The following is a 57,199-nucleotide window of genomic DNA, read 5'->3' as shown; positions in this document are numbered from 1 at the left end:
GTGCATTACCGTCTGAATTTCTAAGCGGCTTTCTCGCAATACCGGAACCGGGCCTCGCGCCCGGTTTTTTATGCTCGCCGCACGTTCACGGCCAGTTGGCTGACGTGCTGTCAGCGGTAGATGCTGGAAATGCCGCGACGCTCTTCCAGGCACTCGGGGGCGCCCAGTTCGAATTCGCGGCAGATCAATGGGCGCACCTCGTAGATGGTGCAGCGCATGGTGTCGCGATCCAGGGCCGCGCACCAGCCGTCATCCAGACGGCGCATCACCTCGCCGCCCCAGTCATCGTTGTCGATGAAACGCTCCGGCACGCCGGTATCGGTGATCAGCATGACTTCCAGCTGACAGCAGCAGGCCGCGCAGGTGCTGCAGCTGACCTCGGTGCTTTCGGGAATCTGCGTGTGGGGGATGTAGTGGTTGGCGCTCATCGGCGTAGTTTACGCCAGGTGCCGTCGCAAGGCGTGGGTTCAAGCCGAGTGGTTGTTCGCTGCATGCAGTCGGGCGAAGCCATGCAGCACCGGCAGCATGGCCGCCCACATCAGTGCCAGCAGAATCAGGGTGGCAGCGCTGCCATAAGGGAAGTTCACGCCATCGAGGCTGGCTGCCGCGTAATAGTGCAGCGGCGCGAGGCAGGCGCCCAGCAGGCTGGCGCGCCACCAGGGGCGAGCGGTCCAGGCCAGGCAATGGCACAGGGTGCTGCCGAGCAGCAGCCAGGTCAGGGCCAGCCAGAGGGGAATCAACTGGCGCGGTTCGCCGAAGTCGAACAGGCCGAACTGCAGCAGAAAGCTGTCCACCGCACTGCCGAACAGGAACACGCTCACCAGCAGCTTGCCTTCGCGTTGCCAGCTGCCGATATGCAGCAGGTGCACCAGCATGATCACTGCCACCAACCACAACCAGAGGCCGCCGCCAGCTATGCAGGCGAACCAGCCGATGGCGAAGAGCAGCGCGTTGAGCAGGTTTCTGGGCACCGAGAATTTCCGATAGTCGCGATAAATCAGCCGCTGATGGCAGCGACGGCTGTGCAAGAACGGCGATGGTGCCTTCGTGGCGGGCTGCGCTGCAACCGCCCCGGTGGTTTCATTACGTGTCGCGGTCCTTGCGGGCCAGCCATTTGCCGAGTGCCAGTTGCAACCGGGCGGGCAGCCGGCCGAGCAGGCCCAGTGCAGCGATGAACGGGCCGGGGAAGGCGATTTCCAACGGGCGAGCGTCGAGTCTGTCGGCGATGTGATTGGCGGCTTTGCCCACGGACCAGCGCATGGGCATGGGAAAATCGTTGTTCTCGGTCAGCGGCGTATCGACGAAGCCGGGGCTGACCACGGTGACGGCGATGCCTTCCTGGGCGAGGTCCACGCGCAGGGACTCGAGCAGATAACGCAACGCCGCCTTGGATGCACCGAAGGCACCGGCGCCAGGCAGCGGCACGTAGGTGACCGCGCTGGCCACGCCGACCAGGTGCGCCGACTCGGCCTGGCGCAGCAACGGTAGTGCCGCGACGATGCAGTGGCTGGCCGAGAACAGGTTGGTGCGCATTACCCGCTCCACCGTGTCTGCTTCGAAGTTGCTGGCATCGATGTACTCGCAGGTGCCGGCGTTGAGAATCGCGCAGTCCAGTGCGCCCCACTGTTCGGTGAGGTGGGCGGCAATGGCGTTGACCTCGGCGGTTTCATTGAGGTCGCCGGGCAACACCAGTACCTGGTCAGGAAAGCGTGCCGCCAGGGCCCGCAGCGGTTCTTCACGGCGTGCACTCAGGGCCAGGCGATGACCATCACGCAGCAAGCGTTCTGCCAGGGCATGACCGATGCCACTGCTGGCACCGGTGAGCCAGATCCGTTTGCTGAAGGCGCTCATGCGAGCTCGCTGGCCGAGGGCAGGTTCTTGAACGCGTCCAGAGCGCGCTGGCGACTGGCGCGCAGGTCGACGATGGGCAACGGGTAGTCCGGGCCGCTGCCGAACAGGCCTTTCTGCCCCTTGCTACCGGCGTGCGGGTCGTGAATCGCCTTGTCGCTGAGTTTGGCCAGTTCCGGCAGCCAATGGCGGATGAAACGGCCATCCGGGTCGAAACGCTGGGACTGGCTCACCGGATTGAAGATGCGGAAGTAGGGCACCGAGTCGGTGCCGGTCGAGGCACTCCACTGCCAGCCGCCGTTGTTGGCGGCGAGGTCGCCGTCGATCAGGTGGCGCATGAAGAAGCGTTCGCCCTCGCGCCAGTCGATCAGCAGGTTCTTGGTCAGGAACATCGCCACCACCATACGCAGGCGGTTGTGCATCCAGCCGGTTTCCAGCAACTGGCGGATCGCCGCGTCGATGATCGGGATGCCGGTGCGGCCTTCCTGCCAGGCCTGCAGATCCTTGCCGGCGTCACGCCAGGGCAGGGCTTCGGTCTCCGGGCGGAAGGCACGGTGCATGGAGACCCGTGGGTAGCCGACCAGAATGTGGTGGTAGAACTCCCGCCAGATCAGCTCGTTGACCCAGGTGACGGCACCCTGATTGCCGCTTTCGAACTCGCCCTGGTTGTTGTTCAACGCCGTGTGCAGGCACTGACGCGGCGAGACCACGCCCGCCGCCAGGTAGGCGGACAGTTGGCTGGTACCGGGGCGCGCGGGAAAGTCGCGGTTGTCGTGATAGTCCTCGATCCATTCATCGGCGAAGCGCTGCAGGCGTTCACGAGCGACCTGCTCGCCGGCCGGCCAGGTATCGCGCAGCGCCTGGCTTGGCGTTTCGAAGCCGGCAACGCTGTCCGGCACCTGGTCGGCGTCGATGTTCAGCTTCGTCTGGGCTTTCGGCAATGCCACCAGGGGCGGCAGCGCACTGTGCAGGCGCTGGTAACAGACGCCACGGAACTGGCTGTAGACCTTGAAGTAGGTGCCCGTGCGAGTCAGTACGCTGCCGGGCTTGAACAGCAGGCGGTCGAGGTGGCTGTGGAAGTGGACGCCCAGCTCATCCAGCGCGGCGGCGACATCCCGGTCACGGCGGGCCTCGTTGACGCCGTATTCCTCGTTGGCGTGCACGGCTGAGGCTTCCAGTTCCTGCGCCAGTTTACCGAGTGCCTCTGGCGCGGCGCTCCATCGATCCGCCTCGCGAATCAGCAGCGGCACGTTGAGGCGCTGCAGTTCCAACCTCAGTTCGGCCAGGTTGCGCAGCCAGAAATCCACCTTGCTCGGTGCATCGTCGTGCTGGCGCCACTGAGCCGGGCTGAGCAGGAACACCGCGACCGTAGGCCCAGCCTGCATGGCTGCGGCCAGCGCGCTGTTGTCGGTGACGCGCAGGTCGGTTCGAAACCACATCAGTTGCAACATGAGTCGTCCTATTCGAGCAGATGGCGATCGGCGAGCGTCTGCAGCGCTGCCAGCGGATCGGCCATGAAGGTAATGTCTGCGCCCGATGGCGCACTGGCGATCAGTCGCTCACCACGCGCCGGGTCTTGCACCCCGATCAGCAGGCAGGGAATGCCGTGGTCGCCGAGCCAGTGATGCAGTGATGACTCGGCGTCGGGGTTGGCGTCCGCCTCGCAGAACAGCAGCAGGGCGCGGGGTTGCAGGCGGGCGATGGCCAAGGGCAGCTCGCTGGGCGGAATCGGCCCGTCGAAGGCGTCGACCGGGCAGCCGGCGGTGCCGATCAGCCAGGCGCACAGCCACAGCTGCGGCGACATCGGCACCTGGCAGAGATTGATCAGCAGCAGCGGCTTGCCACTGTGCTGACGGTTGTCGTGGTAGACCCGTGCGCCGAGCTTGCTGCGCAACCAGCTGTGCAGGAACAGCCGTTCGGTCTTCGCGCCGGGGCGCTGCGGCCAGCGTTCTTCGAGGGTTATCAGCAGCGGCAGGAGCAGGTGCTGGCAGAGAATCTGTGGCGGATAGAGCGACAGTTCGGCGTTGAAGCGTTCGTCCAGCTGACGCTCGTCGAGCAGGTGGATGGCGTGGCACAGCTGTTCACGTTTTTCCTGCCATTGCGACGCCTGGTCGGCGGGCAGCGGCTGATCCGCTCGCAACAGGCCCTTGACCTGGCCGACCGATACGCCGCGATTGAGCCAGCCGAGTACGGCCCGGATGGTCTGCACCTGCTCCGGGGAGTACAGGCGGTGACCCTTGGCGGTGCGGTGCGGGACGATCAACCCGTAACGGCGCTCCCAGGCGCGCAGGGTGACCGGATTCACGCCGGTCAGGCTGGCGACGTCGCGGATCGGCAGGTAGCCGTCGGCGATGGCGTCGCGATACGTCTCGGCACCTGGCTCGGCAGAGGTCTGCTGGTTCATAGGGCGTTCCGCAGGCTGAGGTTTTCCGGGTGCGGCTGCAGGTACACCTGCTGGGCGATGTAGCTGTCGGGGTGTTGCCGGAAGTGGTGCTTGAGCAGTGTCAGCGGTACCACCAGCGGCACGATGCCCTGCCGGTACTGACCGATCAGCTGCTGCATTTCCTGTTTTTCTCCGGCGCTCAGGGAGCCCTTCAGGTAGCCGCTCAGGTGTTGCAGCACGTTGGCGTGCGTACCGCGTGTCGCGCAGCGTTTCAGTGCGATCATCAGCTCGCCGATGTAGTGCTCGGCCAGGCTGGGCAGATCCTGCCCGGACAGGTCGCCGAGCAGGCGGCCGAGGCGTTTGTAGCGCAGTGGATCGGTGGCCATCAGCAGGTACTTGTGGCGGGCATGGAACTCGATCAGCTTGCCGCGGCTCAGGCCGGACTGGCAAAGCGCCTGCCACTGCGCGTAGGTGAATACCCGGGTCAGGAAGTTCTCGCGCAGCACCGGGTCGTTGAGCCGGCCATCTTCCTCGATGGGCAGGTTCGGGTGGCGCTCGCACAGCACGGCGGTGTACAGGCCACGACCTTTCGGCTCGCTGGGGTGACCGTTGTCCTGATACACCTTGACCCGCTCCAGGCCACAGGACGGCGACTGCTGCATGACGATGTAGCCGCAGATCGGCGGCAGCTCGGCGGCCACCTGCTCGCCATAGGCGGTCAGCGCCTCGGTGTGATCCTTGTCGGGGTGCACGGTGCCCACGGCGCGGGGTGATGCCGGGTCGCCGACCAGGCGGATCGGCTCGCGCGGCGTACCCAGGCCGATGGCGACTTCGGGGCAGAAGGGGACGAACTCGAAATAGTCGCGCAACCGATCCAGGCACAGCCTGGAGGCCTTGTGGCCGCCGTTGTAGCGTACTTCGGCACCGAGCAGGCAGGCACTGACGCCAAGCTTGGGTTTTTCGCGGTGGAGCGGGCTGACGGGCATGGCGCACCTTCGAGAATGTGCTTGTACAAGGATTTATTTTTGTACAAGTTTCATTTCATCTTAAGCGCGATCTTGTACAAGTCAAATGCTGTGTACAGCCTCAACCCGATACAGGACCAACGGGCGGCGTTTCAACGCCAGCCCATCTTCCAGTTGTCGGCATCCTGAAGAACGCGCCAGTCGATGCGCTGGGCACGCTTGCTGAGCACGGCCTGCAGCTCGACTTCCAGCACCGTGCCTTCTTCGTCGCAGAACAGTTCGGTGACCAGAAAGTGCTTTTCGCGGTTCTGTGGCGTGGCTGCCGTCCACTTGGACAGCAGCAGCTTGCGCGGGGTGAGGCGATGCCTGGCGGTGTTCATTGATTGTGCGCGATCAGTTTGCGGGCCACTTCCTGGCCGCTGAGCCAGGCGCCTTCGACCCGGCCGGACAGGCACCAGTCGCCGCAGGCGTAGAGGCCCAGATCGGCATCGGCCAGGGCACCCAGTTGATGGGCCGCCGCCGGCCGGGCGTACAGCCAGCGATGGGCCAGGCTGAACACCGGGGCCGGTACGGCGCAGCCGATCATTTCCGCGAAGGCGCCATGCAGGCGCTCGATCACCTGCTCCTTGGACAGATCCAGATGTTGGCGGCTCCAACTGCTGCTGGCGTGCAGCACCCAGGTGTCCAGGGTGGTATCGCGGCCCGGTTTGCTGCGATTGCGTGCCGTCCAGTCGAGTACCTCATCCTGCACGAAGCAGCCTTCCAGAGGCGTCTTCAGCGGTTCTTCGAAGGCCAGCGCCACCGCCCAGGTCGGCTCCATGCTGACTCCCGCCACCGTTCCGGCGAGCTTGGGTGCGGCTGCCAACAGGGCACTGGCCTGGGGCGCCGGGGTGGCGATGACGACGTGGCTGAACGGCCCGTGGCTTTCGCCATCCGCATCGAGCAGATGCCAATGTTGTTCGCCGCGAAACACCTCGGTGATGCGGCAGGAGAACTTCACCGGCAGGGCGCCGAGCATGGCGCGGGTGATGGCGCTCATGCGCGGTTTGCCGACCCAGCGTATCTGCTCGTCTGCCGACGGGCTGAGCGAACCGTTGGCGTACTGGTAGAGGCTGGGAGTCCATTCCTCGACCCAGCCGCGGGCCTGCCACTGCTGAACGGCAGCGGCGAAGCGACGGTCTCGGGCGGTGAAGTACTGAGCGCCCAGGTCCAGGGCGCCAGCGTCGCTGCGCTTGCTGGCCATGCGGCCGCCGCTGCCGCGACTCTTGTCGAACAATTGCACCGGGTATCCGGCGGCATGCAGGGCCTCTGCCGCGGACAGGCCGGCGATGCCAGTACCTATGATGGCGATGGGGGCTGTGCTGGTCATGTCTACCTCACGTGCTGTCGGGCTGTCGCAACTGCATGTCGACAGGCCGCTGGGCCCCAAGGCTACGCCTTGGACATGGCTCATACAATGTACAATTGATGTATAAGCTTATGTCCGGTCGGCCAGTATCCGCAGCCAGGGCATCTATTCTTCAGAATAGGCGCGGGCGGCAATAGTTTCCCCGTTTCTGTCGACGGTCTGTTCCGAGGTGCGATTCGCCCTCTGTCAGCAGCGTCGAATTCCGGAGCACAAACAGTGAGGAATCTGCCATGCATATCCTGATCACCGGCGGTACTGGTCTGATCGGCCGCGCGCTTTGTCACCAGTGGATCGAACAGGGGCATCGACTGACCGTGTGGAGTCGTCGCCCGGAGCAGGTGGCCATGCTCTGCGGTACTCGCGTACGGGGTGTCGGACGGCTCGAGGATATTGGCGACGAGCCACTGGATGCCGTGGTCAATCTGGCTGGCGCGCCGATCGCCGACCGCCCGTGGAGCAAGGCACGCAAGCAACTGCTGTGGGAAAGCCGCATTCAACTGACCGAGCGCCTGCTGGCCTGGCTGCAGAGCCGTGAGCAGAAACCGGCCGTGCTGTTGTCCGGCTCGGCTGTTGGCTGGTATGGCGACAGTGGCGAGCACATCGTCGACGAGCAGTCGCCGTCGGGCGCCGATTTCGCCGCGCAGCTGTGCGTGGCCTGGGAAGACACCGCGCAGCAGGCCGAGGCCATGGGCATTCGCGTGATCCTGCTGCGCACCGGCCTGGTGCTGGCGAAGCAGGGTGGCATTCTCAAGCGCATGGTCACGCCATTTCGCTTCGGGCTGGGCGGCCGTATCGGCGGTGGCCGCCAATGGATGCCGTGGATTCATATCGCCGACCAAATCGCCCTGATTGATTTTCTCTTGCAGCAGGAGCAGGCGCGCGGTCCCTATAATGCCTGCTCGCCGCACCCGGTACGCAACGGCGAATTCGCCAGCGAGCTCGGCCATGCCGTGCACCGGCACGCCATCGTGCCGCTACCGGCCTTTGCGCTGCGCGCCGGCCTGGGTGAGATGTCGCTGCTTCTGCTGGGTGGCCAGCACGCCCTGCCGGTCAGGGCGCAGGAGGCCGGCTTCGAATTTCGTTTCACTCATCTGGACGTGGCTCTGGTGGATTTGCTGAGCCTTCATTAACAGGATGACATTGCATGACCGATCACGCCTTACTACTGGTCAACCTCGGCTCACCGGCCTCAACCGACGTCGCGGATGTCAGGAGTTATCTCAACCAGTTCCTGATGGACCCTTATGTGGTCGATCTGCCGTGGCCGCTGCGGCGGTTGCTGGTGTCGCTGATTCTGATCCGCCGCCCGGCGCAGTCGGCCCATGCCTACGCATCGATCTGGTGGCCGGATGGTTCGCCGCTGATCGTGCTCAGCAAGCGTCTGCAGGAGGCGATGAAAAGCCAGTGGACCCATGGGCCGGTCGAGCTGGCCATGCGCTATGGCGAGCCCTCGCTGGAAACCGTGCTGACCCGCCTTGCCAGCCAGGGCATCGAGCAGGTCACCCTGGCGCCGCTGTATCCGCAGTTCGCCGACAGCACCACCACGACCGTGATCGAAGAGGCCAAGCGCGTGGTGCGCGAGCGTAAGTTGCCGATCCGTTTCGCCATCCTGCAGCCATTCTTCGACGATCCCGACTACCTCGACGCCCTGGCCGAGAGTGCCCGGCCTTATCTGCAGAAGGATTTCGATCACCTGCTGTTGAGCTTCCACGGCTTGCCGGAACGTCACATCCGCAAGCTGGTGAAGCACATCGACCCGAAGCACGACCTGCGTCGGCCTGACAGCGTGGGGGTCAGCGACGAGGTGCTGGCGCGCTGTTACCGCAGCCAGTGCCAGCGCACCGCCGAGGCGTTCGCTGCGCGCATGGGGTTACGGCCCGAGCAGTGGTCGGTGTCGTTCCAGTCGCGGCTCGGCAAGGACAAGTGGATCGAGCCCTACACCGAAGCGCGCCTCGACGAGCTGGCCGCTCAAGGCGTCAAGAAGCTGCTGGTGATGTGCCCGGCCTTCGTTGCCGACTGCATCGAGACCCTGGAGGAGATTGGTGATCGCGGCCGCGAGCAGTTCGTGGAAGCGGGGGGCGAGAGCCTGGAGCTGGTGCCTTGCCTGAACGACCACCCGGACTGGGCGGCGGCACTCAAGCGGCTTTGCGAGCGAGCCCCGCAAAGCATGGTGTAAGGCCACGCGCCCGGCTGCTGGAGCCGGGCGCGATGGTGCTCAGCGCTTAGATATCTGGCGCGTCGTCCGCGCTCTTCTTCTTCCAGCCATCGTTGCCCGGCAGGATCAGATTCAGGGCGATGGCGACGATGGCGCACAGGGCGATGCCCTTCAGGCCGAAGTCGTCCGGGCCGTCACCGGTGCCGATCAGCACGCCACCGATACCGAACACCAGAGTCACCGAGACGATCACCAGGTTGCGCGCCTCGCTGAGGTCGACGCTATGGCGGATCAGGGTGTTCATGCCTACCGCGGCGATGGAGCCGAACAGCAGGCAGAGGATGCCGCCCATCACCGGTACCGGAATGCTCTGCAGGATGGCGCCGAACTTGCCGATGAAGGCCAGGGTGATGGCGAAGATCGCCGCCCAGGTCATGATCTTCGGGTTGTAGGCCTTGGTCAGCATCACCGCGCCGGTGACTTCCGCGTAGGTGGTATTGGGCGGGCCGCCGAACAGACCGGCTGCCGACGTGGCCAGGCCGTCACCGAACAGAGTGCGGTGCAGGCCCGGCTTCTTCAGGTAGTTCTTGCCGGTGACGCTGCCCACCGCGATCACGCCGCCGATGTGCTCGATGGCCGGAGCCAGGGCCACCGGTACGATGAACAGAATCGCCTGCCAGTTGAAGGCCGGTGCGGTGAAGGCCGGCACCGCCAGCCAGGGCGCGTCGGCAACATGGCTGAGGTCGAGGGCGCCGAAGTAGATCGACAGGGCGAAGCCCACCAGAATGCCGGAGATGATCGGCACCAGACGGAAGATGCCGCGCCCGAAGACGGCGACGATCAGGGTGGTCAGCAGGGTCGGCATGGAAATCCACATCGCCGTGCTGTAGGGCAGCAGTACGCTGCCGTCACCGGCTTTGCCCATCGCCATGTTGGCGGCGATCGGTGCCATGGCCAGGCCGATGGAAATGATCACCGGGCCGATCACCACCGGTGGCAGCAGGCGGTCGATGAAACCGGTGCCCTTGATCTTCACGGCCAGGCCGAGAAAGGTGTAGACGAAGCCGGCCGCGACCACGCCGCCCATGGTTTCCGCCAGGCCGAACTGGCCCTTGGCGAGAATGATCGGGGTGATGAACGCAAAGCTCGACGCCAGGAACACCGGTACCTGACGGCCCGTGACGATCTGGAACAGCAGGGTGCCCAGGCCCGCGGTGAACAGTGCCACGTTGGGATCGAGGCCGGTGATCAGCGGCATCAGCACCAGGGCGCCGAAAGCCACGAAGAGCATCTGCGCACCGGACAGCACCTGACGCCACAACGGATCGTTGAATTCGTCGCGCATCGATCAGGCGTCCTTCTGCTTGGTGCCGAAGATCTTGTCGCCGGCATCACCCAGCCCGGGGATGATGTAGCCATGTTCGTTGAGACGCTGGTCGATGGAGGCGGTGTAGATCTTCACGTCCGGGTGGGCTTCGTTGACCGCCTTGATGCCCTCGGGCGCAGCGACCAGCACCATGGCGCGGATTTCCTTGCAGCCGGCCTTCTTCAGCAGGTCGATGGTGGCGACCATCGAGGCGCCGGTGGCCAGCATCGGATCGATGATCATCGCCAGACGCTCGTTGATTTCCGGTACCAGCTTCTCCAGGTAGGTGTGCGCCTGCAGGGTTTCCTCGTTGCGCGCCACGCCGACGGCGCTGACCTTGGCACCCGGAATCAGGCTGAGCACGCCGTCGAGCATGCCGATACCGGCACGCAGGATCGGCACCACGGTGATCTTCTTGCCGGAGATCTTCTCGACCTGCACGGGGCCTGCCCAGCCCGCGATCTCGTAGTTTTCCAGCGGCAGATCCTTGGTCGCCTCGTAAGTGAGCAGGGCACCCACTTCCTGGGCCAGTTCGCGGAAATTCTTGGTACTGATATCCGCGCGGCGCATGAGGCCGATCTTGTGGCGAATCAGCGGATGGCGGATCTCGAGGACTGGCATTGCGGGGTCTCCGGCAAAAATGGGCAAAAAACACGCTAGATTAAAGCATTGCACTGCGCTGTGGGCGCTGCGGATGTGGAACTTTTTACAATCGGCGAACAAGGGCCCTGCCACTGGTCGAGCGTATCCGTGGATGCTTGCGCCTCACCCGGCGGATGGGTAACGTTGCCGCCTTTTTTCTGACCCGGTGATCAGCTCTTGCGCCGGAGCCATCCATAACCGTGCGGATCGATGCCCGCAGAGCCAGGGTTCTGCCCACCATCGCCGCCAACGAGGACATGACATGCCCGCCGATCTCGCTCACATCCGCCAGGTAATGGCCGAAGCCGACTGCCTGTACAGCGAAGCCGAGGTGGAAGCCGCCATCGCCCGTGTCGCCGTGGCCATCAACGCCGAGCTGGCCGACCGCAACCCGGTGGTGTTCTGCGTGATGAATGGCGGGCTGATCTTCTCCGGCAAGCTGCTGACCAAGCTCGACTTCCCTCTGGAGGCGTCCTACCTGCACGCCAGCCGCTACCGCAACCAGACCAGTGGCGGCGAGCTGTTCTGGAAGGCCAAGCCGGAAGTCTCGTTCATCGACCGCGATGTGCTGATCATCGACGACATCCTCGACGAAGGGCACACCCTGGGCGCGATCATCGACTTCTGCCATCACGCGGGCGCTGCCAACGTGCACACCGCCGTGTTGATCGACAAGGATCACGACCGCAAGGCGCGCCCCGATCTCAAAGCAGACTACGTGGGCCTGCCGTGCGTCGACCGCTATATCTTCGGTTACGGCATGGACTACAAGGGCTATTGGCGCAATGCGCCGGGGATCTATGCGGTGAAGGGTCTCTAAACAGGCTGTGTGAAAACTACTGCGCTCGGTCACACGGCCTGTAAGCCCCCGCTTATTCGCTGGCGCCTGATCGCCAGCTCTCGCAGATCGCCCGGGCGCGAGGCAGATCCCGGGCATAGCTCAGGCGGCCGTGGGCATTCTGCAGGCCGGCACGGCGCAGCTTCAGGCGCAGCGACGGCGAGGCACCGCTGACGATCAGGGAGATGCCGTGCTTGCGGTACTCCAGCACGATGCTGTGCAGTGCCGCGAGGGCGGTCATGTCGAGCATCGGCACGCCGCTGACGTCGAGAATCACCACCCGGATATGCGCATCGAGGCGGCGCAGGGCGCCCAGCGTGCGCTCCGCTGCGCCGAAGAACAGCGGGCCGCGAATGGCCAGGGCCTGTACATGCTCCGGCAGGTCACTCAGGGCCTGATGGCTGTGCCGTGGCAGGCTGCGCGTGTCGGTCAGTTCGCTCATGCGCTTGATGAACAGCCCGGCGGCCAGCAACAGGCCGACGCCGACCGCCAGCACCATGTCGAACAGCACCGTGAGCAGCAGGCAGGTCAGCAGCACCAGCACGTCGCTGCGTGGCGCGATGCGCAGGGTATGAGCCACATGATGGGCCTCGCTCATGTTCCAGGCCACCATCAGCAGCAGGGCGGCCAGCGCGGCCATCGGCAGGTAGCTGAACAGGGGAGCGAGAAACAGGATCGCCGCCAATACCACGGCCGCGTGAATGATGGCTGCCAGGGGCGAGCGGGCACCGGCTCTCACGTTGGCGGCGCTGCGGGCGATGGCCGCGGTTGCGGTGATACCGCCGAACAGTGGCGCGACCAGGTTGCCGATGCCCTGGCCGAGCAATTCGGCATTGGGGTCGTGCTTGCTGCCGGTCATGCCATCGGCGACCACGGCGCAGAGCAGCGATTCGATGGCTCCGAGCATGGCGATGGCGAACGCAGGGGCCAGCAACTGGCGGATCAGCTCGAAGGACAGAACCAGAGGCTGACCATCGGCGCCAGGCAGATGCCAGGGCCAGGCGAAGGTTGGCAGAAAGGGTGGAATGCCGGGGTAGCTGACGCCGTCGACGACGTAGCTGAAGCGTTCGCCCAGAGTCGCCACCGGCAGACTGCCTCGCTCCAGCAGCATGCCCAGCAGCGCACCGACCGTCAGTGCCACCAGATGCCCGGGGATGCGCGGCACCAGCCGTGGCCACAACAGCAACACGCCCAGGCAGGCCAACGCCACCAGACTGTCGCCCAGGTGGATGCCGGGCAGGGCCTGGAACAGCAGCTGCAATTGCTCCACGTAGTGGCTCGGCTGTCTGCTCAGTTGCAGGCCGAGCAAGTCCTTGATCTGCAGCGTGGCGATGACGATGCCGATACCGGCGGTGAAGCCGAGGGTGACCGGATAGGGCACGAACTCGATCAGGCGGCCGGCCTTGAGCAAGCCCAGGGCGATCAGGATCAGCCCGGCCAGCATGGTGCACAGCAGCAGGCCGCCGATTCCGAACTGCCCGGTGATCGGCAGCAGAATCACCACGAAGGCTGCGGTGGGGCCGGAAATGTTGAAACGCGAACCACCACAAAGGGCGATCAGCGGCGCTGCCACCAGCACGGTGTAGAGGCCATGTTGCGGTGCCACGCCGACGGCGATCGCCAGGGCCATGGCCAGCGGGATGGCGATGATGCCCACCGTGAGGCCGGCGCTCAGATCGCCACGCAGGCTGGCCCAAGAGTAACCGCGCAGGCTCTGGCGACAAGCGGCGAACAGGGTGGGCATCGTGGCACTTCCTGGCAACGGGTGATGGTTCAGCGCAAGCCGCCGGGCCTTGGCGCGGTCGTGCTGATCGGTCAGTGGAACCTGATCATGCGCCAGTATAGGAGCGGGCGGGAGGAGTGGTTGTTGACTTAGGTCGCGTACCGCTCGCGTCAGGCGGGTGCTAGGGGCTGTGACCGATCCGCACGACCGCCCTACGGGATGGACCGCCTGCGTTGAGCGTGTGCGGCGCCGGGGTTACACTGCCCGCCCCGTGTGGTCTGGTTTGCTGGAGTGAGCGATGCGTAAAGACAAGAAGCAGGTGATTGGCGACGAAGTGAGCGACGAGCAGATCAAGCTGTTTCTCGCCGTGGAACCGGCTGATGCCACGCCGCCCTCGCTGCACAAGCTGGTCAAGGCCTACCGTGGCCTGCGTGACCACGATTTCGAGCGTTTCGTGGGGTTCTTCGTCGAAGCCGGCTACGACCTTGATGCCAAGGATGCCGACGGTAACGACTTCGTCGCCCTGATCAGGGATCAGCGTCAGTCCGAACCTTACATCCAGGCGATCGAAGCCGCGCGCGGCTGATCGCTGGCGGGTGACGGTGTCCTGCCGCCACCCGTTCCGATCGACTGGCGGCTAATCGCCGCGTTTGCTGTCGATCCTGTTCAGACGGTTGCCCTCGAAACGCAGAAAGTAGTTCATGCCGTTGCGCGGGCCGTAATTCCATTCCTCTATCTGCACTTCATGGGTGAAGCCGTAGCTGTCGGTCTGGTCCTTGTAGCCGATGAACGCGCGGTTGTTCGGTTCGCCGCATTTGGACTGGACTTCGGCGGTACTGTCGCCGGTGCTCGCCAGCGCGTTACCGCAGCGCCAGGTCGCCGCGTTGGCGGTGCCGGCCAGAAGCATCAGCAGGGTGCAGGAGATCAGTGTCTTCATAGTCGTCATTGCTGGCGTTTGCGCTCGATGCGCGTCAGCCGGTTGCCCTCGAAAGTCAGGATGGTGAACATGCCGTTGCTGGGCTCGTAGGCCCATTCCTCGATATTCGTTTCGCGCCTGTCGTAGCCGCCCAGGGTGTAGCCGACAGGGTCGCGGAACGCCGGCTCGCCGCATTTCTGCATCACCTCGAAGGTGCGATCGCCGAGGTTCACCAGCTTGCTGCCGCAGCGCAGGGTGTCGGCCTGGCTCAGCAATGGGGCGGCGCAAAGCGCCAGCATCAGACCCAGTCGTTTCATGTCGTCACTCGCTGCCCAGGTGTAAGGGGGTGGCCACACGGCCGTCGTTCGCAGCCTCGCCGAAGCTGACGTCGAGCAGGTAGACGCGCTCGGCCGCCAGCTTGCCGCTATCGACCAGATAGGCCTTGATCGCCGCAGCGCGATCTTGAGCCAACTGGCGCAGCAGGCCACGGCTGTCGCTCCAGGATTCGAGCACGGCATCACGCAGGCGCACCGTGCGCTCGTCACTGTCGAGCTCGGCCCACTCGGCAGGCGGCTGCTGTTTCAGGCGTGCGCGGTAGATGCCTTCCAGCAGCGGAGCCTTCTCGTCCTCGGGCACGACCAGCAGGTCGGCGCTGGCCGGCACCTGATCGCCACGGCGCTGCATGATGCGATACAGATAGTCCTGATATTCGCGCTCCAGGCGTTGGGCGGCCATCAGCGGGCCGTCGCTGCTCTGTGCGCTGGCGCCTTCGATCTCCAGGCGCAGGGTCGGGCGTTCCTGCAGGGCGGTGGCGAGCACGTCGAGAGACGTCTTCGCCTGGCCGTCCAGCTCGTCGCTGCCGGCAGCGAAGACCACCGTGCTCAGGTCCATCTCGGCGCCACCGCTGACCAGCCCGCCGATGAACTTGAAGGGCGCCTGGGCGGTACGCAGCACCAGATTGCGCAGGGTCTGCCAGACGATCGGCATGACGCTGAACTGCGGGTTGTTGAGATCACCCTGCAGTGGCAATTCGATGGAAATCCGCCCCTGGGTGTCCTTGAGCAGGGCCACCGCCAGGCGGATCGGCAGGTCCACGGCGTCCGGGCTGTCGACCTTTTCGCCCAGCTGCAATTGTTCGACCAGCACCTTGTTCTCGGCATTCAGCTTGCCGTCATTGATGCGGTAGTGCAGGTCCAGATTCAGGCGGCCCTTGCGGATGCGGTAGCCCGCGAACTTGCCGGAGTAGGGCGTCAGGGTGGTCAGTTCGACCTGCTTGAACTGGGTGGCGATATCCAGGCTCTGCATCGGGTCGAAAGGCGTCAGGCTGCCTTTGATGCTGACGGGGGCGTAGCGGTCGACCTTGCCGCTGATATCCACGGGCGCCGGTTTGCTGCTGGTGCTGTCGAGGGTGCCGATGCGGCCATTGAGCTGCTGCACGGCGGTGGCGAAATTGGGCCTGAGGCTGAAGTCGGCGAAGTTGGCCGAGCCGTCCTTCAGGCTGACCTCGCCGATACGGATCGCCATCGGCTTCTCGGCGGCGGCCGAGGACTGCGCCTGGGCGGCATTGCCGGCAGGTTGCTTGATGATCAGGTCATTGACGTTGGTGGTCAGGTCTTCGTTGATGATGAAGCGTGCATAGGGCTGCTCCAGATCGACCCGTGCGATGTCCAGGCGCTCGCCATGGCGATAGTCGACGCCGCCCAGGTCCAGTTGCTTCCAGCGCAGCAGGTCGCGGCCCTTGAGGGTGTCGAGGGTGTGCAACTGGGTGATCTGGGCGGTGCCCTGAACACGCAGAGCCAGAGGTTCGGTTGCCGTGAGCTCGACGCCAAGATCGCTGCTCAGCAGGCCGCTGCGCAGTTCCAGGTGCACGAAGGGGCTGATGTAGGCCTGTGCCACACGCAGGTCGATATTGCGGGTGGCGACCTTCAGATTGGCGGTGGTCGGGCTCAGTTGCACCTGGCCCTCGGCCTGCAGCTTGCCCTGTTTGCCGACCCCGGTATCGAGCTTGAGCGCGAAGGGCGAGGTGCCGAGGCTGTCGAAGTTCTGCATGTCCAGATCGAGCGGGCCCAGCTCCACGGCGACTGCTTCGTTCGGCACGCGGTCGACGAGGTGGGCGTGGTAGTCGCGCAGTTGCACGTCCTTGACCTGCACCTGCCAGGGTTTGGCGGGCTGCTTGGCGGCTGGCTGTGCCTCGTCACCAGCAGTGGCAGTGGCTTCTGGCTTCGGTGCATCTGCCACAGGCGCCGGCGTGGCGGCTTGCTGCGGTTTGCCGGCCAGGAGTTTCTGCCAGTCGAGTTCGCCATCGGCCTCGCGGGCCGCCCAGGCTTCCAGTTTCTGCCCGCGTACCTTGCCGATCACCACCTGCTGCTTGGCCAGGTCCAGAGAGGTTTCGCTGACTTCGAGGGAGTCCAGTTTCACCAGCGGCTTGCCGTCCGGCGCCTGCATGGCGAATGGCGCCACCTTGATGCGGGCGTCGCTGAGCAGCAGCTCGGTGCCGTCACGCAGGTTCAACCGGTAGTCGGTGGACAGGCTCACGACGCCTTTCTCCAGTACCAGCGGAACGGCGTCACGCACGTAGGGCCAGAACGCCTTCATCGGCTCGTCGGTGATCTTCAGGGTACCGCTGGAGCTGATCGGGCTCAGGCTCAGCTCGCCGCTCCAGTCGATACGGCCGCCAGCCGGGCCGGTGGCCACCAGGGTCATCTCGGCGTTGTCATCGGGCAGGGTGCTGAGGTTGCGCAGCTCGAGATTGAGGTCATCGTAATGGATGTCGATCGGCTCCTGCGGGCGCAGGTCCTGGAAGTGCAGATTGCCGCCCAGCAGTTCGATGCGGTCGATGCGCAGGGGAAACGGCTCGCTGGCTTCTTCCGGCTGTTTCTCGCTGGCCGGCAGTTTGAACAGTTGCGCCAGGTTGAGGGTGCCGTCCTTGTCGAAACGCACTTCGGTGTGAGGCTTGACCAGCTTGACGTCGGCCAGGTGCAGGGCGCCGCTCCACAGACTGTCCAGCTGCAGGTTCACGGCCAGGTGCTCGAAAGCGACCTGTTCCTTGCCGGGCGCCCCCAGGTGCAGCCCCCAGAGGTCCAGCTCAAGGGTAAAGGGATTGAGCTGTAGCCGATCGAGCCGTGCGGGCTCGGTCGCATACTGTTCCAGCTGCTGATTGGCGATGCGCAGGGCAATGCCGGGCAGGATGAGGAAACCGATCAGGCTGTACAGGCCAATGGCAATCAGCAGAGCGGTGGCGGCGCGTCGCAATCCTTTGTGCATGGTCTTGCTTCATCTTCCTGGCGAGAGTGCCTTGGATTATGGCATGAGCCCTGGGTTCCGCGGCACGCCGCGCGGGCTCAAAAATGCAGGACGAGGGTTTTCAGCGGCGGGTTGCCATCGGTGGAGGGGAAGTCCGCGGCGGGTAGCAGTTGCTCATGCTCGCGCACCGGGCGCCCCAGTTTGCTGGCGCAGCGCAGCACCTGCTCGCGCCAATCGGCCATCGGCACTTTCGCCAGGTTGTTGCAGCACACCAGGCTGCCATGCTCGGCAGTGGCGAGAATCGCCGGTTTCAGCAGGCTCTGGTAATCGCGCAGCAGGTCGACCGTGCCGAAGGCGCTCTTGGCCCAGGCTGGCGGGTCGAGAAACACCAGATCGAACGGGCGCTGCTCGAGGCGTGGGTAGCTCGGCAGCTTCTGGCCGCGGCGCGCGGCGATGGGCAAGCCGGCCCACTGGCGGATCGCCGGGAAGTAGTCCGACTGGACGAACTGCATGGCCGGCAACTGCGGGTTGAGCGCGCCATTTTCGCGACCGACCGCGAGGTTGCCCTCGGCGAAGTCGAGATTGACCACTTCCCGTGCGCCGCCCGCCGCGGCATTGAGGCCGACACCGCAGGTGTAGGCGAACAGGTTGAGCACGCTTTTCCCGGCGCTGTGGCGCTGGATCCAGCCACGGGCATTGCGCAGGTCGAGGAACAGCAGCGGATCCTGGCCCGCATGGCGGCCTCGCACGCGGTAATCGAGGCCCCATTCCCGACCCACCTGATCGGCCAGGGCTTCGTCGCTGGCGCTGTAGACGGGGTCGCTGCGATCGACACGGGAGTTACCGCCGGAACGGTCGTTGTAGACCAGCAGCGTGTGCAGCCCGAGGGTTTCATTGACCTGTTCGTGCAGCGCCAGCAGGTCGTCGCGGGTCAGCGTCTGGTGAAAGCTCTGCACCATCAACTGCTGGCCATAACGGTCGACGGTCAGGCCGCCGGCGCCTTCCTGGCTGCCGTGGAACAGGCGATAGCAATCGGTCTGCTGTGCGTGCAGCTCGGCGATCAGGGCGTGGCGATTGGCAAGTGCGCTGCGCACTGCCTGGTCGAGAGACGGCATGTGCAGCGACTCGTGATAAGGGGCGCGCAGTCTACCACCCTCGCAATCAGTTCAACGCCTGCTGCGCATCGGTACTGCTGCGTCGAGCAGATGCTCAGTAGGGTGGCAGGCCCATGCGTATCCGTGACTTGTGCAGCGAACCACTGCGTACCGCCCAGCGGATGATCGGTGCGATGGCGTGCACGCCGCTGCGGGTCAGGCGGCTGCGCAACGGTGTCATGCGCTGGTCGAGCATGCTCTGCGCCCAGCCCGGTAACAGGTCGATACCGGCTTGCAGGAACAACTGGCCAACGGGGGCTGCCAGCCTGCTGGGCGCTGGTGCGGCCAGCAGGATGCGCAGGATTTCCCGGGAGCGCTCGTCGCACAGCAATTGCTCGCGCATGCGCTCGAGGTAGGCCGCTATCTGCGCCCGGTTGCGCGGTACCTCGGCGGCCCCCAGGCGCTCGGCGACCAGGGCGATTTCTGCGTAGTAGCGATCCTGATCGGCTTCGCTCATGCGTGGATTCAGGTAGCGCAGGTGCGCCTGCAGGAAGCTGTACACCTCGGCCACATGCACCCAGGTGAGCAGATGCGGGTCACTGGCGGCATAGGGGCGGCCGTACGGCGCGGTGCCAACCACGTGCAAATGAATGCGTTTGACCTTGTCGATCAGCCAGTCGGCGTCGTCGCGGCTGGCGAAGGTGGTGCCGGAAACGAACTGGCCGGTGCGGCGCAGGCGACCCAGCAGATCCTCGCGGAAATTGGAGTGGTCCCATACGCCGGCCAGGGCCAGTGGATGCAAGGCCTGCAGCAGCAGGGCGCTGACCCCGCCAATGAGCATGCTGGTGAAGTCACCGTGGATGCGCCAACACACCGAATCCGGGCCGAACAGGCCGGGGTCGCCCTTGGGGTTCTCGAAATCGATCTGCCCCAGCGCGATGCCGCTGAGGCTGAGTACCTGGCTTTCTATACGACGGCGGATGACTTCCATGGCGCGAGCCTAAAGCGCCGGGCTGCGCGCCACAAGTCATGGTTCCGTTCGCGGTTGCCCCGGTTACCGCTACGCTGCAAGGCGATGGCCTTAGCCTGCGGTCGAGTGTGGCGATACCCGGGGAAATCGTCGTCAGGAATTGAGCCGCTCGGCGACCAGGCTGTCGACCACGGCCGGGTCGGCCAGGGTCGAGGTGTCGCCCAGGCTGTCCAGTTCGTTGCAGGCGATCTTGCGCAGGATGCGGCGCATGATCTTGCCTGAGCGGGTCTTCGGCAGGCCCGGTGCCCACTGGATCAGCTCCGGTTTGGCGAAACTGCCGATTTCCTTGCCGACCAGACTGAGCAGTTCCTTTTTCAGCTCGTCGCTTGGCTCGATGCCGTTCATGGTGGTGACGAAGGCATAGATGCCCTGGCCCTTGACGTCATGGGGGTAGCCGACCACAGCCGCTTCGGCCACGGCGTCGTGCAGCACCAGCGCGCTTTCCACCTCGGCGGTGCCGATACGGTGGCCGGAGACGTTGATCACGTCGTCGATACGCCCGGTGATCCACCAGTAACCGTCCTCGTCGCGGCGCGCACCGTCGCCACTGAAGTAGTAACCGGGGTAGGCGGTGAAGTAGGTCTCGAGCATGCGCTTGTGATCGCCGTAGACGCTGCGGATCTGGCTTGGCCAACTGGCCTTGATGGCCAGTACGCCCGCGCCGGGCCCCTCGATTTCCTTGCCTTGCTCGTCCAGCAGCACCGGTTGCACGCCGAAGAACGGACGGGTCGCCGAGCCGGGCTTGAGGTCGGTGGCGCCGGGCAGTGGGGTGATCATGATGGCGCCGGTCTCGGTCTGCCACCAGGTGTCGACGATGGGGCAGCGCTTTTCGCCGACCACGTTGAAGTACCACTCCCAGGCTTCCGGGTTGATCGGCTCGCCGACGCTGCCGAGCAGGCGCAGGCTGCTGCGTGAGGTCTTCTTCACCGGCGCTTCGCCTTCGCGCATCAGTGCGCGCAGTGCCGTCGGTGCGGTGTAGAAGATGTTCACCTTGTGCTTGTCGATCACCTGCCAGAAGCGCGAGGTATCGGGGTAGTTGGGCACGCCTTCGAAGATCAGGCTGGTGGCGCCGTTGGCCAGCGGGCCGTAGACGATGTAACTGTGCCCGGTGACCCAGCCGACATCCGCGGTGCACCAGTAGATATCGCCATCGTGATAGTCGAACACGTACTTGTGGGTCATCGCCGCCTGCAGCAGGTAGCCAGCGGTGCTGTGCAGCACGCCCTTGGGCTTGCCGGTGCTGCCGGAGGTGTAGAGGATGAACAGCGGGTCTTCGGCGTCCATGGGCTCGGCGGGGCAGTCGGCGGCCACCTGTCGTACGGCCTCGTGGTACCAGAGATCGCGGCTCTCGTCCCACTCGATCGTGTTGTGGGTGCGCTCGACCACCAGCACGGTGGAGACGTTGGGGCAGTTTTTCAGGGCCTTGTCGACATTGCCCTTGAGGGGGATGAACTTGCCACCGCGCACGGCCTCATCGGCGGTGATCACGGTGCGGCAGTCGGCATCGAGAATGCGGTCACGCAGGGCATCCGGCGAAAAGCCGCCGAACACCACCGAGTGCACGGCGCCGATGCGGGTGCAGGCGAGCATCGCGTAGGCCGCCTCCGGGATCATCGGCATGTAGATGCACACGCGGTCGCCCTTCTTCACGCCGCGTTGTTTGAGCACGTTGGCCAGCCGGCAGACCTGCTCATGTAACTGCCGATAGGTGATGCTGGCCGAATCCTTGGGGTCGTCGCCTTCCCAGATCAGCGCCACCTGATCGCCACGTTTGGCCAGATGACGGTCGATGCAGTTGTGGCTGATGTTCAGCTGGCCACCGGAAAACCAGCGAATGTCGCCCTTGCTCAGGCTGCCGCTGGAGACTTCATCCCAGGGTTTGAACCAGTCGAGAAAGGCCTTGGCCTGTTCGCCCCAGAACGTCTGCGGGTCGTCGACCGATTGGCGGTAGAGGCGCTGGTAGGCGGCGTCGTCGAGGTGAGCACGCTGGCGTGTTTCGTCGCTGACAGGGTGGCGGCTGATCGTGAACATGGCGGGGTACCCTTGTTGTTATATGTCCGCAATAGACACTAAGGGTAGCAGCCAAGTTTTACTGGTCGACCCCGACGAGGCCGAGAGTGACGCAAAGTGTTGCCGGCGCTCGCCGATGAGCGAGCGCCGGCAATCCATCAACCGCGATGGCGACCGCGGAAGTAGTTGATCAGCCCCTGGGTGGAGCCGTCCTCGGCGCTGCTTTGCTCGCTGCCGACCATGCGCGAATAGACGCCCTTGCCCAGCTCCTTGCCGAGTTCCACGCCCCACTGGTCGAAGGCGTTGATGCCCCAGATGGCGCTCTGGGCGAACACCTTGTGCTCGTACAGGGCCACCAGCGCGCCGAGGCGGCGGGGGCTGATGCGCTCGAGCACCAGGGTGTTGCTCGGCCGGTTGCCGGGGATCACCTTGTGCGGCGCCAGGCGCTGGATGTCGTCTTCGCCAAGGCCCTTGCCGCGCAGTTCCGCCTCGGCTTCCTCGCGGGACTTGCCGAGCATCAGGGCCTGGCTCTGCGACAGGCAGTTGGCGTAGAGCCACTGGTGGTGGTCGGCGACCGGGTTGTAGCTGACCACCGGAACGATGAAGTCCGCCGGAATCAGCTGGGTGCCCTGGTGCAGCAGTTGGTGATAGGCGTGCTGGCCATTACAGCCCACGCCGCCCCAGATCACCGGGCCGGTCGCGCCGCTGACCGGGCTACCGTCCTGGCGCACGCTCTTGCCGTTGGACTCCATGTCGAGTTGCTGCAGGTGCCGGGTGATGTTGCGCAGGTAATGGTCGTACGGCAGGATCGCCTGGCTCTGGGCGTCCCAGAAATTGCCGTACCAGATACCCAGCAAGGCCAGCAGGACCGGCATGTTCTGCTCGAATGGCGCGGTCTTGAAGTGCACATCCATGCTGTAGGCACCGGCCAGCAGTTCCTTGAAGTTGGACATGCCGATGGACAGGGCGATCGGCAGGCCAATGGCCGACCACAGCGAGTAACGCCCACCGACCCAGTCCCACATCGGGAAGATGTTCTCTTCGCGGATACCGAACGCCACCGCGGCTTCGCGGTTGCTCGACACGGCGATGAAATGACGATACAGCTCGGCCTCGGAGCCGCCCTGAGCCAGGTACCAGCCGCGTGCGGCCTGGGCGTTCTTGAGGGTTTCCAGAGTGCCGAAGGACTTCGATGAAACGATGAACAGGGTGGTTTCGGCCTGCAGCTTGGCCGACAGCTCGTGGAATTCGCTGCCGTCGATATTGGCCAGGTAGTGGCAGCGCACGCCGCGCTGGGCGAAGGGCAGCAGTGCCTCGGAAACCAGCTGCGGGCCGAGAAAGGAGCCGCCGATGCCGATGTTCACCACATCGGTGATGGGTTTTTCGGTGTAACCGCGCCACAGGCCGTTGTGGATGCGCCCGACCAGTTCGGTCATCTGCTGCAGTACCCGCTGCACCTGTGGCATCACGTCGATGCCGTCGACCAGCACCTTGTCGCCGAGCGGCCGACGCAGTGCGGTATGCAATGCCGGGCGACCTTCCGAGGCATTGAGCTTCTCGCCGTCGAACATGGCGCGGATCGATTGCTCCAGGCCGGCTTCGCGGGCCAGCGCCATCAACAGCGAGACGGTCTCGTCACTGGCCAGGTTCTTCGAATAGTCGAGAAACAGGCCACAACTGCTCAGGGAAAACTGCTCGAAACGCTGCGGGTTGCCAGCGAAGGCGTCGCGCATGCTGAAGTGCTGCATGGCCTGGCGATGCTGCTGCAACGCCTGCCAGGTAGGGAGGGCGAGAACATCGAGCGGCTGTTGGTAATACGCCATGGGGCTTCCTTGTTGGGGCATTGGGTTGGGCAGACTTCAGCGAGGGTGGTACATACCAAAAAGCCCGGATGATCGTCCGGGCTTTCGAGTGTATCCGGGTTTTCAGGCCCGGTGCAGGTGGCCGTCAGTAGCCTTGATCAAGGGTGAAGCTCAGGTTGTCGATCAGCCGGGTATTACCCAGGTAGGCGGCCACCAGCACGACCAGCTCGCGGTCGCCTGGGCCGAGCTGGCGCAGGCTCTGTGCTTCGCGCACTTCCAGATAGTCGGCACGCAGCCCTGCATCGGCATGCTGGCGCTGCGCCTGGGCGATCAGGGCCGGCAGGTCGCGCTCGCCAGCCTGGATGGCCTGGGCGATGTGCTGCAGCGAGCGGTACAGAACCGTGGCGGTTTCGCGCTGCTCATCGCTCAGATAACCGTTGCGCGATGACAGGGCCAGGCCGCTCTCGGCGCGCACGGTGGGTTCGCCGATGATCTGGATGGGCATGTTGAGGTCGCGCACCATGGTGCGGATCACCGCCAGTTGCTGGAAGTCCTTCTGGCCGAACACCGCCAGATCGGGCTGTACCATGTTGAACAGTTTGGTGACCACGGTGGCGACGCCCTCGAAGTGGCCAGGGCGGCTGGCACCGCAAAGGCCCTCGGACACGCCCGGCACGCTGATGCGGGTCTGCTCGCCCATGCCGCCGGGGTACATCTCTGCGACGTCCGGGTGGAACAGCAGATGGCAGCCAGCGTCGACCAGGCGCTGCTGGTCGGCCTGGAGCGTGCGCGGGTACTTGTCGAGGTCTTCGGAGGGGCCGAACTGCATCGGGTTGACGAAGATGCTGGCGACCACGAAGTCGCTGCGTTGCGCGGCCTTTTCCACCAGTGCGGCGTGGCCGGCGTGCAGGTTGCCCATGGTCGGCACCAGGCCGATCTGCTTGCCTTCGGCACGGGCCTGGGCAACGGCAGCGCGCAGCTCGCGCACGGTCTTCACGGTGTTCATGCGGAGAATCCGTGTTCGGCGGCCGGGAAGCTGACGTCCTTCACGGCTTTCACATAGGCCGCGATGGCGTCTTCGATACCGGCCTGGCCATCCATGAAGTTCTTCACGAACTTGGCCATGCGGCCAGTCAGGGACACCCCGAGCATGTCGTGCAGCACCAGTACCTGGCCGTCGGTCTGCGGGCCGGCACCAATGCCGATAACCGGTATCTTCACGGTGCGGCTGATCTCGCCCGCCAGGTCGACCGGTACGCATTCGAGCAACAGCATGGCCGCACCCGCCTGCTCCAGCGCGATGGCGTCGGCAACCATCTGCCGGGCCTGTGCCTCCTGACGGCCCTGCACCTTGTAGCCACCGAGAATATTCACGGTTTGCGGGGTCAGGCCCATATGTGCGCACACCGGCACACCACGTTCAGCCAGGCGCGCGATGGATTCGGCCAGCCAGGCGGTGCCTTCGATCTTGACCATGTGAGCACCCGCCTGCATCAAGGCGCCGGCATTTTGCAGGGCTTGATCCACGGTGGCGTATCCCATGAAGGGCAGGTCGGCGACGATCAGCGCACCGCGGTTGCCGCGTTTGACGCTGGCCGTGTGGTAGGCCATGTCGTTGACGCTGACCGGTAGCGTGCTGTCATGCCCCTGCAGCACCATCCCAAGGGAGTCCCCGATCAGCAGCACTTCTACGCCTGCCTGCGAGCTGACCTTGGCGAAGGTGGCGTCGTAGCAGGTCAGCATGGTGATCTTTTCGCCCTTCTGCTTGAGCGCTTGCAGGGTGGTCAGGGTTACATCAGGCATGAACGTATCCTCACTCGGAACCTGTGCGGGCCTGTTGAATGCAGGCTCTCGTGGAGCAGGTTCTTTCTGGCATCGAAGAGGCAGCTAGGCTGCTTCAATGTGGCCTGTTTGGCGGCCCTTTTTGCTCCGGCATGGGGCAATGGGTGGCTATAGTCCCGATGGCGGGGGGGCAAGTCAATCGAATGTGTTACCGCGCTGTTACGTCGTTACCGCCAGCGGCAGAACCACCTGCTTCAGGGCGTCAGGCGTTCCAGGCCCTCGAAGGGGCAGGCCGCCAGCAGTGCGCCGAGGGAGCGGCCATCGGGCAACTCCAGGCCGGCAGCGATTTCCGCGAGTGGGTAGAGCACGAAGGCCCGCGCGTGCATGTGGTAGTGCGGGACGCGCAGTCGTGGCTCGTCGATCAGCCGCTCGCCGAACAGCAGGATGTCCAGGTCGAGCGTACGTGGGCCCCAGCGTTCGTGGCGTTCGCGGCCCTGACCCCGTTCGATGGCCTGCAGCGCATCGAGCAGCTGCAGCGGCTGCAGATCGGTGTCCAGCGCCGCGACGGCATTGGTGTAGCGCGGCTGGCCGGGGAGCAGCGAATCGCTGACATAGAAGGAAGAAACCGCCGCGAGGCGGGTATCTGGCAGGTGCTCGAGTGCGGCAAGCGCCTGGCGCAACTGCTCGGCCGGTTCGGCGAGGTTGCTGCCCAGACCGATATGGACACGTTCCATGCTTAGTCGGCTGCGCCGCCGCCCTGAGGGCTGCGCTTGCGCTTGTTGCCGCCACTGCGGCGGCGCTTGCGGGGCGCACCTGGTGCGTCGTCCTTGCTGGACAGGTCGCGGATCATCACCCGGCGGTCGCTGTCGCTGGCGTCCTGGTAGTCCGTCCACCAGTCGCCGAGGCCGCCTGTTTCCTCGCCGGCGCTCTCGCGCAGCAGCAGGAAGTCGTAACCGGCGCGGAAGCGTGGGTTTTCCAGCAGCAGATCGGCGCGCTTGCCGCTGCGTCGTGGCAGGCGCTCCTGCATGTCCCAGATCTCGCGGATCGGCAGGGTGAAGCGTTTCGGCACGGCGATGCGCTGGCACTGCTCGGCGATCAGTTCGTGAGCCGCTTCCTGCATGGCCGGAATGGCCGGCATGCCGCGCTCCTGGAGGCGAATCACTCGAGCCGGCAGCGCTGGCCAGAGCAGCGCCGCGAACAGGAAAGCGGGGGTGACCGGCTTACCCTGGTGGATGCGCAGATCGGTGTTGTCCAGGGCGTTGCGGATCAGTGTGTCGGTGTATTCCGGGTTCTGTCTCAGCGCCGCGGCGCTGGCCGGGAACAGCTGGCCGAACAGGCCGTAGTCCACCAGCAGGTCATAGGTGTAGATGGCGTAGCCGCTGAGAAACAGCTTGAGCACTTCGTCGAACAGGCGAGCGGCGGGAATGCCCCCCAGCAGGTGAGCCAGGTCATAGATGGGATCGGCGCTGTGCTTCTCGATATCGAAGTCCAGCTTGGCGGCGAAGCGCACGGCACGCAGCATGCGCACCGGATCTTCCTGATAACGCTGCGTGGGGTTGCCGATCAGCCGCACCAGGTTGTTGCGGATGTCGTGCATGCCATTGGCGTAGTCGAGAATCCGCTCGGATACCGGATCGTAGTACAGCGCATTGATGGTGAAGTCGCGGCGCTGGGCGTCGTCCTCCAGGGTGCCGTAGACGTTGTCACGCAGAATGCGGCCGCTCTCGTTGCGCGAGGACTGGTTGGTATCCTCTTCCTCTTCACCCTGCGGGTGGTTGGCGCGGAAGGTGGCGGTCTCGATGATCTCGCGGCCGAAGTGCACGTGGACCAGCTTGAAGCGGCGACCGATCACCCGGGCATTGCGGAATTCACCCCTGACCTGCTCCGGGGTAGCGCTGGTGGCGACGTCGAAGTCCTTGGGCTCGATGCCCAGCAGCAGATCGCGTACGCAGCCACCGACCAGATAGGCCTCGTAGCCTGCATTCTGCAGACGCTCGACCACGCTGATCGCGTAGCGGCTTATCTGCCCACGCTGGATCGGGTGCTGGTTGTTGTTCAGCACGTGCGGCGTACTGTGAGGCTGGTGAGCGCGGCGCAGCGGCGAACGAAGGGACTTGAACAGCTTTTTCAGCATGGAGAGCACTGTATGACGAAATGAATGGCCAGAATAATGTAAAGGCGCAGAAATAGCGCGGATTCTAGCATTGAGTCGCGGATGGGTGTAAGCGGGGGAGGGAGGGCAGGCCGGGGCACAAGCTACTGGGGGAGCCGAAGCTCCCCCACAAATGTTGCTATGCGTTTTTCTTGTTATGCGGGCTTGTTGTTCTTGTTCGATCGCCCGTTCCGGAATCCATGCCGTCCGGAAAACCTCCCGTATCGGGAGCAAGAGCAAACGGATTACTTTGGATGCTGACGCTACCTCGGGTCTCTGACCCAACCAGAACCGGTGCTGTCTATCGACAGTTTTATTGTTCTCTATCTGGTTACGGGGCAAGGCCCCATGAGGAAATCCTCTCCAAAAGAATCAGTTAGCTGCGTCTCCTGCCGTCTTGTTCTTATTGTGCTGGAGTCGTTTCGTCTTATTTTTATTGTCGTTGGTCATGCTTGTTATTGTTGTTGTGCGAGAGATAAAGCATTCCGCGTGCCAGTTTTTATTTTTCCTTTAAAAACAATAATTTAGGTTTTTTGACTTTTGCGAGGGCAAAAAAAAGCCGGGATTCCGTTACCGTAAACCCCGGCTTTGTTACGTGCTTCGCTCGGTGCGGTAACAGCCGAGCTAGACGCTATTCGCTGGTAACGCTCGACTTGCGCCGCGGAATGCCCAGGCGCTGGCGACGTTCCCACAGGCACTTGCGGCTGATGCCCAGTTTGCGGGCCAGTTCGGTCTCGGTCATGTGGTCCTGATGCTCGAGTACGAAGTGCTGGAAGTAGTCTTCCAGCGAAAGATCCTCGCTGGGGTCCTGGCTGGTGCCATTGACCGCTCCGCTCTGTGGCGGCAGGCCCATGAACGCATCGTCGTCGAGGTCTTCCAGCTCGATGTCGATACCCAGCAGGTCGGCATTGATGGTGCTGCCGTCGCAGAGGATCACCGAGCGCTCGATGGCGTTCTCCAGTTCCCGCACGTTACCCGGCCAGCTGTAGTGGTGGATGGCCTGTTCCGCGTCGGGGCCGAAATGCAGGTCGGTGCGCCCCATGCGGGTGGATTGGCGCAGCAGGAAGGCGCGGGCGATTTCCAGCACATCGCTGCCGCGCTCGCGCAGTGGCGGCAGTTTCAGGGCGATGACGTGCAGCCGGTAATAGAGGTCTTCACGGAACTGGCCGGTTTTCGACAGGGTTTTCAGGTCGCGGTGAGTCGCCGCGATCAGGCGCACGTCGACCTTCTGCGACTGCACCGAGCCGACCCGACGTATCTCGCCTTCCTGCAGAACGCGCAGCAGGCGCGCCTGGGCTTCCAGGGGCAGTTCGCCGATTTCATCGAGAAACAGGGTACCGCCGTCGGCGGCCTCCACCAGGCCGGCGCGGCTGGCGCTGGCACCGGTGAATGCGCCCTTTTCATGGCCGAACAGCTCGGATTCGATGAGGGTTTCCGGGATCGCCGCGCAGTTGACCGAAATCAGCGGGGCCTTGGCGCGCTTCGACAGGTTGTGCAGCGCCCGGGCGACCAGCTCCTTGCCGGTACCGGATTCGCCCTGCACCAGCACGTTGGAGTCGGTGGGGGAGACCTTGCGGATCTTGCTGTACAGCTCCAGCATCGCCGGGCTGGAGCCGATGATGCCGATTTCGCCATTGGCGGCCTTGTCGCTCTTTTCCGCGCCGCGTGTTGCGGCCGGAGCGTTCCCTGCCTGGCTGCGTACCGCCTGACGATCACGCAGGATGCGCGCCACGGCTTGCAACATCTCGTCATGATCGAAGGGTTTGGCGATGTAATCGACAGCGCCCATTTTCATCGAGTCGACCGCCGAGCGCAGGCTCGCATAGCTGGTCATGATCAGCACCGGAGCGCCCTGGGCGAGCTTGATCAACTCGGTGCCCGGTGCGCCAGGCAGGCGCAGGTCACTGACCACCAGATCGAACCCCGGGATGTCGAAGCGCTCCTGGGCTTCCTGTACCGAACCGGCCTCGCTGACCTGGTACTGGTTGCGTTCGAGCAGGCGACGCAGGGCAGAGCGGATGATGGTTTCGTCTTCGACGATCAGGATATGAGGCATTTAATCGAATTCTCTCGACGGTCTCGGAACCTGCTTCCCGGTGCTGTAGCCAAGCTGGGCCACGCGCATCGCCAGGAATGCGGTTCTTCGGAATTTAGGTCGCCAGTGGCATTGCCTCGATGTGCCGCGGCAGCGTTACCCGGATGCGGGTGCCACGTTGCTGCTCGGGGTCGATCGGGCTGTCGATTGTTATCTGGCCATAATGCTCTTCCACGATGGAATAGACCAGCGCGAGGCCGAGTCCGGTTCCCTTGCCGGGGTCCTTGGTGGTGAAGAACGGCTCGAACAGCCGGTCCATCACGCCCTTGGGAATCCCGCTGCCTTCGTCCTCGACGATCAGGTCGACGGTGTGTTCCGACGCTTCGCTGCGCACGCGAATGGCACCGCCAGCTGGCGAGGCGTCGCGAGCGTTGCTCAGCAGGTTGATCAGCACCTGGGCGAGGCGCTGTGGATCACCGTGTGCCCAATGATCGGGCTTGCACAGGTTGAAGAATTGCACGTCCACACTGCGCCGGTTAAGCGCCAGCAGACCAATGGCTTCCTGAGCGATTTCGGCCAGGCAGACCGGCTCGTCGGCTTGCTGATGGCTACCCGAGTGGGCGAAGTTCATCAACGAGTGGACGATGCGCGTGACCCGCTTGGTCTGCTCGAGAATCTGCGCGCTGATTTCGGTCAGTTCGCCATCGCCTTCACGTTCTTCGCGCAGGTTTTGCGCGAGGCAGGCGATGCCGGTGATCGGGTTGCCGATTTCATGGGCCACGCCGGCGGCGAGGCGACCGATACTGGCCAGGCGCTCGGAGTGCACCAGCTTGTCTTCGAGCATCTGGGTTTCGGTCAGGTCCTCGACCAGCAGGACCAGGCCACTGTTACCCGGTGCCAGCGGCTCGTCGATGGCCGCCTTGTGCAGGTTGAGCCAACGGATCTGGCCGTCCAGCGCCAGGCGCTGCTTGTGCAGGTGTTCGTCGGGAATCTCGATGAAGCGTTGCAGCAGGTCACGCCAGGGCTCGCCAAGGGTCGACAGGCGAGAACCGACGATGCGCTGTGCGGGAATTTCGGTGAGTTCTTCCATGGCCTTGTTCCACATCAGGATCTCGTGATCCTTGGCCAGGGAGCAGACGCCCATCGGCAGTTCCTGCAGGGTCTGGCGGTGATAGCGGCGCAGGGCATCGAGTTCCGCGGCGAGGCCGGTGAGGCGCGAGTGATAATCCTCGAGGCGGCTCTCGATGAAGTGGATGTCCTCGGTCACGTAGCTTTCGCTACCGGACTTGTAGGGCAGGAAGGACTCGATGATGTCCTGGGCCACGCTCGGTCCCATCAGCCCGGACAGGTTGGCTTCAAGGCGATCGCGCAAGCGGCGCAGCGCGTAAGGGCGGCTTTCGTCGAAAGGCAGATGCAGGTCGCGCAGGGCCTGTTCGACTTCACGCTGGGCGGTCTTGGCACCCAGCGGCTTGGCCAACTGGGTGGCGAATTCCTGGGGCGACAGCGCCAGCAGCTCCCGGCGCTGTGGGCGACGCACGTTGTCCACGGCGCAGGCTTCCGCGGCGCTGTCCTCTTCCGGGCTCGAGTCGGTGAACACCGAGACCAGGGTGAACACCAGCACGTTGGTGGCCAGCGAGGCGATGGCCGCCATGTGCCAGCTGCTGTCATCCAGCACGTAGACCAGGTCCAGAATCGGCACGTAGAGGCCGGGCAGGGTGCCCAGCAGCGGCATCAGCATGCTGACCGACCACACGCCGATGCCCGCCAGCAGACCGGCGATGAAGCCGCGGCGGTTGGCGGTCGGCCAGTACAGTACCGAGAGCACGCCGGGCAGGAACTGCAGGGTGGCGACGAAGGACACGATGCCCAGGTTGGCCAGATCCTGCTGGGCGTCGAGCAGGTTATAGAAGCCGTAGCTGGCGAGGATGATGGCGACGATCAGCGCGCGGCGCGTCCATTTCAGCCAGCGGTAGATATTGCCCTCGGCCGGTGGCTGGTAGAGCGGCAGCACCACGTGGTTGAGCAGCATGCCCGACAGCGCCAGGGTGGTGACGATGATCAGGCCGCTGGAGGCGGACAGACCGCCGATGTAGGCGATCAGCGCCAGGGTCGGGCTGTCCACGGCGATGCCCAGGCCGAGGGTGAAGTACTCCGGGCTGGTGGTCGAGCCCAGGCGCAGGCTGGCCCAGAGAATCAGCGGCACGGCCAGGCTCATCAGCAGCAGGAACAGCGGCAGGCCCCAGCTGGCACTGACCAGGGCGCGCGGGTTGAGGTTCTCGGTGAAGGTCATGTGGTACATGTGCGGCATGACGATGGCCGAGGCGAAGAACACCAGCAGCAGGGTGCGCCACGGGCCTTCCTGCAACGGCGTGTGCAGGCTGGCCAGCGCCGCCTGGTTGAGCACCAGCCATTGCTCCAGCTCGCGCGGGCCGTCGAATACCGCGTACAGCGCATACAGACCGATGGCGCCCATGGCCAGCAGCTTGACCACCGACTCGAAGGCGATGGCGAACACCAGGCCTTCGTGCTTTTCCCGGGTCGCCAGATGGCGGGCGCCGAACAGGATGGTGACCAGGATGAACAGGCCGCAGAACGCCAGGGCGATCTGTGGCTGCACCGGTTCCCGGGTGAGGATGCCGATCGCATCGGTGACCGCCTGGATCTGCAGGGCCAGCAGCGGCAGCACGGCGATCAGCATGCACAGCGTGCTCAGCGCGCCAGCCCAGGTGCTGCGAAAGCGAAACGCGAACAGATCGGCCAGCGACGACAGCTGATAGGTACGGGTGATGCGCAGGATGGGGTAGAGCAGCACCGGCGCCAGCAGGAATGCCCCGGTCACGCCCAGGTAGCTGGCCAGGAAGCCGTAGCCGTACTGGTAGGCCAGGCCGACGGTGCCGTAGAAGGCCCAGGCGCTGGCGTACACGCCCAGCGACAGGGTATAGGTCAGCGGGTGACGAATCAGCCGGCGCGGAATCAGGCCGCGGTCGGCGCACCAGGCGACACTGAACAACACGAGCAGGTAGGCGGCGCTGACCGCCATCAACCCGCTGAGGCTAAAGCTCGTCGGCATCACGTTGGCTCTGCGAGTAGAGGTGAACGGCGGTGGGCGGGCAACCCCGCATCAGGTCAGAGCTCGTCTGCATCGCGCTGGCTCTGCAGGATGAAGGTCACCACGATGAGGATCAGCCACAGCATGTAAGGCCGGTACCAGGCGCCGTTGGGGTCGATCCACCAGTCCATGATGGCGGGCGAGAACAGGTAGATGCCCACTACCAGGATCAGAACCAATCGATAGATATACATGCCGCGTCTCGCTACTGAGTGTGCCGATGGTAACGGAAGCGCACTGCGCTGGCTAAGGTGCTGTTATGGTGCGTGATGTTCGTTGTGGGGCGTGGCATGCCCCATGCTGGGGCCAAGTCTTCGCCGAGCTGTTCGCTGCGCCGCCTCAGGCCGGCGCTGGCACAAGTCTTGCGCCGTTATCTCCATCGCCCAGGCTTGCAGGAGGCCCGCCGTGTCGATTCATGTCGCGTTGCACCACGTTACTCATTATCGCTACGACCGTGCCGTCAATCTGGGGCCACAGATCATTCGCTTGCGCCCGGCCCCCCACAGCCGCACGCGGATCCTTTCCTACTCCCTGAGCGTGGAGCCGGGTGAGCACTTCATCAACTGGCAGCAGGACCCCCAGGGCAACTACCTGGCGCGCCTGGTATTCCCGGAAAAGACCCGCGAGTTGCGCGTCGAGGTGGATCTGGTCGCCGAGATGGCGGTGTTCAACCCGTTCGACTTCTTCCTCGAGCCCTATGCCGAGCAGATTCCCCTGACCTACACCGCCGGCGAGCAGCGCGAGCTGGCGCCGTATCTGGTCAGGCTGCCGGGCGAGGCGCGCTTCAACGAGTATCTGGCGAGCATCGACCGTACGCCAAAGGCCAGTGTGGATTTCCTGGTCGCCCTGAATCAGCGTCTGGCCGCCGATATCGATTATCTGATCCGCATGGAGCCGGGCGTGCAGACGCCCGAGCAGACCCTGGTCAATGCTTCGGGCTCGTGCCGTGATTCATCCTGGCTGCTGGTCCAGCTGTTCCGTCACCTGGGCCTGGCCGCACGTTTCGTGTCCGGCTATCTGATTCAGCTCAGTGCCGACGTCAAATCCCTGGATGGCCCGTCGGGCACCGAGGTGGATTTCACCGACCTGCACGCCTGGTGCGAAGTGTACCTGCCAGGCGCCGGCTGGATCGGCCTCGACCCCACCAGCGGGCTGTTCGCCGGTGAAGGTCACATTCCCCTGGCCTGTAGCCCGGAGCCCTCGTCGGCAGCGCCGATCAGCGGGGCGGTGGACGACTGCGAAAGCGAGTTCAGCCATGAGATGCGCGTGGAGCGTATCTGGGAAGCGCCGCGGGTCACCAAACCCTACACCGACAACCAATGGCGCGACATCGTCGACCTGGGCCGCCGTGTCGACGACGACCTGCAGGCCGCCGACGTACGCCTGACCATGGGCGGCGAGCCAACCTTCGTCGCCCTCGATTACCCGGATGACGCTGAATGGAACACCGCGGCTCTGGGGCCGAACAAGCGCCGTTTGGCCACGGATCTGTTCCTGCGCCTGCGTGAGCACTACGCGCCAACTGCCCTGGTGCATTTCGGCCAGGGCAAGTGGTACCCGGGCGAGCAGCTGCCGCGCTGGTCGCTGAATGCCTTCTGGCGCCGCGATGGTCAGCCGGTCTGGCGTAACGCCGAGCTGCTGGCCGATGAAGGGCGCGACTATGGCGCCGATGCCGACACGGCCGCGCGCTTTCTCGCCAACCTGGCCGAGCGCCTGGGCGTCGATGCGGCTCACCGCTTTCCGGCTTTCGAAGACGGTCTCTATTACCTGTGGCGTGAGGGGCGTTTGCCCGACAACGTTTCTCCTGAAGACGCCCGCCTGGCCGACCCACTGGAGCGCGAGCGCCTGCGCCGGGTATTCGAGCAGGGCCTCGATCGGGTGATCGGGCATGTCCTGCCGCTGGCCCGCGATACCCGCCGTGCTGGCTGGCGCAGTGGCTCCTGGTACCTGCGCGATGAGTATTGCCGTCTGGTACCCGGCGATTCGGCCCTGGGCTATCGCCTGCCGCTGGATTCCCTGCCCTGGGTCAAAGCCGAGGAATTCCCCTACGTGACGCCAGCGGACCCGTCTCAGGTGTTCGCGCCGCTGCCGGCCTCCGCCGAGTTGCAGTACCAGGCGCGCGGCGTCTGGAATGGCAGCCGAGGCAATGCGCCAGCCAAACCCAAACGCGGTCAGTCGGCAGCCGACGTGGTGCGCACGGCATTGTGCGCCGAGCCTCGCGATGGCCGGCTGTACCTGTTCATGCCGCCGCTGAGTGACCTCGAGGATTATCTGGAGCTGGCCGCCGCCATCGAGGACACCGCTGCCGAACTGGATTGCCCGGTGCTCCTCGAGGGGTACGAGCCGCCTAACGACCCGCGACTGCAGTTCTTCCGGGTGACCCCGGACCCTGGCGTGATCGAGGTGAATATCCACCCGGCGGCCAGTTGGGACGAGCTGGTCGAACGCACCGAGTTCCTCTATGAACAGGCGCGTCAGTGCCGCCTGAGCAGCGAGAAGTTCATGATCGATGGCCGCCACACCGGTACCGGCGGCGGCAACCACTTCGTTCTCGGTGGCGCCACACCTGTGGATTCGCCCTTCCTGCGCCGCCCCGATCTGCTGCGCAGCCTGATCAGCTACTGGCACAATCACCCGTCGTTGTCCTATTTGTTCTCCGGGTTGTTCATCGGTCCGACCTCCCAGGCGCCCCGGGTCGACGAGGCGCGCAACGATGCCCTCTACGAGCTGGAAATCGCCTTCGCACAGATGCCCGAGCCCGGTCGCGAGTGCCCGCCGTGGCTGGTCGACCGCCTGCTGCGCAATCTGCTGGTCGATGTCTCCGGCAATACCCACCGTGCCGAGTTCTGCATCGACAAGTTGTATTCCCCGGATTCGGCCTCCGGGCGTCTTGGTCTGCTCGAGCTGCGTGCCTTCGAAATGCCGCCGCACGCGCAGATGAGCCTGGCCCAGCAGTTGTTGCTGCGGGCGCTGATCGCGCGGTTCTGGAAGGAGCCTTACCGGCCCGCACGCCTGGTGCGCTGGGGTACCGAACTGCATGACCGCTTCTTGCTGTCGCACTTCGTCGAGCAGGATTTTGCCGATGTGCTGCAGGAACTGACCACCTTCGGTTACCGCCTGCGCGCCGACTGGTTCGCACCGCATTTCGAGTTTCGCTTCCCCAAGGCCGGCGACTTCAACGTCAAGGGCATCGATCTGGAGCTGCGTCAGGCGCTGGAGCCCTGGCATGTGCTGGGCGAAGAGGGCGCGGTGGGCGGTACGGTGCGTTATGTCGACTCGTCCCTCGAGCGGATGCAGGTCAAGGTCAATGGCCTGACCCCGGATCGTTACGTGTTGACCTGCAATGGCGTGCCGGTCCCGCTGCGAGCGACCGGCAAGGTCGGTGAGTTCGTCGCCGGGGTGCGCTTCCGTGCCTGGCAGCCCGCGGCCTGTCTGCAGCCGACCATCGGCGTGCATGCGCCGCTGATTTTCGACCTGGTGGATACCTGGATGAACCGCTCCATCGGCGGATGCCAGTATCATGTCGCCCATCCCGGTGGGCGAAACTATGACAGCCTGCCGGTGAACGCCTATGAGGCGGAAAGCCGGCGCCTGGCACGCTTCTTCCGCCTTGGGCATAGCCCGGGTAAACGGGCTGCGCTGACGCCAAGCAGTAATCAGGAGTTGCCAACGACCCTGGATCTGCGCCGCATCTGAGAACCTGCGCAACGTCGGCTGCGCGCCGACGCTGCGGCGTTAAAAACAGCTCAGGAGTGCGCATGTACACCAGTACACTCCGCTTCCTGGCCTGTTTTTGGGGGCGCCAAGCCCTTGCCGTGCTCTAGCTCGCGCGATGTTGAGTGGGTTTTACTGGCGCAGGTTATGCTTTCACCGTGCAACGCCTACGCTAAGCCAACGACAAGACGTCACCAAGAATCACCGAGACATTGATGCCTGATCTGCTCGCCGATTACCCGTCCAACGATGGGGCCTACGATGAACTGCTCGATGCCAGCGGGCAGGTTCGCCCGCATTGGCGCAGGCTGCTGACCCAACTGCAGCGCAGCCGCCCGGCACAGCTGCAGCAGCGTCAGGCCATGCTGACCCGACAGATCCAGGAGAATGGCGTTACCTACAACGTGTACGCCGATCCCGATGGTGCGGATCGCCCCTGGGAACTGGACCTGCTGCCCAATCTGATTCCCGCGGCCGAGTGGCAGACCATCGCTGCCGGCGTGGCCCAGCGTGCGGCGTTGCTCGACAAGGTACTGGCCGACCTTTACGGCCCTCAGCAGCTACTGGCCGACGGCCTGCTGCCGCCGGAGCTGGTCTTCGGCCACGAGAACTTTCTCTGGCCCTGCCAGGGCTTGCAGCCGCCAGGCGGTACCTTCCTGCATGTGTATGCCGTGGACCTGGCGCGGGCGCCCGATGGCCGCTGGTGGGTCACGGCCGATCGTACCCAGGCGCCCTCCGGGGCGGGCTACGCCCTGGAAAACCGGCAAATCGTTTCCCGCGCCTTCCCCGAGCTGTACCGGGACCTGGGCGTGCAGTACCTGGCGGGGTTCTTCCGCACCCTGCAGGACACCCTGGCGCGTCAGGCGCCCGCCGATGGCGAGACGCCGCTGGTGGTGGTGCTGACACCCGGGCGATTCAACGAGAGCTATTTCGAACACCTGTACCTGGCCCGTCAGCTCGGTTATCCGCTGGTCGAAGGCAGCGACCTGACCGTGCGCGACGCCACCCTGTACCTCAAGACCCTGGCGGGGTTGCGCCGCGTACATGCGGTGCTGCGCCGTCTCGACGACGATTTCTGCGACCCCCTCGAACTGCGTACCGACTCCGCACTGGGCGTGCCCGGCCTGTTGGAGGCGGTGCGTCAGGGCCGCGTGCTGGTCGCCAACGCGCTCGGTAGCGGTGTGCTGGAAGCGCCCGGGCTGCCAGGCTTTCTGCCGGCGATCAGCGAGAAGCTGCTGGGTGAGCCGCTGCTGCTGCCGAGCATCGCCAGTTGGTGGTGCGGCGAGCCACCGGTATTGGAGCAAGCCCTGGAAAAACTCCCCGAGCTGCTTATCCGGCCGAGCTTCCCATCGCAGAGCTTCACCCCGGTATTCGGCCGTGATCTGGATGCCGCGCAGCGTGCCGAGCTGACTGCAAGGCTGCGGCTGCGCCCTTATGCCTATGTCGCTCAGGCGCTGGCGCAACTGTCCCAGGCGCCGGTCTGGCAGGGGGAGGGCAAGCTGCAATCCCGCGCCATCGGCATGCGCGTGTTCGCCGTGGCCAGTGCCGACGGCTACCGGGTGATGGCGGGCGGCTTGACCCGCGTGGCCGCAGAAGCCGACGCCGAGGTGGTGTCGATGCAGCGTGGCGGTGCCAGCAAGGACACCTGGGTGCTCGGCGAGCGCCACGGCCCCGGTGAACCGTGGCAGGGTATGCGCCCGCTGGGCGCAGCCGATCTGGTGCGCAGCGACCCCTATCTGCCGTCACGGGTGGTGGAAAACCTGTTCTGGTTCGGTCGCTACAGCGAGCGCTGTGAGGACAGCGCGCGGCTGCTGCGCATCATGCTCGGTCGTTACGTCGATGACGATGATGACCCGCAGGCTCTGGAGGCGGCGCTGGATCTTGGCGAAAGCCTCGGCCTGTTGCCCGATGAGGAGCACGGCGCTCTGGATGCCCGGCTGCTGGAGGCGGTGCTCGGTGCCGAATGGCCAGCCAGCCTGCGCATCAATCTGCAACGCCTGCAATGGACCGCCGGCAGCGTACGCGGCAAGCTTTCCCAGGCCAACTGGCAGGCGCTGGTGGAGCTGCAACGCGATGCGCAGAATCTGGAGGCCCGTGGCGGCGATTTTGGCCAGTTGCTGGATTTTCTCAATCGCCTGCTGATGTCACTGGCGGCGCTCTCCGGCTTTGCGCTGGACGACATGACCCGTGACGATGGCTGGCGTTTCCTGATGATCGGCCGCTGCATCGAACGCCTGCAGTTTCTCTGTGACAGCGTCGGCGGCTTCCTGCGCAGCAGCAAGCCGGATGATCAGTCGGCACTCGAGTGGTTGCTGGAACTGGGTAACAGCAGCATCACCTACCGCACGCGCTACATGGCCTCGGCACAGCTGATTCCGGTACTCGACCTGCTGCTGCTCGATGAGCAGAACCCCCACGCGGTGCTGTTCCAGGTGCGCACGCTGTTGCGCTCCCTGGAGCGCCTGGCCGAACGCTTCCATCTGCCCGAGGCGCCGGCACTGTCACGGCTCGAGCGGCAATTGAGCGCCGTCGACCTGCGCAGCCTGGAAAATCCGCTGTTCGGCGCCCGTGGCGTTCGCGCGGTACTCGATGGCCTGGCCGATCTGCTCGAGGCCATCGGCCAGGCATCCGGCCAGGCATCGGATGAACTGGGCCTGCGCTTTTTCGTGCACGTTGCCGCCAGTCAGGGAACCCGGTCGTCATGAGTGCTCGTTATCAGGTGTTGCACGACACCCATTATCGTTATGCCTCGCCAGTGTCCCTGGCCCAGCAGCTGGCCCACCTGTGGCCGCGTGACTGTGCCTGGCAGCGCTGCGAGGAGCGCCATCTGCAGATCACCCCGCAGCCCTGTCAGCGCCACGATATCGTCGATGTATTCGGCAATCCGTTGACCCGCCTGGCCTTCGAGCGGCCCCACGACGCGCTTAAGGTCTGCGCCAGACTGAATGTCGAAGTGCTGCCGCGGGCGTATCTCGATCTGCAGGACTCGCCGTCTTGGGAATCCGCCTGTGAGGCTCTGGGGTATCGGGGGCAGCCGTGGGATGCGCAGTTGCTGGACGCTACCCGCTACCGTTTCCAGTCACCCTACGTGCGTCTGAAGCGCGCCTTCAGCCTGTTCGCCGACGATTGCTTCCTGCCCGAGCAGCCGCTGCTGCTCTCGGTGCGCGTGCTGATGCAGAAGATCTTCGACGAGTTCACCTTCGATGCCGAAGCCACGCAGGTGGCGACGCCGCTGCTCAAGGTGCTCGAGGAGCGGCGCGGGGTCTGTCAGGACTTCGCCCACCTGATGCTCGCCTGCCTGCGTTCCCGGGGCCTGGCGGCACGTTACGTCAGCGGCTACCTGCTCACCCAGCCGCCACCCGGCCAGCCGCGTCTGATCGGCGCCGATGCCTCGCATGCCTGGGTGTCGGTGTATTGCCCGCGCAACGGTTGGGTGGATTTCGACCCGACCAACAACATCCTGCCGGCGCTGGAGCACATTACCCTGGCCTGGGGCCGCGACTTTTCCGATGTTTCCCCGTTGCGCGGGGTGATTCTCGGGGGTGGTGATCATGATCCCGAGGTGCAGGTCACGGTCATGCCGTTACCGGCGAACTGAGTACGCCAGCCTGCCGAATGGCGGGCTGCGGGACTCAGCCGAGAATCACGCGAATGACCGCGATCAGCTGGAAGGCACAGAAGAAGCCCAGGGCGATGCGCATCGGTTTGGACAGATTGCTGCCCAGGCTTTCGCGTAGCGGTTGAAGCATGAAGCTGGGTGTCAGCGCCAGGCCAATCACCAGCGACACCACGGCGAACATCGAGAAGAACTCGCTGCTCATGGGCGGTACGCCCGATGTGAAGCCATACAGCAGGCAACCGATGGCCACGGCGAAGAAGGCCGCGGAAATCAGGCGCTCCTTGGGTGTCCAGGAGGAAAAGTTCACAGGCGTGCGCTCCACAGGCGAAATCGATGGGGCGCAGTATAAGGAATGGCGCGTTTCAGGGCAGTAGTCAGAAACAAACAACTGTTACCCCCAGCCTGCGGTTGAGCCAGCGAAACCCGGGGCATGATCTGCCAGGCTCCATCCGCGCGGCCAGCATCGGGGTTAGAGCATCCCGGCCTTTTTCCAGGCCAGGTAGCGGTTGACCAGTTCGGGGCCGAGTTCGCCAGGGCGGGCGTCCAGCACCGGGACGTTGTGAGCGGCCAGGCGCTCGTGCAGGGTGTTGCGTGCGTTGAGGTAATCCACGGCACCGCAGTAGTTCAAGGCCGACTCGTAGTCGCGCACCTGGGTATGTCGAAGGCTGTCGAGCACTTCCTCGCGCAGGCTGGCGATCAGCACCCGGTGCCGGCGCTCCAGGCGTTTCACCGCGCCCAGCAACTCCTCGTCGTCTTCGTCGCGCAGGTTGGTGATCAGCACCACCAGGGCGCGCCGGCTCTGGCGGCTGAGCAAGGTATCCGCAGCAGCGGCGTAGTCAGCCGGACGCTGGGTGCTCTGCAGGTCGTAGACGGCGTTGAGCAGCACATTGACCTGAGCCTGGCCCTTGACCGGTGCCAGGTAGCGGCTTTGCTCGCCAGCGAAGGTCATCAGCCCCACTGCGTCTCCCTGGCGCAGGGCCACGTAGCTGAGCAGCAGACTGGCGTTGAGGGCGTGGTCGAAATGCGACAGCTCGCCGTCCTGGCTGCGCATGCGCCGGCCACAGTCGATCAGGAACAGAATCTGCTGGTCACGTTCGTCCTGATACTCACGGGCGATGGGCGTGCGCTTGCGGGCAGTGGCCTTCCAGTCGATCTGCCGCAGGGTATCGCCATCGCGGAATTCGCGTAGCTGATGGAATTCCTGCCCAAGACCACGACGCTGCTGCTGGCGCACGCCCAGTTGGGCGACCCAGTCGTCCACGGCCATCAGTTGAGCGCCGTACAGGCGGGCGAAATCCGGGTAGACGCGTGCTTCGTCGCGCACGTCCAGATAGCGCCGCGACTGCCACAGACGCAGCGGGCTGGGCAGGCTGACTTCGCAGCGTGGAAAGACGAAATGACCACGCAGCAGCGGGCGCACCCGGTAGCTGAAGGTGGTCTGTTCGCCCGGACGCAGTTCGACCTGTTGCGGCAGATGCTCGACAGCCATGTCCTGCGGGACATGGTCGAATACCTGGATGTGCAGGGCACGCGGGTAGGCGTGATGGACGGTCAGTTGTACATCGCTCCAGCGTCCCAGTGGCAGGTTGCCCGGCAGGTGCCGCTGCAGACGAGGCGACGCCTGGCGGTACAGGCGCAGGGCGTCGATCAGCGCGGCGCCGGCGAGGACCAGCAAGGCTCCCCACCAGAGCGCGACGAGGCGTTCCGGCACCGCGATGGACAGGGCATCCAGCGCGCCGAGTACGATGGCGACCACCAGCAGCCCGGCCAGCAGGCGGAGCAGGAGGGAGGAGGGCTTCATGCCGCGCTATCCAGGATCGAGGCGTTCATAGACGGGGTGCGGGAACCTGATCGAGCAGTTGCAGCAGAACCTGATCGATGGACAGCCCTTCGATATCCAGCTCCGGCGACAGGCGCACGCGGTGGCGCAATACGGCCAGGGCGCAGCCCTTGATGTCATCGGGCAGCACGAAGTCGCCGCCACGCAGCAGGGCGCGCGCGCGGGCGCCGCGTACCAGGGCGATGGACGCGCGCGGACCGGCGCCGATGGCCAGGCCCGGCCAGCTGCGGGTCGCGCGGGCCAGGCGCACGGCGTAGTCGAGTACCTGTTCGTCCAGCGGCAGATCACCGGCGATCTTCTGCATGATCAGCACGTCCTTGGCCTGCAGCAGCGTGCGCAGGGGCGTGACTTCGAGCATGTCGGCCTTGGTCGAGCGCGATACCTGACGCACCATGCTCAACTCTTCGTCCTGCTCGGGGTAATCCATGTGCAGCTTGAGCATGAAACGGTCGAGTTCGGCTTCCGGCAGCGGGTAGGTGCCTTCCTGTTCGATGGGGTTCTGGGTGGCCAGCACCATGAACGGCAGCGGCACCGCCAGCGGACGGCCTTCCAGGGTCACCTGACGCTCCTGCATGACCTCCAGCAGGGCGGCCTGGGTCTTGGCCGGAGCACGGTTGATCTCGTCGGTGAGCAGCAGGTTGGTGAAGATCGGCCCCTTGCGCAGCTTGAACTGTTCGCTCTGCAGGTCGTACACGGCATGGCCGGTGATGTCGCTGGGCATCAGGTCCGGGGTGAACTGGATGCGTGCGAATTCACCGCCGAAGCAGCGGGCCAGAGCCCGCACCAGCAGGGTCTTGCCGAGCCCCGGCACCCCTTCGAGCAGTACGTGACCGCCAGCGATCAGCGCGGTGAGCACATCATCGATGACCGCCGTCTGGCCGATCACCGCTTTCTGCAATTCCTGGCGCAAGGCCTGGGCCAACTGGCTGGCACGCTGACGCTGCTGGGCGATATTGCTGGCGGCTGGTGCGGCTGTGGTGCTGGCAGGCTCGCTGATCGGACTGCTCGGCTGGTCGGGCGTATGTTCGCTCATAGGGCATTCCTGAGTGTTTGCAGGTGGGCGACCTGTCGGGTGAAGTCGCTGGCGGAAAGGCGTTTCTTGCTCAGCGGGCGCATGGCCTGGCTGATGGCTGCGGAAGGCTGGCGGCTGAGGCGGCCGAGAATCTGCCACTGATCGGCGACGCCGAGCCGCTCGAAGCCGGGGTGCCGGCGCCGGGCGCGGCGCAGGATGTCCTGCTGCAGGTTGTTCAGCAGGCGCTGCTGGCCACCTTGACGAAGCAGGAAGTCGGCTGCGCCGCGCAGGTGTTCCTGCAGTTGCCTGCGGCTCGCCGGTTGCGGCTGCAGCAGCGGGCCACGACGCTGGCCGACGTGCCACAGCCCCAGGAGCAGCAACAGGCCGAGGGCCAGCAGAGCCGGAGTGAAATGGCGTTGCAAGAGGGTCAGCAGGTTGTCGCGGTCGGCGTTGTAGACCAGGGTCACCGCACTGTCCTGGCTGAGGTACCAGAGCAGCCAGGCGTTGTCGTAATCGGCCAGGTTGGCGTTCTGCCAGATCCAGGCGTCGGTGACGATGCTGATCAGCCCTTCGCCGTGATAGATCTGCAGCAGGTGAGTGGCTTCGCCGCTGTTGGCCCAGACATGGGCAAGGTTGTTGGCGTCGTAGAGATGGAAGTCGGTATCGAAATCGACATAGGCGGGTGCCTGCTCGTTCTCCAGATACAGCTTGGTCAGCTCCGGATAAGCATCCGTCGGCTCTTGCTGGCTTTCATCGTTGGCCGAGGCCGCGGTTTCCTCTTCGGCAGCGCTGTCCGCTTGTTCCTCGTCTTCGTCGAGTTTCTCGACCGGGTATTGCTGCACGCTCAAGGCGTCGAGCAGCAGGTCGCCGCTCTTGCCTTTCTCTTCGTCCCACATGCGTTCGGCGATGAACAGCAGGTGGCCCCCCTGGGCTGCCCACTGCAGCAGGCGCTCGTTCTGCCGTGGCGTCAGGTTGCTGCGGTTACCGAGCAGCAGCAGGGTATGGCCGCGGCTGGGCAATTCGGCCAGGCCGGCGAGGTTGTCGGCGCGCGTCACGTCGAGGCCCTGTTTGCGCAGAAACTGCTCGGCGGCCAGATAGGGGTTGGCGCGTGCTTCCGGTGACGGCCCGTGGCTCACTACGTCTTCGTAGGGCTCGGCATGCCTCAACAGATAGGCGCCGAGCAGGCCAAGGCCCAGTACCAGCAGGGCGCCGATGACGAAACGCGCGGTGCGGTTCATGACCGACCACCGTGTTCGATCAGGCGTCGCCAGTCATTGCACAGCGCCGGGCGCGCCTCGGTCGGCGGCAGGCGGTGACCGTAGGCGAGGTTCTGCCAGTGACGGGTCAGGGTCTGGCTGAAGTTGCTGAGCTCCGGATCGTCGAGGCCGTCGACCAGGGGCAGCACCTCGGCTTCGGTGTGAGAACCCTTGAGCGGCAACTTGTGGTCGTGGATCAGGCGGCTGAGCAGGGCGCGGTAGAGCAGGCCCAGGGCTGCCCGCGGGTCGTCCTGCCAGAGACGTTCGGCAGTGCTGGCGACATCGTCCGGCAGGCTCTGTGGCAGTACTTCCAGGCCGAACAGCTGGTCAGGTGACTGGCTTCTTTGCGGCATGCGCAGCCGAGTACCGCCAGCGAAGGTGCTCAGCCACTCGCGGTAGCGCCAGAGCACCAGCGCGACGATGCCGATCAGCAGCGCCCACAGCACGGCTTCGAAGAACAGCGCAATGCCTTTCAAGGCCGTCCAGCTTTCGAGCATCTCGAACAGGCTTTCCAGCGCTTTGCGGCTGTCTTCAGAGGGTTCCTCCTGCTTGGCTTCGTCGCCGAAGCGCCAGCGAGTCACCGCTTCGCGGTTCTCGAAGGGTGTTTCGTCGAGAATCGCCAGCACCGATTCGCGCGAGGCCTCGGTGCTCAGCGGCTGCGCGAGCATGCGCGGAGCCTGTGGGCCGTCCGGGTCTTCGCTGGGCAGCGGGCAGCTGTGCGAGGTATCTGCCAGGGCTGGCGTCGGCACGTTCAGCAACAGCATGCCGCAGCCCAGCAATAGTGCGTAGGCGACACCGGTGAGGCGCTGGCGCAGGCGGCGGAAGGTCAGTTCGATGTCCCAGCCTTCCAGGGCGGTGCGACGGTTCAGGTACAGGCTGAAGCCGCAGGCGACGTAAATCGGTTCCCAGAGAATCAGCAACAGCACGTAGGCCAGGTTGGAGAGGTGCTCCAGCCAGAACCAGTCGCTGGTATCGCCATTGATCAGGCTCTGCCAGTCCCACTCGGTGGATACCTGGGTGGGGATCAGCAAATACACCAGGCTGCCCAGCCCGACCCACAGGGCCGTCTCGAGGTGTATGCCAACCACGGTCAGCCAGGTCGCTGCGCCGGCATCGCGTTGCGCCAGTACGTTCAGGCGTTGGGTGCGCTCCTTGCCCTTCAGGCCTTCGAGCTGCAGCACCGGCAGGTCGAAGCTGCGCGACGGGCTGAGGCGTCGCCAGGTCAGGCTGGCCAGCAGCTGCGGTTTGAGCAGGCCGGGAAATGCCTTGAGCGCCTGCTTGAAGGTCGGCGTATCGCCAAACAGCGCGCGGGAGAGAATGTACAGCGGTAGCCGTTCGTAGGCCGGCTTCAGCCACCAGAAAACCAATATGGCCCAGGTGGGGTACTGCCACAGCAGGGCACAGAGCAGGGCGAAAATCGGCACGGTGACGGCTGCCCAGCTGGCCATCAGCAGGCTGCGATGACGACCGGCCATGAGGACGCCGAGATCGATGGCTTCCCAGGGCGTGCGCGGGCGGATCGCCACGCTGGCGTCAGTCAGGCGCATGCTGCCCCCTGCCGGCCAGGCACAGGTAAGCCAGGACCGATGCCCAGAGTCCGGCGCCCACCCAGTATTTGATATGGGGCGTGGTGAAGGTCATGGAGGACCAGTAGGCCTCGATGAACGCGGCGATCAGCAGGAACAGCGCCGCGCCGCCAAGCAGCCGTACCGCGCGCGTTGCGGCCAGGCGCAGGGCTTCGCCGCGGGGCAGGCGCCCGGGGGCGAGCAATGCCCAGCCGAGCTTGAGGCCCGCGGCGCCGGCCAGGGCGATGGCGGTCAATTCGAAGGCACCGTGGCCGATCACGAACGACCAGAAGGTTTCGCTGTAGCCCAGTTGCGTCAGGTAACCGGCCACGGCACCGATCATCAGGCCGTTGAACAGCAGGAAGAACAGGCTGCCGACCCCGAACAGCAGGCCGCTGGCGAAGGTCTGAAAGGCGATGCCGATGTTGTTCATGATGTAGTAGCCGAACATCATCCAGTCATCACCGGAGTCGCGCTCACCGAAGCGTCCGAGGCGCGAGGTATCGGGGTCGTACATGCTTTCCATCTCGCTGACGCGGCTGGGGTCCATGACGCTGTAGACGAGGTCGGGAAACAGGTAGACGAGGGTGCCCATGACGGCCAGGCTGCCGAAGAACAGCAGGCTGGCGATCGTCACCAGACGCCACTCTTCACGCACCAGACGTGGGAAACCGGCCAGCACGAAGCCGATCAGTTGCGGCCCTATGGCGCTGCGATGACGGTAGAACTGCTGATGGCCGCGTAGCGCCAGTTGCTGTAGCTCGTCGATCAGGTGGTTGCTGTAACCGCGTTCCCTGGCCAGGGCCAGATGCTGGCACAGACGCCGGTAGTCGGCGGCGAAGGTACGGCTTTTCTCCGCATCTGCTTTGCCTTTCTCCAGTCGCGCCAGTTGCTCGCTGAATGCCTGCCACTGTGGCTGGTGCCGAGATTCGAAAAGACTCTGCTTCATGTCGGCCCCAACAGGCTGCGGGCGATACCGTTGATCCTGCCTTCCGCCTGCTCGGCATCCACCTGCAGGGGCTCGGCGAGAATGGCAGCCAGCTCGGCGCGTCGGGCAGTCGACAGGCCTTCACCGCGTTCGGCGAAGGCGAGCATGGCGCGCTGCTCGGCGAAATCGAGGGGGAAGGGTGCACGCAACGCTTCGGCCTCGGGCAGATTGGGGCGCTCGATGGGCTGATCGCGGTAGACGACCAGCGTACCGGCGGCGATGTCACCGAGACGCTTGAAGGCGCGATTGCTCAGGCAACTGATGATGCCAAGCGTATAGGCGAATGGCAGCAGGTCGACGAAGCGCAGCAGGTTGCGGGTCAGCGAGGCCGGCCAGCCGATGGGTGTGCCATCGTCATGCACCACGCGCAGGCCGAGTAACTGCTTGCCTGGCGAGCGGCCCTGGTTGAGCACTTCGAACAGCACCATGTACCACCAGGTCACCAGGAACAGCGCGATGGTCGCGATGCCCATGCCGAGTTGGCCGAACATGCCTAGCGTCAGGTAGACGACCGCGAGAATGACGCCGCGGATCAGCAGGTCGATGGTAAAGGCCAGCGCCCGTGGTACCAGGCCTGCCGGGCGCAATGCCAGGTCGATGCCTTCCGGGGTTTCCACCTGATAGCGCGTGTCCAGCACCGGGTGCCGTTGTCGAGTGAGAGGGGAAATGGAGGAGGGCGGCATCGTCACGTCATATGAGCAAAGCCCGATGCTAGCCAGCAGCGAGGCAGGAAGCAACCTGGCCGCGAGAAACGCGGCCAGGTGAGAAGGTGCTTAGCGTGCGACCGGCAGTACGCCGAAGATGGTGCGATACAGCACGCCCATGGCCACGACGAACAGTGGCACGGTCCAGATCAGACCGATGAACACGGGGATTGCGCTGATGGCAACGATCAGGCCCAGCAGCAGGAACAGGCCGAAGACCTTGAACCAGTGCTGAGTGATGGCCTTGCGCGAAGCTTCCATGGCTTGCCAGGGCGACAGGCCGCGCTCGACGACCAGCGGAATGGCCAGCATGTAGGCGACCGACAGGTAGATGCCCGGAATCAGCAGCAGGAGCATGCCGAGGTAGATAAGCAGCATCATCACGACCGCAACGATCAGCAGCGGCACGGTACGACCGAAGTGGTTGAAAATCTCGTTGAAGCTGAACGGCTGGCCTGCCGCGCGACGGATGCCGATCATGCTCAGGCCGGCGATGAAGGGGTAGCTCACGGCGGAGGCGAGAATGGTCGTGACGATCTGACCGATGATGATCAGTGCCAGGTTTTCGCTGAACGCGGTGAAGATGCCCAGCACCGCACCGATCACGAACGAGGCGATGAATATCGCCACGTAGAAGATCAGGAAGCCACCGATGATGATGCCTTTGGTGCCCTTGGTCAGTTGCCAGGCTTCGCTGATCAGCGCGCCGATGCTGAAATCGTAGCCACGGCTCAGGGCCTGCTCGATGCTCGGCGCCTGGTCGCTATTGGACGTTTCCTGCAGTTGGCTGGTGGGAACGGCGTAGGGGTTCGTGGAGAGCGCGTCACTCATGATTCATCCTTGGCGAGTGTGAGTAAGATTGTTTCGTAATATTAATGGTGGAAGTGAGGGGCCACAAGCGCAAACGTCGCGTGGTTTCGCTAAGGGTGTGCGGCCGATCAAGCTTTCGAGGATGCGTTGCGGTTTGTGGTGAGGCGGTAACGAACCTAGACTGCGGCGTCCATTCGCCAAAGGAGCCCCCCGTGCCTTCCAGTCTGTTCTGGTATGACTACGAAACCACCGGTATCGACCCGCGCCGCGATCGTCCGCTGCAGGTCGCGGGTATCCGCACCGATGAACAGCTCAATGAAATAGAGGCGCCCCTCAACCTCTATTGCCAGCCCAGCGACGATATTCTGCCGCACCCGGCCGCCTGCATGATTACCGGCATCGGCCCGGAGCGACTGGCCAGTGAAGGGCTCGGCGAAGCCGAGTTCATGACTCGCATGCATGCCGAACTGGCGCGTCCCGGCACTTGTGGCGTGGGCTACAACAGCCTGCGTTTCGATGACGAGGTAACGCGCTACAGCCTGTACCGCAACTTCTTCGATCCCTATGCGCGGGAGTGGCAGGGTGGCAACAGCCGTTGGGATCTCATCGACATGGTGCGCACCGCCTATGCCTTGCGCCCGGAAGGCATCGAATGGCCCCAGGGTGAAAAGGGCGTCAGCCTGAAGCTGGAGCAACTGACCGCCGCCAATGGCATCGAGCATGGCCAGGCGCACGATGCGCTATCCGACGTGCGTGCGACCATCGCTCTCGCGCGGCTGGTGCGCGAGCGTCAGCCGAAACTCTACGATTATCTCTATGGGCTGCGCGGCAAGCAGCGGGTGCTCGATCAAGTGCGCCTGTTGCAGCCGATGGTGCATGTATCCGGGCGCTTTGCCGGCGCACGCCACTACCTGGGAATCGTGCTGCCGCTGGCCTGGCACCCGCGTAACCGCAATGCACTGATCGTCTGCGACCTGCACCTCGATACCACGCCGCTCCTCGACGAAGAGGGCGAAACGTTGCGTCGCCGTCTTTATACCCGGCGCGAGCAACTGGCCGAGGGCGAACTGCCGGTGCCGCTCAAACTCATCCATATAAACCGTTGTCCGGTAGTCGCGCCCTTGAGTGTGCTGCGTCCGGAAGATTGCCAGCGGCTGCAGTTGGACAAGGCCGACTACCAGGCTCGCGCGCAGCGCCTGATCGATAGCCAGCCCGAATGGCAGGACAAATTGCCGCAGGTATACGAAGAGGAAAGTTTTGCCGCTGTGAGCGATCCGGAACAACAGTTGTATGACGGTTTTATCGGTGATCGTGACCGTCGACTGTGCGAGCAGGTTCGCACTTGCGATCCGCAACAGTTGGGCGAACAGGGCTGGCCTTTCGATGACCATCGGTTACCTGAATTACTGTTTCGTTATCGGGCGCGAAACTTTCCTGCCACCTTGAATGGCGAGGAGCAAAAACGCTGGGAGGACTTTTGTCGTCAGCGCCTTACTCACGCAGAGTGGGGAGCCCCCAATACCTTGGCGAGTTTCGAGACGGACTTGGCACAATACCTGACCGGAGCGACAGATGCGCAGCGAGTGATATTGGAGGCGTGGGGCGCTCATGCACGGCATTTGCGTCAGCGTTATGCGCTGTAAATCAATTGGCCACTATCGAGATAAAAGACGGCGCAGGGGAATAGCTTCTGCGGCAGAGCAAGCCGGGCTGGCACCGAGTGCACTCGTGATGCCTTGTTTCTCGAACCAATAATAGCGCCCATAAAAAACGCCAGCATTGCTGGCGTTCTTCATGGACTCACAGCCCCGATCTGGTATCAGCCCAGCAGGGTTGCCCAGCCTTCGACCACGTCAGCGCCCCACTTGGCTTTCCACTCTTTCAGGGTCTTGTGGTTGCCACCTTTGGTTTCGATGACTTCGCCGGTGTTCGGGTTCTTGTACTGCTTAACTTTACGAGCACGCTTGCTGCCGGTCGGTGCAGCTTTGGCATTGCGTTGAGCCTTGCCAGCTTTGGCATCCGGATCCAGCAGCGCGATGATGTCACGCAGCGACTTCTGGTATTCACCCATCAGGGTGCGCAGCTTGCCTTCGAACTCCAGCTCTTTCTTCAGTTTGTCGTCTTGCGACAGATTCTTAAGACGCTCTTGCAGTTCTTTGATGTTTTCTTCGAGGGTACGGTATTCGGTGATCAAGGACATGTGTTTACCTTTAATGCAGGGAGTGGTGGCCAAGTGTTGCTTATAGTAGACATCGCTTAATTATAAGTAAACCGCTTTGTAGTGTAGAGACGTTCTTGTAGAAAATAAGTTGCAGCTGGCGACAGCGATTTACTGTTTTATTGACACTTGAAAACATGCGGGAATTAATCCGCTCGGCCAATTGGCCAGCGCGTTTGTTACGTGGCTTTGCATGGCTTTTTCTGCCGGTCGGTCGCTGATCGGACGTTGCGCGCACAGTCAGGCCTGTAGAGATACTGCAGTTTTTCGTTAGTCTGGCTAAAATGCGCGCCTTCGCTATTTCTCTGGAGTTGTTCATGCGCACTTTTCGGCTGGTCATCGCCTGCCCTGACCGTACTGGCATCGTCGCCAAGGTCAGTAACTTTCTGGCGACCTACAACGGCTGGATCACCGAGGCGAGCCACCACTCCGACACGCAGAGTGGCTGGTTCTTCATGCGTCATGAAATTCGTGCCGATTCGTTGCCCTTCGATCTCGATGGCTTCAATCAGGCGTTCTCGCCGATCGCCCGGGAATTCTCCATGGAGTGGCGGATCACCGATTCGGCGCAGAAGAAGCGTGTGGTGCTGATGGCCAGCCGCGAGTCCCACTGCCTGGCCGACCTGCTGCACCGCTGGCACAGCAACGAGCTCGACTGCGATATTCCCTGCGTGATCTCCAACCATGACGACCTGCGCAGCATGGTCGAGTGGCACGGCATTCCGTTCATCCACGTGCCGGTGGACCCGCAGAACAAGCAACCGGCCTTCGATGAGGTCGCACGCCTGGTGGAAGAGCACCGCGCCGATGCCATCGTGTTGGCTCGCTACATGCAGATCCTGCCGCCCAAATTGTGTCAGGACTATGCGCAGCGGGTGATCAACATTCACCACAGCTTCCTGCCTTCGTTCGTGGGTGCCAAGCCTTACCACCAGGCCTCGCTGCGAGGCGTCAAGCTGATTGGCGCGACCTCCCACTACGTGACCGAAGAGCTGGATGCCGGCCCGATCATCGAACAGGACGTGGTGCGCGTCAGCCATCGCGAGAGCATCGAAGAGATGGTGCGCCTCGGCAAGGACGTGGAAAAGATGGTGCTTTCCCGTGGTCTGCGCTATCACTTGGAAGATCGGGTGCTGGTACACAACAACAAGACCGTTGTGTTCGACTGATCCATTCGACCCGATGCTCGAATAAGGGAGTCCGTTCATGCTCAAGTCCGTGAAAGTGCGTGATTACATGACCCGTCACTTGGTCACCTTCCATGCCGACACCGATCTGTTCACGGCCATCAACCGATTGCTGGAACACCGTATTTCCGGCGCGCCGGTGGTTGACGATCACGATCGTCTGGTTGGCCTGTTGTCGGAGGGCGACTGCCTGCGGGGCATTCTTCAGGGGGCTTATTACGAGTCGACTGGCGGCACTATCGCTTCCTACATGACCACCAACGTTGAAACCACCTCGCCGGAAGCCGACATCATCGATGTGGCCGAACGCTTCCTGAAAGGACGGCGCCGACGTTTTCCGGTCATTGAAGGTGGCAAGCTGGTCGGTCAGATCAGCCGTCACGACGTGCTGCTGGCGGTCAAGGAGTTCGCCCAGCATGAACAGGGCCACCGGCGCGGCTGATCTCTCATGAGCGATCAGCCGCGCCAACCCGGCACCGCAACGCCACCGCCCACCCTGGGTGAAGGTTGTGTGCGGCGTTACGATCCAGAGGCGTTGAGCGAAGAGGACGGCGCCGAGTTCGACGGTGCCGAGGCGTTGTGGAAGCGCTTGCAGCGTGAGCGTGATGCTACGCCGGACAAGTAGGTCGGACATCGACGAACAAGGGCGCCATTGGCGCCCTTGTTGGTTTTCTGCGATCAGATGCGGAAGCTGCCGACCAGGTGGGTCAGGCGAGCGGCCTGCTGCTCCAGATCCGCGCAGGCGCGCAGGGTGGCCTGGAGGTTTTCCACGCCTTCCTGATTGAGGGTGTTGATTTCGGTGACGTCCATGTTCAGCGCCTCGATCACCGAGGTCTGTTCTTCCGTGGCGGTCGCCACCGACTGGTTCATGCCATCGATCTCGCCAATGCGCGTGGTCACGCTGCCCAGCCGCTCGCCGGCCTGGTTGGCGACTGCCACGCTTTCCTCGCTGTAGCGCTGGCTCTCGGTCATGGTGGTGACCGATTCGCGGGAGCCGATCTGCAGTTCTTCGATCATCTTCTCGATTTCCTGGGCCGACTCCTGGGTGCGATGGGCGAGGTTGCGCACCTCGTCAGCGACCACCGCGAAACCGCGACCTGCCTCGCCGGCGCGTGCCGCTTCGATGGCGGCGTTGAGGGCGAGCAGGTTGGTCTGCTGGGAAATACTTTTGATCACTTCGAGAATCTGCCCGATGTCCACGGTCTTGCCGTTGAGCATCTCGATCTTGGCACGGGCGTCGATGACCTTGGTCGACAGCTCGGTCATGGATTTGATCGCCTGCTGCACCACCTTGCCGCCGTCTTCAGCCTGCAGGCGGGCGTCCGATGCCTGATTGGACGCGTCCGCGGCGTTGCGGGCGATCTCCTGGGCGGCGGCGCCGAGCTCGTTGATCGCCGCAGCCACGCTGTTGGTGCGGCTGGCCTGCTCGTCCGAATTGACGATGGACGAGTTCGACGCGTTGACCACCAGCTTGGCGACCTCGTTGACCTGGGCGGTGGCCGAGGACACCTCGCGAATGGACGTGTGGATACGTTCGACGAAGCGGTTGAACGAGCTGGCCAGTGCGCCGAATTCGTCGTTGGACTGGATGGCCAGGCGCTTGGTCAGGTCGCCTTCGCCACGGGCGATGTCTTCCATGGCCTTGCCCATGGTGGTCAGCGGCTGCATCAGTACGCGGATCAGCACGCCGAGCAGCGCAATGATCAACGCGACCGCGATCAGCGTGGCGATGGCCGCGGACAGGCGGAATTCATCCAGCTCGGCGTACGCCAGGTTCTTGTCGATGGAGAGGCCGACATACCACTGCACATCGGGCAGGCCCTGGACCGGGGCGAAGGTCAGCAGCCGGTCCTGGCCATCCTGTTCGACTTCGGTCAGCTTGCTGTCGAGGCCGATGCTGGTATTCGGATAGAGATCACGCAGGTTCTTCATCACCAGGTCGCCCTGGGGGTGGACCAGCACGGTACCGTCCTTGCTGACCAGGAACGCATAGCCCAGGTCGCCCAGCTCGATGGAGTTGATGATCTTCACCAAAGTATCCAGGCTGACGTCACCGCCGGTCATGCCGAACACTTTGCCGTCGGGGCCGCGCACCGGGGCGATCGGCGAAATCACCAGGGAATTGGTGATCTGGTCGACGTAGGGCGCGGTGAGGACGGTACGGTTGGCCTGGGCGGTGTCCTTGTACCAGGGGCGAGTGCGCGGGTCGTAGCCGGCGGCCATCTGGGTCGGCGGGCTGGACAGGAAGCGGCCATCGCCTTGCAGGCCGATGTAGGTGGAGAGGAAGGCGCCTTTGTAGACCGGGCGCGAAATGACGTCTTGCAGGTTGCCGCTCGCGATGGCCAGCTCCAGGTTCTGGGCGAGGCTTTCGATCAGCAGGATACGCCCCGACAACCAGCTTTCGATATTGCCCGCCGCGGCGTCGCTGGCCTGACTCAGGTTGTTCTGGAGTGCCTGCTGGATGCTGCTACGCTGGCGGCTGTCGTTATAGAGGCTGAACAGGGCGAAGGCGACCGTTACCACCAGGGTGGCGGCCAGCAGGATCTTGTGGCTGAACTGCAGGTTTCTCGTCATGGCATCTTGCGTCCGGAAGTCACTGGAACCAGTCTTGGGGGCGTCGCCATCTGGCGAGTGGAGCGGGGCGGAGGATCGGCGAAGGCTGATCGGTCATGGCCCGGCGTTTATGTCGGCATCGAAGTAGCAAAGCTTTAGTCCAGAGGACGGAATCATGTCTTTGAATCAGCAGTTCATTTTGGGTGATGGCGGCGATGGCCAGGCAGTGGGCCAGTCGCTGCGTCTGGCCAACCGTCATGGCCTGATCGCGGGTGCAACGGGAACCGGCAAGACCGTGACCCTGCAGCGTCTGATCGAGAACTTCAGTGACGCAGGCGTCGCTGTTTTCGCCGCGGATGTGAAGGGCGATCTGTGTGGCCTCGGCGCCGCCGGGGCTCCTCAGGGAAAGGTCGCCGAACGTATCGCCAGCATGCCCTGGCTGGCGCACAGCCCGAGGGCCTATCCGGTCAGCCTGTGGGATGTGCATGGGCAGAGCGGCCATCCGCTGCGCACCACCCTGAGCGAAATGGGCCCGCTTCTGCTCGGCGCGCTGCTCGAACTCACCGACAGCCAGCAGGCGGCGCTGTATGCCGCGTTCAAGGTGGCCGATCGTGAAGGCCTGCTGCTGCTCGACCTGAAAGACCTCAAAGCCCTGCTGACTCATCTCAAGGAACAGCCGCAGGTGCTGGGCGCCGACAGCGCGCTGTTCACCAATACCTCCGCGCAGGCGTTGTTGCGGCGTTTGGCGAGCCTGGAACAGCAGGGTGGCGAGGCGCTTTTCGGTGAGCCGGCGCTGCAGCTCGAAGACATCCTGCAGCCGGATCGTGATGGTCGCGGGCGCATTCATCTGCTCGATGCCAGCCGCCTGGTTCACGAAGCGCCCAAGGTCTACGCGACCTTTCTGCTGTGGCTGCTGGCCGAGTTGTTCGAGCAGCTGCCCGAGCGCGGCGATGCGGACAAACCGGTTCTGGCGCTGTTCTTCGACGAGGCTCACCTGCTTTTCGCCGATACTCCGAAGGCCTTGCAGGGGCGGCTGGAGCAGGTCGTGCGGCTGATTCGCTCCAAGGGCGTCGGTGTGTATTTCGTCACCCAGTCGCCGGGAGACCTGCCGGACGATGTGCTGGCGCAACTGGGGTTGCGTATTCAGCACGGCCTGCGGGCGTTCACCACCCGGGAACAGAAGGCGCTGCGCGCGGTGGCCGACGGCTTTCGTCCCAACCCGGCGTTCGACAGCCTTGCGGTGCTGACCGAGCTGGGGATCGGTGAGGCGCTGGTGGGGACCCTGGAGGATAAAGGCACGCCGGCGATGGTGCAGCGTGTCGCCATCGCCCCGCCGCAATCGCGTATCGGGCCATTGCAGGCAAGCGAGCGTGCAGATCTGATTCGCCAATCACCGCAGGCGGGGCGCTACGACAAGGCATTCGACCGGGAGTCGGCCTACGAGATCCTGACCGCCCGTGCAACCCAGGCGAGCGAGCAGGTGCAAGCGGGCAAGGCACCGCCGTCCACTGTCAGCGTGGCTGGCGAGTTCCTCGGCGGGTTGGCTGGTCAGGCAATGAAAAGCGCCATGCGTCAGGTCGCCAATCAACTCGGTCGGCAACTGGTTCGCGGTGTGCTGGGGTCTTTGCTGGGTGGCAAGTCCACGTCGAAGCGACGCTGAACACTGCACCGCCGGCGGCGTGCTCGGGCGCGCCAGCCGGCACCGGTCAGCGGGTCAGGCGCTTTCGGCTCTGGCTTCTTCCTTGCTGGACAAGTCCTTCTCGATCTTCTCGATTTCTTTATCGAATGCCTGATCGAGCAGGCTGGCTCGCTTGCGCCAAGGCTTGCGTTCCGGATCCGGTTGGGCGGCGTAAGTGATGACCTCTCCGCCGTATACATCCTTGTAACGCTGCGCCTGGCGCTCGAGTTCGGCGCGCAGTTCGTCTTTCGTCACGATAGTACCCATGGTTTCTGATAGGAGAAGGGCGACAACGCAAGACCGGGCGGTCTTGCTGATACGGTCGCCACATCTGTTTGAAGCGTTTGTCCCTACTAAAGTTCCGGCTATTGGCATCTAGCGCAGCTGGACGTCAGGAAGCAGCGGCTGATTATCGTCAACGTGCGGCGAAAGTCCAGCAAAGCCGCCGCGAGTTGTGACCCGGGTTGCGTCAGGCCAGCGTGCGGTACTGCAGGCTGAACGTCAGGCTGTGGCTCTGTCCCTCGTGCAACAACACCAGCCCTGGCCTGCCGGGCAGGTGGTGAGCATTGACCGGGTGGCTGACCGGCTCGAAGCAGAAGAACGGCTTTCGTTCCGGGCAGAACAGCAGGTACAGGTCACTGCCCGTGGCGCTGATCTCCAGAGCGTAGCCGGCGTCGGGCTGCAGAATGCGCGCCTGGCCGTTCCAGTCGATGAAGGCGTTGTCGGTATGCTGCGTCGGCAGATCACGCTCGTCGTTGAAGTCCCAATGCTCCGGCAGTTCGCTCAGTTGCGTCGGCAGGCTGTTCGCGTCGCAATTCCATACCTGCCCCGCGCGGGCTTGCAGGCGGGTAGCCGGCGTGCGCGGGAAATATGGGTGCAGGCCCAGCCCATGCCACATTGGCGCCTCGGCCATATGGGTGACCTGCAGCTGGATATCCAGGCGGCCTTCGTGCAGACGAATCCGTTGCTCTGCGACATAGGCGAACGGCGTCTGGCTTTCCAGGCGCAACAGGGCCGAGTCGTCGCTGTGCTCGATCACCTCCCAGGGTTGTTGCCAGGCACTGCCGTGGATTGGCAGTGCCGAGTTGTCGGCATTGGCCTCTAGCGCGAGCCAGCCTTGCGGGTTGTCGAAACCGCCCTCGGTGATGCGGTTCGACCAGGGCGCCAGCGGGTAGCAACCGAGCTGGCGAGGCGTGCCGGCCTGCAGGGCTCCTTCATCGGCATGGCGCAGCAAGGCTTGACCGCCGTCCTTGACCGTCCAGTTGGCGATACTGCCGCCGGTTCGAGGTGCCAGCGTGAGGTGTGTGAGGCGATCCTGCAGATGCAATGTGTCGAGCGGCATAGTGCGGTACCTGTGCAGTTAACGAGTCATTTGCCGGAGATAAACGAAGAACGTGTCATCATACAACCGCCTGATATATGATGGAGTTTGACCATCCCAGACGATATCGATTGCTATGGAAAATCAGAACACGCCGCCACGTGCGCGCCGCAAGCACCGCAGCCTGGCTCAAGAACTGGTCGCGGAGCTGTCCGAGCGCATTCGCGATGGGG

General features: G+C 64.2%; 51 protein-coding genes (2 of these 51 only partly in view). 14 read left to right on the top strand and 37 right to left on the bottom strand.

All coding sequences use genetic code 11. From position 1 onward, the window contains the following. A protein-coding gene (locus FHR27_RS15605) for an acyloxyacyl hydrolase (protein ID WP_042556225.1) crosses the window boundary here: on the top strand, positions 1-24 show its end. It extends 495 nt beyond the left edge of the window; 24 of the gene's 519 nt are visible here — the last part of the coding sequence; its start codon lies beyond the left edge, outside the window; its stop codon occupies positions 22-24. Positions 25-110: 86 nt separating this feature from the next. Here the strand turns inward: FHR27_RS15605 and FHR27_RS15600 are convergent, their stop codons facing one another. The 8 genes from FHR27_RS15600 to FHR27_RS15565 form a co-directional block, all read right to left on the bottom strand. Next, positions 111-428 carry a YkgJ family cysteine cluster protein gene (locus tag FHR27_RS15600; RefSeq protein WP_042556226.1) on the bottom strand — a complete coding sequence of 106 codons (318 nt, stop codon included), beginning with the start codon at positions 426-428 and terminating at the stop codon, positions 111-113. Positions 429-467: 39 nt separating this feature from the next. Further along, positions 468-971: a DUF2878 domain-containing protein gene (locus FHR27_RS15595; protein ID WP_179539008.1), complete on the bottom strand. Its 504-nt coding sequence runs from the start codon at positions 969-971 to the stop codon at positions 468-470. Positions 972-1,083: 112 nt separating this feature from the next. After that, entirely contained in the window at positions 1,084-1,851 is a 768-nt protein-coding gene (locus FHR27_RS15590; protein ID WP_179539007.1) for an SDR family NAD(P)-dependent oxidoreductase, read from the bottom strand. Further along, a complete protein-coding gene (phrB, locus tag FHR27_RS15585) occupies positions 1,848-3,296 on the bottom strand; it encodes a deoxyribodipyrimidine photo-lyase (protein ID WP_179540101.1) in 1,449 nt (482 codons plus the stop codon). The genes FHR27_RS15590 and phrB overlap by 4 nt, the downstream gene beginning before the upstream one ends. Positions 3,297-3,307: 11 nt before the next feature. Continuing rightward, positions 3,308-4,252 (bottom strand): MerR family transcriptional regulator, encoded by a 945-nt coding sequence (locus FHR27_RS15580; protein ID WP_179539006.1) that lies wholly within the window; start codon positions 4,250-4,252, stop codon positions 3,308-3,310. Continuing rightward, positions 4,249-5,217: a YbgA family protein gene (locus FHR27_RS15575; protein ID WP_179539005.1), complete on the bottom strand. Its 969-nt coding sequence runs from the start codon at positions 5,215-5,217 to the stop codon at positions 4,249-4,251. The genes FHR27_RS15580 and FHR27_RS15575 overlap by 4 nt, the downstream gene beginning before the upstream one ends. A gap of 131 nt (positions 5,218-5,348) precedes the next feature. Continuing rightward, positions 5,349-5,576 (bottom strand): TIGR02450 family Trp-rich protein, encoded by a 228-nt coding sequence (locus FHR27_RS15570; RefSeq protein ID WP_042556230.1) that lies wholly within the window; start codon positions 5,574-5,576, stop codon positions 5,349-5,351. Continuing rightward, complete coding sequence (locus tag FHR27_RS15565) at positions 5,573-6,565, bottom strand: NAD(P)/FAD-dependent oxidoreductase (protein WP_042556231.1); 993 nt, start codon at positions 6,563-6,565, stop codon at positions 5,573-5,575. The genes FHR27_RS15570 and FHR27_RS15565 overlap by 4 nt, the downstream gene beginning before the upstream one ends. A gap of 269 nt (positions 6,566-6,834) precedes the next feature. On the opposite strand from FHR27_RS15565, the gene FHR27_RS15560 reads away from it, so the two are divergent. After that, the gene (locus FHR27_RS15560; RefSeq protein WP_179539004.1) at positions 6,835-7,734 is read left to right on the top strand and encodes a TIGR01777 family oxidoreductase; all 900 of its coding nucleotides are present in this window, start codon (positions 6,835-6,837) and stop codon (positions 7,732-7,734) included. A gap of 14 nt (positions 7,735-7,748) precedes the next feature. Continuing rightward, positions 7,749-8,780 (top strand): ferrochelatase, encoded by a 1,032-nt coding sequence (gene hemH / locus FHR27_RS15555; RefSeq protein ID WP_042556233.1) that lies wholly within the window; start codon positions 7,749-7,751, stop codon positions 8,778-8,780. 46 nt (positions 8,781-8,826) lie between these two features. Here hemH and FHR27_RS15550 read toward each other — a convergent pair whose 3' ends face one another. Together FHR27_RS15550 and upp are read right to left on the bottom strand one after the other, a co-directional pair. Next, positions 8,827-10,104: a uracil-xanthine permease family protein gene (locus FHR27_RS15550; RefSeq protein WP_042556234.1), complete on the bottom strand. Its 1,278-nt coding sequence runs from the start codon at positions 10,102-10,104 to the stop codon at positions 8,827-8,829. Between the two features lie 3 nt (positions 10,105-10,107). Beyond that, the gene (gene upp / locus FHR27_RS15545) at positions 10,108-10,746 is read right to left on the bottom strand and encodes a uracil phosphoribosyltransferase (protein WP_042556235.1); all 639 of its coding nucleotides are present in this window, start codon (positions 10,744-10,746) and stop codon (positions 10,108-10,110) included. Positions 10,747-11,029: 283 nt separating this feature from the next. Between upp and FHR27_RS15540 the strand changes: the two genes are divergently transcribed. Then, a complete protein-coding gene (locus FHR27_RS15540; RefSeq protein WP_042556236.1) occupies positions 11,030-11,587 on the top strand; it encodes a hypoxanthine-guanine phosphoribosyltransferase in 558 nt (185 codons plus the stop codon). Between the two features lie 52 nt (positions 11,588-11,639). On the opposite strand, the gene dauA is transcribed toward FHR27_RS15540, so the two are convergent. Continuing rightward, entirely contained in the window at positions 11,640-13,349 is a 1,710-nt protein-coding gene (gene dauA / locus FHR27_RS15535) for a C4-dicarboxylic acid transporter DauA (RefSeq protein ID WP_179539003.1), read from the bottom strand. 277 nt (positions 13,350-13,626) lie between these two features. Between dauA and FHR27_RS15530 the strand changes: the two genes are divergently transcribed. Further along, entirely contained in the window at positions 13,627-13,914 is a 288-nt protein-coding gene (locus FHR27_RS15530) for a PA4642 family protein (protein ID WP_042556238.1), read from the top strand. A gap of 51 nt (positions 13,915-13,965) precedes the next feature. Here the strand turns inward: FHR27_RS15530 and FHR27_RS15525 are convergent, their stop codons facing one another. The 14 genes from FHR27_RS15525 to FHR27_RS15460 all read right to left on the bottom strand — a co-directional run bounded on the left by FHR27_RS15525 (position 13,966) and on the right by FHR27_RS15460 (position 32,695). After that, positions 13,966-14,274, bottom strand: a complete 309-nt coding sequence (locus tag FHR27_RS15525; protein WP_042556239.1) for a DUF2845 domain-containing protein — start codon at positions 14,272-14,274, stop codon at positions 13,966-13,968. After that, positions 14,271-14,561, bottom strand: coding sequence for a DUF2845 domain-containing protein (locus FHR27_RS15520; protein WP_042556240.1), 291 nt, complete (start codon positions 14,559-14,561; stop codon positions 14,271-14,273). Before FHR27_RS15520 ends, FHR27_RS15525 begins: the two co-directional genes overlap by 4 nt. A gap of 4 nt (positions 14,562-14,565) precedes the next feature. Then, the gene (locus FHR27_RS15515; RefSeq protein WP_179539002.1) at positions 14,566-17,508 is read right to left on the bottom strand and encodes a DUF748 domain-containing protein; all 2,943 of its coding nucleotides are present in this window, start codon (positions 17,506-17,508) and stop codon (positions 14,566-14,568) included. 77 nt (positions 17,509-17,585) lie between these two features. Then, a complete protein-coding gene (locus FHR27_RS15510) occupies positions 17,586-18,602 on the bottom strand; it encodes a class I SAM-dependent rRNA methyltransferase (protein ID WP_042556242.1) in 1,017 nt (338 codons plus the stop codon). A 94-nt stretch (positions 18,603-18,696) separates the two neighbouring features. Next, positions 18,697-19,572 carry an oxygenase MpaB family protein gene (locus FHR27_RS15505; RefSeq protein ID WP_179539001.1) on the bottom strand — a complete coding sequence of 292 codons (876 nt, stop codon included), beginning with the start codon at positions 19,570-19,572 and terminating at the stop codon, positions 18,697-18,699. A 132-nt stretch (positions 19,573-19,704) separates the two neighbouring features. After that, positions 19,705-21,642 carry an acetate--CoA ligase gene (gene acs / locus FHR27_RS15500; protein ID WP_042556244.1) on the bottom strand — a complete coding sequence of 646 codons (1,938 nt, stop codon included), beginning with the start codon at positions 21,640-21,642 and terminating at the stop codon, positions 19,705-19,707. 137 nt (positions 21,643-21,779) lie between these two features. After that, complete coding sequence (gene pgi, locus FHR27_RS15495) at positions 21,780-23,444, bottom strand: glucose-6-phosphate isomerase (protein WP_042556245.1); 1,665 nt, start codon at positions 23,442-23,444, stop codon at positions 21,780-21,782. A gap of 124 nt (positions 23,445-23,568) precedes the next feature. Beyond that, positions 23,569-24,429 (bottom strand): pantoate--beta-alanine ligase, encoded by an 861-nt coding sequence (panC, locus tag FHR27_RS15490; protein WP_042556246.1) that lies wholly within the window; start codon positions 24,427-24,429, stop codon positions 23,569-23,571. Further along, positions 24,426-25,226: a 3-methyl-2-oxobutanoate hydroxymethyltransferase gene (gene panB, locus FHR27_RS15485; RefSeq protein WP_179539000.1), complete on the bottom strand. Its 801-nt coding sequence runs from the start codon at positions 25,224-25,226 to the stop codon at positions 24,426-24,428. Before panB ends, panC begins: the two co-directional genes overlap by 4 nt. Positions 25,227-25,459: 233 nt before the next feature. Further along, a complete protein-coding gene (gene folK, locus FHR27_RS15480; protein ID WP_042556248.1) occupies positions 25,460-25,939 on the bottom strand; it encodes a 2-amino-4-hydroxy-6-hydroxymethyldihydropteridine diphosphokinase in 480 nt (159 codons plus the stop codon). Between the two features lie 2 nt (positions 25,940-25,941). Continuing rightward, positions 25,942-27,339, bottom strand: coding sequence for a polynucleotide adenylyltransferase PcnB (locus FHR27_RS15475; protein ID WP_042556249.1), 1,398 nt, complete (start codon positions 27,337-27,339; stop codon positions 25,942-25,944). A gap of 649 nt (positions 27,340-27,988) precedes the next feature. Beyond that, positions 27,989-29,413: a sigma-54-dependent transcriptional regulator gene (locus FHR27_RS15470; RefSeq protein WP_042556250.1), complete on the bottom strand. Its 1,425-nt coding sequence runs from the start codon at positions 29,411-29,413 to the stop codon at positions 27,989-27,991. A gap of 94 nt (positions 29,414-29,507) precedes the next feature. Beyond that, the gene (locus tag FHR27_RS15465) at positions 29,508-32,462 is read right to left on the bottom strand and encodes a sensor histidine kinase (protein WP_042556251.1); all 2,955 of its coding nucleotides are present in this window, start codon (positions 32,460-32,462) and stop codon (positions 29,508-29,510) included. A 56-nt stretch (positions 32,463-32,518) separates the two neighbouring features. Further along, entirely contained in the window at positions 32,519-32,695 is a 177-nt protein-coding gene (locus FHR27_RS15460; protein ID WP_042556252.1) for a hypothetical protein, read from the bottom strand. Positions 32,696-32,906: 211 nt separating this feature from the next. Here FHR27_RS15460 and FHR27_RS15455 point away from each other — a divergent pair, with 211 nt between their 5' ends. From FHR27_RS15455 to FHR27_RS15445, 3 genes are all read left to right on the top strand, one after another. Next, complete coding sequence (locus FHR27_RS15455) at positions 32,907-36,197, top strand: transglutaminase family protein (RefSeq protein ID WP_179538999.1); 3,291 nt, start codon at positions 32,907-32,909, stop codon at positions 36,195-36,197. A 233-nt stretch (positions 36,198-36,430) separates the two neighbouring features. After that, positions 36,431-38,920: a circularly permuted type 2 ATP-grasp protein gene (locus FHR27_RS15450; RefSeq protein WP_179538998.1), complete on the top strand. Its 2,490-nt coding sequence runs from the start codon at positions 36,431-36,433 to the stop codon at positions 38,918-38,920. Next, entirely contained in the window at positions 38,917-39,813 is an 897-nt protein-coding gene (locus FHR27_RS15445) for a transglutaminase family protein (protein WP_042556255.1), read from the top strand. Before FHR27_RS15450 ends, FHR27_RS15445 begins: the two co-directional genes overlap by 4 nt. 34 nt (positions 39,814-39,847) lie before the next feature. Here the strand turns inward: FHR27_RS15445 and FHR27_RS15440 are convergent, their stop codons facing one another. The 8 genes from FHR27_RS15440 to FHR27_RS15405 all read right to left on the bottom strand — a co-directional run bounded on the left by FHR27_RS15440 (position 39,848) and on the right by FHR27_RS15405 (position 48,030). Further along, complete coding sequence (locus tag FHR27_RS15440) at positions 39,848-40,141, bottom strand: hypothetical protein (protein WP_042556256.1); 294 nt, start codon at positions 40,139-40,141, stop codon at positions 39,848-39,850. 162 nt (positions 40,142-40,303) lie between these two features. Next, positions 40,304-41,635 (bottom strand): DUF58 domain-containing protein, encoded by a 1,332-nt coding sequence (locus tag FHR27_RS15435; RefSeq protein ID WP_042556257.1) that lies wholly within the window; start codon positions 41,633-41,635, stop codon positions 40,304-40,306. A 25-nt stretch (positions 41,636-41,660) separates the two neighbouring features. After that, positions 41,661-42,707, bottom strand: a complete 1,047-nt coding sequence (locus tag FHR27_RS15430; protein ID WP_042556258.1) for an AAA family ATPase — start codon at positions 42,705-42,707, stop codon at positions 41,661-41,663. Then, positions 42,704-43,924, bottom strand: a complete 1,221-nt coding sequence (locus FHR27_RS15425; RefSeq protein WP_179538997.1) for a DUF4350 domain-containing protein — start codon at positions 43,922-43,924, stop codon at positions 42,704-42,706. Before FHR27_RS15425 ends, FHR27_RS15430 begins: the two co-directional genes overlap by 4 nt. After that, entirely contained in the window at positions 43,921-45,489 is a 1,569-nt protein-coding gene (locus FHR27_RS15420; protein ID WP_042556260.1) for a DUF4129 domain-containing protein, read from the bottom strand. The genes FHR27_RS15425 and FHR27_RS15420 overlap by 4 nt, the downstream gene beginning before the upstream one ends. Continuing rightward, on the bottom strand, positions 45,476-46,456 hold the full coding sequence (locus FHR27_RS15415) for a stage II sporulation protein M (RefSeq protein WP_042556261.1): 981 nt from the start codon (positions 46,454-46,456) through the stop codon (positions 45,476-45,478). Before FHR27_RS15415 ends, FHR27_RS15420 begins: the two co-directional genes overlap by 14 nt. After that, entirely contained in the window at positions 46,453-47,178 is a 726-nt protein-coding gene (locus FHR27_RS15410; RefSeq protein WP_042556262.1) for an RDD family protein, read from the bottom strand. Before FHR27_RS15410 ends, FHR27_RS15415 begins: the two co-directional genes overlap by 4 nt. A 90-nt stretch (positions 47,179-47,268) precedes the next feature. Then, positions 47,269-48,030: a hypothetical protein gene (locus tag FHR27_RS15405; RefSeq protein ID WP_042556263.1), complete on the bottom strand. Its 762-nt coding sequence runs from the start codon at positions 48,028-48,030 to the stop codon at positions 47,269-47,271. A 191-nt stretch (positions 48,031-48,221) separates the two neighbouring features. Here FHR27_RS15405 and sbcB point away from each other — a divergent pair, with 191 nt between their 5' ends. Continuing rightward, on the top strand, positions 48,222-49,652 hold the full coding sequence (sbcB, locus tag FHR27_RS15400) for an exodeoxyribonuclease I (RefSeq protein ID WP_264650070.1): 1,431 nt from the start codon (positions 48,222-48,224) through the stop codon (positions 49,650-49,652). 176 nt (positions 49,653-49,828) lie between these two features. Here the strand turns inward: sbcB and mvaT are convergent, their stop codons facing one another. Further along, positions 49,829-50,209, bottom strand: a complete 381-nt coding sequence (mvaT, locus tag FHR27_RS15395) for a histone-like nucleoid-structuring protein MvaT (RefSeq protein WP_042556265.1) — start codon at positions 50,207-50,209, stop codon at positions 49,829-49,831. Positions 50,210-50,544: 335 nt separating this feature from the next. On the opposite strand from mvaT, the gene purU reads away from it, so the two are divergent. The 3 genes from purU to FHR27_RS15380 are packed head-to-tail and all read left to right on the top strand — an operon-like array spanning position 50,545 to position 52,039. After that, a complete protein-coding gene (purU, locus tag FHR27_RS15390; RefSeq protein WP_042556266.1) occupies positions 50,545-51,396 on the top strand; it encodes a formyltetrahydrofolate deformylase in 852 nt (283 codons plus the stop codon). Between the two features lie 37 nt (positions 51,397-51,433). After that, a complete protein-coding gene (locus FHR27_RS15385) occupies positions 51,434-51,856 on the top strand; it encodes a CBS domain-containing protein (protein WP_042556267.1) in 423 nt (140 codons plus the stop codon). Positions 51,857-51,862: 6 nt separating this feature from the next. Beyond that, positions 51,863-52,039, top strand: a complete 177-nt coding sequence (locus tag FHR27_RS15380) for a hypothetical protein (RefSeq protein ID WP_179538995.1) — start codon at positions 51,863-51,865, stop codon at positions 52,037-52,039. Between the two features lie 53 nt (positions 52,040-52,092). On the opposite strand, the gene FHR27_RS15375 is transcribed toward FHR27_RS15380, so the two are convergent. Beyond that, positions 52,093-53,988: a methyl-accepting chemotaxis protein gene (locus FHR27_RS15375; protein ID WP_179538994.1), complete on the bottom strand. Its 1,896-nt coding sequence runs from the start codon at positions 53,986-53,988 to the stop codon at positions 52,093-52,095. 154 nt (positions 53,989-54,142) lie between these two features. Between FHR27_RS15375 and FHR27_RS15370 the strand changes: the two genes are divergently transcribed. Further along, positions 54,143-55,627, top strand: coding sequence for a helicase HerA-like domain-containing protein (locus tag FHR27_RS15370; RefSeq protein WP_179538993.1), 1,485 nt, complete (start codon positions 54,143-54,145; stop codon positions 55,625-55,627). Between the two features lie 54 nt (positions 55,628-55,681). Here FHR27_RS15370 and FHR27_RS15365 read toward each other — a convergent pair whose 3' ends face one another. Both FHR27_RS15365 and FHR27_RS15360 read right to left on the bottom strand, forming a co-directional pair. Then, on the bottom strand, positions 55,682-55,900 hold the full coding sequence (locus tag FHR27_RS15365; protein ID WP_042556287.1) for a hypothetical protein: 219 nt from the start codon (positions 55,898-55,900) through the stop codon (positions 55,682-55,684). Between the two features lie 214 nt (positions 55,901-56,114). Beyond that, positions 56,115-56,987 (bottom strand): aldose 1-epimerase, encoded by an 873-nt coding sequence (locus FHR27_RS15360; RefSeq protein ID WP_179538992.1) that lies wholly within the window; start codon positions 56,985-56,987, stop codon positions 56,115-56,117. 115 nt (positions 56,988-57,102) lie between these two features. Here FHR27_RS15360 and FHR27_RS15355 point away from each other — a divergent pair, with 115 nt between their 5' ends. Continuing rightward, positions 57,103-57,199 carry the 5' portion of a FadR/GntR family transcriptional regulator gene (locus FHR27_RS15355; RefSeq protein WP_042556272.1) on the top strand. Its footprint extends 659 nt past the window's final position, so only the first 97 of its 756 coding nucleotides appear in the window; it begins with the start codon at positions 57,103-57,105; its stop codon lies off the right edge, out of view.

It is taken from the genome of Pseudomonas flavescens, from assembly GCF_013408425.1.
GTDB lineage: Bacteria > Pseudomonadota > Gammaproteobacteria > Pseudomonadales > Pseudomonadaceae > Aquipseudomonas > Aquipseudomonas fulva_A.
Note: the sequence above shows the minus strand (reverse complement) of the source record. Positions and strands in the feature narration are given on the sequence as shown.

Coding starts and splice junctions, on each gene's coding strand:
- FHR27_RS15505 (WP_179539001.1), bottom strand. CDS start 19,572: ATGGAAGTCATCCGCCGTCGTATAGAAAGCCAGGTACTCAGCCTCAGC.
- FHR27_RS15360 (WP_179538992.1), bottom strand. CDS start 56,987: ATGCCGCTCGACACATTGCATCTGCAGGATCGCCTCACACACCTCACG.
- FHR27_RS15470 (WP_042556250.1), bottom strand. CDS start 29,413: ATGCCTCATATCCTGATCGTCGAAGACGAAACCATCATCCGCTCTGCC.
- FHR27_RS15600 (WP_042556226.1), bottom strand. CDS start 428: ATGAGCGCCAACCACTACATCCCCCACACGCAGATTCCCGAAAGCACC.
- FHR27_RS15405 (WP_042556263.1), bottom strand. CDS start 48,030: ATGAGTGACGCGCTCTCCACGAACCCCTACGCCGTTCCCACCAGCCAA.
- folK (WP_042556248.1), bottom strand. CDS start 25,939: ATGGAACGTGTCCATATCGGTCTGGGCAGCAACCTCGCCGAACCGGCC.
- FHR27_RS15580 (WP_179539006.1), bottom strand. CDS start 4,252: ATGAACCAGCAGACCTCTGCCGAGCCAGGTGCCGAGACGTATCGCGAC.
- FHR27_RS15525 (WP_042556239.1), bottom strand. CDS start 14,274: ATGACGACTATGAAGACACTGATCTCCTGCACCCTGCTGATGCTTCTG.
- FHR27_RS15460 (WP_042556252.1), bottom strand. CDS start 32,695: ATGTATATCTATCGATTGGTTCTGATCCTGGTAGTGGGCATCTACCTG.
- FHR27_RS15570 (WP_042556230.1), bottom strand. CDS start 5,576: ATGAACACCGCCAGGCATCGCCTCACCCCGCGCAAGCTGCTGCTGTCC.
- purU (WP_042556266.1), top strand. CDS start 50,545: ATGCGCACTTTTCGGCTGGTCATCGCCTGCCCTGACCGTACTGGCATC.
- FHR27_RS15590 (WP_179539007.1), bottom strand. CDS start 1,851: ATGAGCGCCTTCAGCAAACGGATCTGGCTCACCGGTGCCAGCAGTGGC.
- mvaT (WP_042556265.1), bottom strand. CDS start 50,209: ATGTCCTTGATCACCGAATACCGTACCCTCGAAGAAAACATCAAAGAA.
- FHR27_RS15540 (WP_042556236.1), top strand. CDS start 11,030: ATGCCCGCCGATCTCGCTCACATCCGCCAGGTAATGGCCGAAGCCGAC.
- FHR27_RS15435 (WP_042556257.1), bottom strand. CDS start 41,635: ATGAAGCCCTCCTCCCTCCTGCTCCGCCTGCTGGCCGGGCTGCTGGTG.
- FHR27_RS15380 (WP_179538995.1), top strand. CDS start 51,863: ATGAGCGATCAGCCGCGCCAACCCGGCACCGCAACGCCACCGCCCACC.
- FHR27_RS15445 (WP_042556255.1), top strand. CDS start 38,917: ATGAGTGCTCGTTATCAGGTGTTGCACGACACCCATTATCGTTATGCC.
- FHR27_RS15575 (WP_179539005.1), bottom strand. CDS start 5,217: ATGCCCGTCAGCCCGCTCCACCGCGAAAAACCCAAGCTTGGCGTCAGT.
- dauA (WP_179539003.1), bottom strand. CDS start 13,349: ATGCCCACCCTGTTCGCCGCTTGTCGCCAGAGCCTGCGCGGTTACTCT.
- FHR27_RS15560 (WP_179539004.1), top strand. CDS start 6,835: ATGCATATCCTGATCACCGGCGGTACTGGTCTGATCGGCCGCGCGCTT.
- FHR27_RS15530 (WP_042556238.1), top strand. CDS start 13,627: ATGCGTAAAGACAAGAAGCAGGTGATTGGCGACGAAGTGAGCGACGAG.
- FHR27_RS15420 (WP_042556260.1), bottom strand. CDS start 45,489: ATGCGCCTGACTGACGCCAGCGTGGCGATCCGCCCGCGCACGCCCTGG.
- FHR27_RS15465 (WP_042556251.1), bottom strand. CDS start 32,462: ATGCCGACGAGCTTTAGCCTCAGCGGGTTGATGGCGGTCAGCGCCGCC.
- FHR27_RS15475 (WP_042556249.1), bottom strand. CDS start 27,339: ATGCTGAAAAAGCTGTTCAAGTCCCTTCGTTCGCCGCTGCGCCGCGCT.
- FHR27_RS15415 (WP_042556261.1), bottom strand. CDS start 46,456: ATGAAGCAGAGTCTTTTCGAATCTCGGCACCAGCCACAGTGGCAGGCA.
- hemH (WP_042556233.1), top strand. CDS start 7,749: ATGACCGATCACGCCTTACTACTGGTCAACCTCGGCTCACCGGCCTCA.
- FHR27_RS15515 (WP_179539002.1), bottom strand. CDS start 17,508: ATGCACAAAGGATTGCGACGCGCCGCCACCGCTCTGCTGATTGCCATT.
- FHR27_RS15450 (WP_179538998.1), top strand. CDS start 36,431: ATGCCTGATCTGCTCGCCGATTACCCGTCCAACGATGGGGCCTACGAT.
- FHR27_RS15370 (WP_179538993.1), top strand. CDS start 54,143: ATGTCTTTGAATCAGCAGTTCATTTTGGGTGATGGCGGCGATGGCCAG.
- panB (WP_179539000.1), bottom strand. CDS start 25,226: ATGCCTGATGTAACCCTGACCACCCTGCAAGCGCTCAAGCAGAAGGGC.
- panC (WP_042556246.1), bottom strand. CDS start 24,429: ATGAACACCGTGAAGACCGTGCGCGAGCTGCGCGCTGCCGTTGCCCAG.
- FHR27_RS15510 (WP_042556242.1), bottom strand. CDS start 18,602: ATGCCGTCTCTCGACCAGGCAGTGCGCAGCGCACTTGCCAATCGCCAC.
- FHR27_RS15430 (WP_042556258.1), bottom strand. CDS start 42,707: ATGAGCGAACATACGCCCGACCAGCCGAGCAGTCCGATCAGCGAGCCT.
- pgi (WP_042556245.1), bottom strand. CDS start 23,444: ATGGCGTATTACCAACAGCCGCTCGATGTTCTCGCCCTCCCTACCTGG.
- FHR27_RS15410 (WP_042556262.1), bottom strand. CDS start 47,178: ATGCCGCCCTCCTCCATTTCCCCTCTCACTCGACAACGGCACCCGGTG.
- FHR27_RS15385 (WP_042556267.1), top strand. CDS start 51,434: ATGCTCAAGTCCGTGAAAGTGCGTGATTACATGACCCGTCACTTGGTC.
- FHR27_RS15425 (WP_179538997.1), bottom strand. CDS start 43,924: ATGAACCGCACCGCGCGTTTCGTCATCGGCGCCCTGCTGGTACTGGGC.
- upp (WP_042556235.1), bottom strand. CDS start 10,746: ATGCCAGTCCTCGAGATCCGCCATCCGCTGATTCGCCACAAGATCGGC.
- FHR27_RS15565 (WP_042556231.1), bottom strand. CDS start 6,565: ATGACCAGCACAGCCCCCATCGCCATCATAGGTACTGGCATCGCCGGC.
- acs (WP_042556244.1), bottom strand. CDS start 21,642: ATGTTCACGATCAGCCGCCACCCTGTCAGCGACGAAACACGCCAGCGT.
- FHR27_RS15375 (WP_179538994.1), bottom strand. CDS start 53,988: ATGACGAGAAACCTGCAGTTCAGCCACAAGATCCTGCTGGCCGCCACC.
- FHR27_RS15550 (WP_042556234.1), bottom strand. CDS start 10,104: ATGCGCGACGAATTCAACGATCCGTTGTGGCGTCAGGTGCTGTCCGGT.
- FHR27_RS15520 (WP_042556240.1), bottom strand. CDS start 14,561: ATGAAACGACTGGGTCTGATGCTGGCGCTTTGCGCCGCCCCATTGCTG.